Origin of the sequence: Pseudomonas agarici, from assembly GCF_900109755.1 — a bacterium.
In the GTDB taxonomy this organism is placed as follows: Bacteria; Pseudomonadota; Gammaproteobacteria; order Pseudomonadales; family Pseudomonadaceae; genus Aquipseudomonas; species Aquipseudomonas agarici.
In genome coordinates this window covers 57,672-106,543 of record NZ_FOAR01000021.1, presented here as the reverse complement: position 1 = coordinate 106,543, position 48,872 = coordinate 57,672, and the positions used below count along the sequence as shown (strand labels likewise).

General features: G+C 61.4%; 48 protein-coding genes and 1 pseudogene (1 of these 49 only partly in view). 26 read left to right on the top strand and 23 right to left on the bottom strand.

Annotation, left to right across the window (positions count from 1 at the left end):
• Positions 1–510: hypothetical protein (locus tag BMX68_RS18550; RefSeq protein WP_218145915.1), on the top strand; the 510-nt coding region annotated here is incomplete at its 5' end.
• A gap of 197 nt (positions 511–707) precedes the next feature.
• On the opposite strand, the gene BMX68_RS18545 is transcribed toward BMX68_RS18550, so the two are convergent.
• The 6 genes from BMX68_RS18545 to bioB form a co-directional block, all read right to left on the bottom strand.
• Positions 708–1,001 (bottom strand): hypothetical protein, encoded by a 294-nt coding sequence (locus BMX68_RS18545; protein ID WP_017129966.1) that lies wholly within the window; start codon positions 999–1,001, stop codon positions 708–710.
• Between the two features lie 107 nt (positions 1,002–1,108).
• Positions 1,109–1,789, bottom strand: a complete 681-nt coding sequence (bioD, locus tag BMX68_RS18540) for a dethiobiotin synthase (protein WP_017129967.1) — start codon at positions 1,787–1,789, stop codon at positions 1,109–1,111.
• On the bottom strand, positions 1,786–2,598 hold the full coding sequence (gene bioC / locus BMX68_RS18535) for a malonyl-ACP O-methyltransferase BioC (protein ID WP_017129968.1): 813 nt from the start codon (positions 2,596–2,598) through the stop codon (positions 1,786–1,788). Before bioC ends, bioD begins: the two co-directional genes overlap by 4 nt.
• A complete protein-coding gene (locus BMX68_RS18530) occupies positions 2,591–3,322 on the bottom strand; it encodes an alpha/beta fold hydrolase (protein WP_017129969.1) in 732 nt (243 codons plus the stop codon). The genes bioC and BMX68_RS18530 overlap by 8 nt, the downstream gene beginning before the upstream one ends.
• Positions 3,315–4,505, bottom strand: a complete 1,191-nt coding sequence (gene bioF, locus BMX68_RS18525; RefSeq protein ID WP_026012968.1) for an 8-amino-7-oxononanoate synthase — start codon at positions 4,503–4,505, stop codon at positions 3,315–3,317. The genes BMX68_RS18530 and bioF overlap by 8 nt, the downstream gene beginning before the upstream one ends.
• 5 nt (positions 4,506–4,510) lie before the next feature.
• A complete protein-coding gene (gene bioB, locus BMX68_RS18520; protein WP_017129971.1) occupies positions 4,511–5,566 on the bottom strand; it encodes a biotin synthase BioB in 1,056 nt (351 codons plus the stop codon).
• Positions 5,567–5,659: 93 nt separating this feature from the next.
• On the opposite strand from bioB, the gene BMX68_RS18515 reads away from it, so the two are divergent.
• The 5 genes and pseudogenes from BMX68_RS18515 (at position 5,660) to rarD (ending at position 11,108) form a co-directional block, all read left to right on the top strand.
• Entirely contained in the window at positions 5,660–6,397 is a 738-nt protein-coding gene (locus BMX68_RS18515) for a ComFC family protein (RefSeq protein ID WP_017129972.1), read from the top strand.
• 64 nt (positions 6,398–6,461) lie between these two features.
• Positions 6,462–6,563: pseudogene (locus tag BMX68_RS25615) on the top strand (TOBE domain-containing protein); the annotation flags it as partial.
• 528 nt (positions 6,564–7,091) lie between these two features.
• On the top strand, positions 7,092–8,993 hold the full coding sequence (locus tag BMX68_RS18510; RefSeq protein ID WP_017129973.1) for a PhoX family protein: 1,902 nt from the start codon (positions 7,092–7,094) through the stop codon (positions 8,991–8,993).
• 127 nt (positions 8,994–9,120) lie between these two features.
• Positions 9,121–10,095 (top strand): serine/threonine protein kinase, encoded by a 975-nt coding sequence (locus tag BMX68_RS18505; protein WP_017129974.1) that lies wholly within the window; start codon positions 9,121–9,123, stop codon positions 10,093–10,095.
• Between the two features lie 125 nt (positions 10,096–10,220).
• Complete coding sequence (gene rarD, locus BMX68_RS18500) at positions 10,221–11,108, top strand: EamA family transporter RarD (RefSeq protein WP_017129975.1); 888 nt, start codon at positions 10,221–10,223, stop codon at positions 11,106–11,108.
• A 216-nt stretch (positions 11,109–11,324) separates the two neighbouring features.
• On the opposite strand, the gene BMX68_RS18495 is transcribed toward rarD, so the two are convergent.
• Positions 11,325–11,846: a glycine cleavage system transcriptional repressor gene (locus BMX68_RS18495; RefSeq protein WP_017129976.1), complete on the bottom strand. Its 522-nt coding sequence runs from the start codon at positions 11,844–11,846 to the stop codon at positions 11,325–11,327.
• 637 nt (positions 11,847–12,483) lie between these two features.
• Between BMX68_RS18495 and BMX68_RS18490 the strand changes: the two genes are divergently transcribed.
• Entirely contained in the window at positions 12,484–14,661 is a 2,178-nt protein-coding gene (locus BMX68_RS18490) for a malate synthase G (protein ID WP_017129977.1), read from the top strand.
• Positions 14,662–14,809: 148 nt separating this feature from the next.
• Here the strand turns inward: BMX68_RS18490 and BMX68_RS18485 are convergent, their stop codons facing one another.
• Positions 14,810–15,253 carry a response regulator gene (locus BMX68_RS18485; RefSeq protein ID WP_017129978.1) on the bottom strand — a complete coding sequence of 148 codons (444 nt, stop codon included), beginning with the start codon at positions 15,251–15,253 and terminating at the stop codon, positions 14,810–14,812.
• A 330-nt stretch (positions 15,254–15,583) separates the two neighbouring features.
• Between BMX68_RS18485 and BMX68_RS18480 the strand changes: the two genes are divergently transcribed.
• Entirely contained in the window at positions 15,584–17,518 is a 1,935-nt protein-coding gene (locus BMX68_RS18480) for a DUF294 nucleotidyltransferase-like domain-containing protein (RefSeq protein WP_017129979.1), read from the top strand.
• Positions 17,515–18,222 carry a 3'-5' exonuclease gene (locus BMX68_RS18475; RefSeq protein ID WP_017129980.1) on the top strand — a complete coding sequence of 236 codons (708 nt, stop codon included), beginning with the start codon at positions 17,515–17,517 and terminating at the stop codon, positions 18,220–18,222. The genes BMX68_RS18480 and BMX68_RS18475 overlap by 4 nt, the downstream gene beginning before the upstream one ends.
• Before the next feature lie 49 nt (positions 18,223–18,271).
• Here the strand turns inward: BMX68_RS18475 and rloA2 are convergent, their stop codons facing one another.
• The 4 genes from rloA2 to BMX68_RS18455 form a co-directional block, all read right to left on the bottom strand.
• Complete coding sequence (gene rloA2 / locus BMX68_RS18470; RefSeq protein WP_017129981.1) at positions 18,272–18,772, bottom strand: retropepsin-like aspartic peptidase RloA2; 501 nt, start codon at positions 18,770–18,772, stop codon at positions 18,272–18,274.
• Between the two features lie 38 nt (positions 18,773–18,810).
• Positions 18,811–19,353, bottom strand: a complete 543-nt coding sequence (locus BMX68_RS18465; protein WP_017129982.1) for a DUF2780 domain-containing protein — start codon at positions 19,351–19,353, stop codon at positions 18,811–18,813.
• 99 nt (positions 19,354–19,452) lie between these two features.
• On the bottom strand, positions 19,453–20,106 hold the full coding sequence (locus tag BMX68_RS18460; RefSeq protein ID WP_017129983.1) for an ATPase: 654 nt from the start codon (positions 20,104–20,106) through the stop codon (positions 19,453–19,455).
• Positions 20,106–20,450, bottom strand: a complete 345-nt coding sequence (locus BMX68_RS18455; RefSeq protein ID WP_017129984.1) for a type II toxin-antitoxin system Phd/YefM family antitoxin — start codon at positions 20,448–20,450, stop codon at positions 20,106–20,108. Before BMX68_RS18455 ends, BMX68_RS18460 begins: the two co-directional genes overlap by 1 nt.
• Positions 20,451–20,819: 369 nt before the next feature.
• Here BMX68_RS18455 and BMX68_RS18450 point away from each other — a divergent pair, with 369 nt between their 5' ends.
• Positions 20,820–21,191, top strand: coding sequence for a DUF3757 domain-containing protein (locus BMX68_RS18450; RefSeq protein ID WP_017129985.1), 372 nt, complete (start codon positions 20,820–20,822; stop codon positions 21,189–21,191).
• Between the two features lie 195 nt (positions 21,192–21,386).
• Here BMX68_RS18450 and fdhA read toward each other — a convergent pair whose 3' ends face one another.
• From fdhA to glyA, 7 genes are all read right to left on the bottom strand, one after another.
• On the bottom strand, positions 21,387–22,586 hold the full coding sequence (gene fdhA / locus BMX68_RS18445; protein ID WP_017129986.1) for a formaldehyde dehydrogenase, glutathione-independent: 1,200 nt from the start codon (positions 22,584–22,586) through the stop codon (positions 21,387–21,389).
• Positions 22,587–22,711: 125 nt separating this feature from the next.
• On the bottom strand, positions 22,712–23,569 hold the full coding sequence (gene purU, locus BMX68_RS18440; RefSeq protein WP_017129987.1) for a formyltetrahydrofolate deformylase: 858 nt from the start codon (positions 23,567–23,569) through the stop codon (positions 22,712–22,714).
• Positions 23,570–23,671: 102 nt separating this feature from the next.
• Complete coding sequence (locus tag BMX68_RS18435) at positions 23,672–24,304, bottom strand: sarcosine oxidase subunit gamma (RefSeq protein WP_017129988.1); 633 nt, start codon at positions 24,302–24,304, stop codon at positions 23,672–23,674.
• 58 nt (positions 24,305–24,362) lie between these two features.
• Complete coding sequence (locus tag BMX68_RS18430) at positions 24,363–27,380, bottom strand: sarcosine oxidase subunit alpha (RefSeq protein ID WP_017129989.1); 3,018 nt, start codon at positions 27,378–27,380, stop codon at positions 24,363–24,365.
• Positions 27,377–27,706, bottom strand: coding sequence for a sarcosine oxidase subunit delta (locus tag BMX68_RS18425; protein ID WP_017129990.1), 330 nt, complete (start codon positions 27,704–27,706; stop codon positions 27,377–27,379). Before BMX68_RS18425 ends, BMX68_RS18430 begins: the two co-directional genes overlap by 4 nt.
• A gap of 156 nt (positions 27,707–27,862) precedes the next feature.
• Positions 27,863–29,113: a sarcosine oxidase subunit beta family protein gene (locus tag BMX68_RS18420; RefSeq protein ID WP_017129991.1), complete on the bottom strand. Its 1,251-nt coding sequence runs from the start codon at positions 29,111–29,113 to the stop codon at positions 27,863–27,865.
• Between the two features lie 23 nt (positions 29,114–29,136).
• Positions 29,137–30,390, bottom strand: coding sequence for a serine hydroxymethyltransferase (gene glyA, locus BMX68_RS18415; protein ID WP_017129992.1), 1,254 nt, complete (start codon positions 30,388–30,390; stop codon positions 29,137–29,139).
• Positions 30,391–30,687: 297 nt separating this feature from the next.
• On the opposite strand from glyA, the gene BMX68_RS18410 reads away from it, so the two are divergent.
• Together BMX68_RS18410 and BMX68_RS18405 are read left to right on the top strand one after the other, a co-directional pair.
• Positions 30,688–31,734, top strand: coding sequence for a threonine aldolase family protein (locus BMX68_RS18410; RefSeq protein ID WP_017129993.1), 1,047 nt, complete (start codon positions 30,688–30,690; stop codon positions 31,732–31,734).
• A 171-nt stretch (positions 31,735–31,905) separates the two neighbouring features.
• Entirely contained in the window at positions 31,906–32,106 is a 201-nt protein-coding gene (locus BMX68_RS18405; RefSeq protein ID WP_017129994.1) for a hypothetical protein, read from the top strand.
• 228 nt (positions 32,107–32,334) lie between these two features.
• Here BMX68_RS18405 and BMX68_RS18400 read toward each other — a convergent pair whose 3' ends face one another.
• The 3 genes from BMX68_RS18400 to gbcB form a co-directional block, all read right to left on the bottom strand.
• Entirely contained in the window at positions 32,335–32,637 is a 303-nt protein-coding gene (locus BMX68_RS18400; protein ID WP_017129995.1) for a cell division protein ZapA, read from the bottom strand.
• Positions 32,634–32,864, bottom strand: coding sequence for a hypothetical protein (locus BMX68_RS18395; RefSeq protein ID WP_017129996.1), 231 nt, complete (start codon positions 32,862–32,864; stop codon positions 32,634–32,636). Before BMX68_RS18395 ends, BMX68_RS18400 begins: the two co-directional genes overlap by 4 nt.
• A gap of 260 nt (positions 32,865–33,124) precedes the next feature.
• On the bottom strand, positions 33,125–34,225 hold the full coding sequence (gene gbcB / locus BMX68_RS18390) for a glycine betaine monooxygenase reductase subunit (RefSeq protein ID WP_017129997.1): 1,101 nt from the start codon (positions 34,223–34,225) through the stop codon (positions 33,125–33,127).
• Between the two features lie 381 nt (positions 34,226–34,606).
• On the opposite strand from gbcB, the gene gbca reads away from it, so the two are divergent.
• The 14 genes from gbca (at position 34,607) to BMX68_RS18315 (ending at position 48,142) form a co-directional block, all read left to right on the top strand.
• Positions 34,607–35,902, top strand: coding sequence for a glycine betaine monooxygenase oxygenase subunit (gbca, locus tag BMX68_RS18380; RefSeq protein WP_017129998.1), 1,296 nt, complete (start codon positions 34,607–34,609; stop codon positions 35,900–35,902).
• Between the two features lie 867 nt (positions 35,903–36,769).
• Positions 36,770–37,276 carry a prepilin-type N-terminal cleavage/methylation domain-containing protein gene (locus BMX68_RS18375; RefSeq protein ID WP_017129999.1) on the top strand — a complete coding sequence of 169 codons (507 nt, stop codon included), beginning with the start codon at positions 36,770–36,772 and terminating at the stop codon, positions 37,274–37,276.
• Positions 37,251–37,634 (top strand): type II secretion system protein, encoded by a 384-nt coding sequence (locus BMX68_RS18370; protein ID WP_017130000.1) that lies wholly within the window; start codon positions 37,251–37,253, stop codon positions 37,632–37,634. The genes BMX68_RS18375 and BMX68_RS18370 overlap by 26 nt, the downstream gene beginning before the upstream one ends.
• Positions 37,621–38,115, top strand: coding sequence for a type II secretion system protein (locus tag BMX68_RS18365; protein ID WP_017130001.1), 495 nt, complete (start codon positions 37,621–37,623; stop codon positions 38,113–38,115). Before BMX68_RS18370 ends, BMX68_RS18365 begins: the two co-directional genes overlap by 14 nt.
• 109 nt (positions 38,116–38,224) lie before the next feature.
• The gene (locus tag BMX68_RS18360) at positions 38,225–39,802 is read left to right on the top strand and encodes a lytic polysaccharide monooxygenase (protein WP_017130002.1); all 1,578 of its coding nucleotides are present in this window, start codon (positions 38,225–38,227) and stop codon (positions 39,800–39,802) included.
• Positions 39,803–40,078: 276 nt separating this feature from the next.
• Entirely contained in the window at positions 40,079–40,519 is a 441-nt protein-coding gene (gene gspG / locus BMX68_RS18355; protein ID WP_017130003.1) for a type II secretion system major pseudopilin GspG, read from the top strand.
• Between the two features lie 17 nt (positions 40,520–40,536).
• Positions 40,537–41,031 carry a lytic transglycosylase domain-containing protein gene (locus BMX68_RS18350; protein ID WP_017130004.1) on the top strand — a complete coding sequence of 165 codons (495 nt, stop codon included), beginning with the start codon at positions 40,537–40,539 and terminating at the stop codon, positions 41,029–41,031.
• On the top strand, positions 41,028–42,206 hold the full coding sequence (locus BMX68_RS18345; protein ID WP_017130005.1) for a type II secretion system F family protein: 1,179 nt from the start codon (positions 41,028–41,030) through the stop codon (positions 42,204–42,206). Before BMX68_RS18350 ends, BMX68_RS18345 begins: the two co-directional genes overlap by 4 nt.
• A 4-nt stretch (positions 42,207–42,210) precedes the next feature.
• Positions 42,211–43,845 carry a GspE/PulE family protein gene (locus tag BMX68_RS18340; protein WP_017130006.1) on the top strand — a complete coding sequence of 545 codons (1,635 nt, stop codon included), beginning with the start codon at positions 42,211–42,213 and terminating at the stop codon, positions 43,843–43,845.
• Positions 43,826–44,572 carry a hypothetical protein gene (locus BMX68_RS18335; RefSeq protein ID WP_244159606.1) on the top strand — a complete coding sequence of 249 codons (747 nt, stop codon included), beginning with the start codon at positions 43,826–43,828 and terminating at the stop codon, positions 44,570–44,572. Before BMX68_RS18340 ends, BMX68_RS18335 begins: the two co-directional genes overlap by 20 nt.
• Positions 44,572–45,114: a hypothetical protein gene (locus BMX68_RS18330; protein ID WP_017130008.1), complete on the top strand. Its 543-nt coding sequence runs from the start codon at positions 44,572–44,574 to the stop codon at positions 45,112–45,114. Before BMX68_RS18335 ends, BMX68_RS18330 begins: the two co-directional genes overlap by 1 nt.
• A gap of 14 nt (positions 45,115–45,128) precedes the next feature.
• A complete protein-coding gene (locus BMX68_RS18325; protein ID WP_017130009.1) occupies positions 45,129–45,686 on the top strand; it encodes a hypothetical protein in 558 nt (185 codons plus the stop codon).
• Positions 45,683–46,186, top strand: a complete 504-nt coding sequence (locus BMX68_RS18320; RefSeq protein ID WP_017130010.1) for a hypothetical protein — start codon at positions 45,683–45,685, stop codon at positions 46,184–46,186. The genes BMX68_RS18325 and BMX68_RS18320 overlap by 4 nt, the downstream gene beginning before the upstream one ends.
• A 30-nt stretch (positions 46,187–46,216) precedes the next feature.
• Complete coding sequence (locus tag BMX68_RS18315) at positions 46,217–48,142, top strand: secretin GspD/PilQ domain-containing protein (RefSeq protein WP_017130011.1); 1,926 nt, start codon at positions 46,217–46,219, stop codon at positions 48,140–48,142.
• Between the two features lie 24 nt (positions 48,143–48,166).
• Here BMX68_RS18315 and etfB read toward each other — a convergent pair whose 3' ends face one another.
• Positions 48,167–48,872, bottom strand: the 3' portion of a protein-coding gene (gene etfB / locus BMX68_RS18310) for an electron transfer flavoprotein subunit beta (RefSeq protein ID WP_017130012.1). The gene runs 65 nt beyond the window's last position; only the last 706 of its 771 coding nucleotides appear in the window; its start codon lies beyond the right edge, outside the window; its stop codon occupies positions 48,167–48,169.

Here is a 48,872-nt window from a genome sequence, read left to right as displayed (position 1 = left end):
CAACTGATGGCCTTGTCCCGCAGCGTAAACGTCAACGCCCATCACTACGCATTCGCGGCCAACCGCTATGCGCTTAACCACTTCGAACAACGTGTCTACGACGCCAACCGCCCGAAAGCGGGCGCCGACGCGACGCCGGTGATTCCGCTGATGAGCGACGCCGATGCCGCTGACCTGCGCGACAACCTGGGAATTGCCGGGCTGGTGGTGGAATACGGCATGGGCAGCGGCACCCGCCGCGAGGCCAACGGCTGCGGGCAGTACCGGCGCATCTTCGATCATGACCATGAGGCGCTGTCGCTGATCGATGAAGCGGGGCGGCACTTGGGGCATCTGCTCGACGAAATTCAGGAGCGCACCCGACAAGCCACCGAGAGCGTCGGTGCCGTGAAGGACCGGCTGACCGATAGCGTCAGCGAGCTGCCGGCCCGAGCCGCCGAAGTCGCCCGCCGACGCGCGCGGGATGCTCTGCGCGATTCACTGCCCAAAGGCATGCCGCCGCTAAACTGATTTTTATGAACGGTCACGACATGCGTGTGGCCATCATTCGCCTGGGACCATCCGCCAGGCTAATTGTCGATGCGCGCCGGGGGGGGGAGAGCCGCCGACTGATGGGAGTGGTGTAGCACCAGGGCGTGGGGCATGGCAATGCAGCCATGACGCTCTGCGTCACACAGACGGATGCAATAAACGCTGGGAGGAAGCGATCAGGCGTAAGTGTCGATCAATGTGCCCAGCGCCTGGTCCGCAGCCTTCTCGACCTTGGCCCCCAGCTCGACCTGGAGCTTGCCCCGGGACAGGTCGACCAGCGTGCTCGACAAATTCTGCCGGCTGCGATCCACCGACAGCAGGCGCTCGACCTGGACATCGGAAGACTGGCTCTTGAGCGAACGCTCGACCGTGGTATTGGCGATCTCGCTCGCGGCTCGGTCGACACGGTTTTGCCCAGACTGAATCGTGCTCAAACCGGCATAAAAGGCGGTATTTCCCGAGATTTCCATAGGCGAACTCGACTCTACGAAGAAGTGACAACGCTTATTGAAGCAGATCCGCCAGCAAAGCACCCGTCAAAAACACTAATGGCACAATGCCTGACGATAGCCAAAAGCTAGTCGAGCAAGTCCAGTTGCAAATACGACGCCACCGTTTTGGCCGTCGCCGCCTTGAGTTTCGGCACACGTCCCAGGCAGGGGGCCGGTAGCCGTTCGGTCAACGTCGCGAGGTTTTCTTCCAAACGAGAGGTCTTGGGGTCGATGATATTGGCCACCCAACCGGCCAGTTGCAGGCCGTCACGGACAATCGCTTCGGCGGTCAGCAAGGCATGGCTGATACAACCAAGACGCACTCCGACCACAAGAATTACCGGCAGGCCCAGGCCCTGGGCCAGGTCCGACAGGTTGGCCTGGTCCGCCAAGGGCACCCGCCAACCACCCGCGCCTTCGATCACGGTAAAGTCGGCGTTTTTTGCCAGTACCGCACGCATCGGCACCAGTAGCGATTGCACGGTCAACCCCACACCCGCCTCCCGCGCCGCCAGATGCGGGGCAATGGCCGGTTCGAACGCCAGCGGATTGACCTCGGCGTAGGAAAGCGCCACCGAACATTCGGCCAGCAATGCCAGCGCATCGGCATTGCGCAGGCCATTGGGCGTCACCTCGCAACCGGAAGCCACCGGTTTGCCCGCCGCCGTGCTCAACCCCGCTGCCCGCGCAGCGTGTAACAAGCCGGCGGCGATGGTGGTCTTGCCGACATCGGTGTCCGTGCCGGTAATGAAATAGGCTGCATTCATAGCGGCTTCTCCAGCACCGCATAGACCACTTGATAGGTCGCCGGTAAACCTGCGGTCTGACGCAATTGTTCGTAAGCCTGCGTCAGCCCGAGAATCCGCTCGCGGCCCGTCAGTCCTCCTGGCCGACCGGGATTGAGGTTATGCGCCCCCAGCGCCTTGAGCTCATGAGTCAGGCTGCGCACATCCGGGTAATACAGCACTCGCGGCTGGCTTTCCAGGCTCAGTACCTGTAGGCCACTGGCCACGCACAGCCGCTCATAGTCGGCGAACGCTCGGAAGCGATTGACGTGGACCATGCCGTCCACGGTCCGCCAGCTTTCGCGCAACTCATGCAAAGTGCCGACACACAAACTGGCAAAGGCCAGCACGCCGCCCGGCTGCAGGACTCGCTGGGCTTCATCGAGCACCGCCGCAAAATCCGCGCACCATTGCACCGCCAGGCTGGAAAACACCAGTGCGCAACTTTGCGCCTGCAGCGGCAACCGCTCCGCATCTCCGGCGATAAAATGTCGGGTGCCACCCAAGGGCCGGGCGTGTGCGAGCATGCCCACGGCAATATCCAGCGCCAGCCCTCGGTCTTCGCCGAAGCGAGCGCCCAGTACGCGAGTGAAATAACCCGTACCGCAACCGACATCGAGCCAGCGCGACGGGTTCAGTGACGGCGGCAAGCGCAGCAATAGCTCATGGCCCACATCGCGCTGCAATTGGGCAACGCTGTCGTAACTGGCCGCCGCACGGGAAAACGAAGCCGCGACCTGACGCTTGTCGGGCAAGCCGCCCGGCAACGGCGGATGAGCAAGATCAGTCATCACCGGACTCATGCAGAAAAGCCTGGATAGCCCCGGCCACTCCGTGGGGGTCTTCCAAAAGAAAAGCGTGACCGGCCTGTTCGATCAGACCGACTTCAACATCCGGCAACAGCGCCAGCAACTCGCCCGCGGCCTCGGCTGGAACCAGACCATCGAGCCCGGCGAACAGATGCAACTGCGGCCCACGGTAGGCTTGCAGAGCCTCACGCGTATCCAATTGCGCCAACACTTCCAGGCCGTTCAACAAGACCGAAGCAGCGGTGTTCGGCGCACCACTCGACAACAGCCGCGATTGTCCGCGCGGGTCCGCACCGCCCTGGGCACATAGCAGGCTGAAGCGCTTGAGGGTGGCCTGCGGCTGCTCGCGACAGCCCGCCAGGAATTGATCGAACGTTTCGTTGGCCATCGCGCTGGGCCAGCCGTCACGCACGACGAAACACGGGTTGCTCGCCAATGTCAGCAAGCCGCAGCAACGATCGCCACGGCGCGCCGCCAGCGCCGAGGCAAGCATCCCACCCAGCGACCACCCCCCCAGCCAGGTATTCTCCGGCAAGCTCGCATCCAGTTCCTCGATCCACTGTGCCAGCTCGTTGGAATCCAGGTCCGGCAGCGGTTCGATTGTCACCCGCAGGTGCTCGTCCAGCCCGCGCAAGGCGGCCGCCAGCGGCTCCAGCGGTGAAATACCGAGGCCCCAACCGGGCAACAGAATCAACTGATCACGCATGGTCTGGCTCCAACGGCTCATGGGGGCCAAGCAACCTGGAACATTCCGCCAAGCCTTCTAACAATAGCTGCACTTGCGCCTCACTGTGGGCGGCGGACAAGGTCACCCGCAAACGCGCACTGCCGGCGGGCACGGTCGGCGGACGAATCGCCGTGACCAGCAACCCGCGCTCACGCAGCCTCTGCGAGAAACGTAGCGCCCGCCCGGCATCGCCGATCAGGATCGGCTGGATCGGCGTAAAGCTGTCCATCAACGCCAGGCCGATCTGCCGCGCACCCTCGCGAAACTGACCGATCAACGTCTTCAGATGCGCCCGGCGCCAGTGCTCGGTACGCAGCAGTTCCAGGCTTTTCAGGGTCGCGCAGGCCAGCGCCGGTGGCTGGCTGGTGGTGTAGATATAGGGTCGAGCGAACTGGATCAGGCTCTCGATCAGCTCCTCGCTACCGGCGACAAACGCCCCCGCCGTGCCGAAAGCCTTGCCCAAGGTGCCGACCAATACCGGCACGTCCTCCTGGCTCAAGCCGAAGTGCTCGACGATCCCGCCACCGTTGGCCCCCAGCGGGCCGAAACCGTGAGCGTCATCGACCATCAGCCAAGCACCCCGGGACCGGGCTTCGCGGGCCAGGGCCGGCAGGTCGGCCAGGTTGCCGTCCATGCTGAACACCCCGTCGGTGACTACCATGGTATTGCCGGTGGCTTTTTGCAGGCGTTGGGCGAGGCTCTCGGCGTCATTGTGCAAATAACGATTGAAGCGTGCGCCCGAGAGCAGTCCGGCATCCAGCAGCGAGGCATGGTTGAGGCGGTCTTCCAGCACCGTGTCGCCCTGCCCGACCAAGGCCGTGACCGCACCGAGGTTGGCCATGTAGCCGGTAGTGAACAACAGCGCACGGGGCCGCCTGGTGAAATCGGCGAGCGCTTCTTCCAACGCATGGTGCGGGCCGCTGTGGCCGATCACCAGATGCGACGCGCCACCGCCTACGCCCCAACGCGCCGCGCCGGCTTGCCAGGCTTCGATCACCTGCGGATGATTGGCCAGGCCCAGGTAATCGTTGTTGCAAAAAGCCAGCAGCCGCTGACCATCGACGACCACTTCCGGTCCCTGGGGACTTTCGAGCAGTGGTCGCTGACGATAGAGGTTTTCGGCGCGACGGGCGGCCAGGCGTGCCGAGAGATCGAAGGACATATGGATCAAACAGCAGCGTTATAGAACTGCTCGCCGCTCTTTTGCTCCACCAGCGCCTGTTCGATGGCCGCCTGATGCACTTCGTCCGCGTGTTCTTCACGGGCCTCCGGTTGGATACCCAGGCGCGCGAACAACTGCATGTCCTTGTCGGCTTGCGGGTTGGCGGTGGTCAGCAGCTTGTCGCCGTAGAAAATCGAGTTCGCGCCAGCCAGGAACGCCAGGGCCTGCATCTGCTCGTTCATTGCCTCACGACCCGCCGACAGGCGCACATGGGATTTGGGCATCAGGATCCGTGCCACCGCCAGCATACGGATGAAGTCGAACGGATCGACATCATCGGCGTTCTCCAGCGGCGTACCGGCGACCTTCACCAGCATATTGATCGGCACCGACTCTGGATGCTCCGGCAGGTTGGCCAGTTGAATCAACAGCCCGGCGCGGTCGTCGAGGGACTCGCCCATGCCCAGGATGCCGCCGGAACAGATCTTCATGCCGGCATCACGCACATAAGCCAGGGTCTGCAAACGCTCGCTGTAGGTGCGCGTGGTAATGATGCTGGTGTAGAACTCCGGCGAGGTGTCGAGGTTGTGGTTGTAGTAGTCCAGGCCAGCTTCAGCCAGCGCGGCGCTCTGCTCTTGATCGAGGCGGCCCAGGGTCATGCAGGTTTCCAGGCCCATGGCCTTCACGCCCTTGACCATCTGCAGCACGTAAGGCATGTCCTTGGCCGACGGATGCTTCCACGCCGCGCCCATGCAGAAGCGGGTCGAACCGATGGCCTTGGCCCGAGCGGCCTCCTCCAGCACCTTCTGCACTTCCAGCAGTTTTTCTTTTTCCAACCCGGTGTTGTAGTGGCCGGACTGCGGACAGTATTTGCAGTCTTCCGGGCAGGCGCCCGTCTTGATCGACAGCAGGGTCGACACTTGCACGCGATTGGCATCGAAGTGCGCACGATGCACGGTCTGAGCCTGGAACAGCAAGTCGTTGAACGGCTGAACGAACAGCGCCTTGACCTCGGCCAAAGACCAATTGTGACGCAAAGTGGCAGTGATGCTGGCGCTCATCGGCGGGATTCCTTGTTTTATGCTGGGCAAGCGGCCGAGGTAAGCAACACTCAACGCCGCGACACGGATACTCGGCATATTTAAGGAACAGACATGGACTGTCAACCACGGAACAAAATGCAGGTTTACATCTGGTTAAAAAACAAACAAATCTGTTTGTTATGCGATGAGCCCGCCGACAGCACCTATCCACTTTGCACACCCTGTGAAAGCGAGCTGCCCTGGCTGCTGGCGTACTGCCAGACCTGCGCCTTGCCCTTGCCGATGGCCGGCTTGACCTGCGGCCATTGCCTGAAGCGACCGCCCAGCTTCGAACAGGTGATTGCCCCGTGGTCCTACCACTTTCCGCTGGATAGCCTGATCACCCGCTTCAAGCACCAGAGTCAATGGCCACTGGGGCGTTTGCTCGCCGAGCTATTAACTGAGGCACTGCGCGAGCGTTTCAACAACGGCTTGTCCCGCCCGGACTTGCTGCTGCCGGTGCCCCTGGCGCTAAAACGTCAGCGTCAACGCGGCTTCAACCAGGCCGCCATGCTGATGAACTGGCTGGGTCGAAGCCTGAAAATCGCTACGGATGAACACCGCTTGCTGCGTACCCAAGACACCGTGGCGCAGCAGGACCTGGACGCCAGGGCGCGCCGTCGCAACCTGCTGAACGCCTTTGCGCTGGCACCCGGCGCACGCGTCGACGGCCTGCACTTGGCCTTGGTCGATGACGTGCTGACTACCGGGGCTACCGCCGAAAGCCTCGCCCGCCTGCTGCTCAAGGCTGGGGCCCGGCGTGTCGATGTCTATTGCCTGGCGCGCACCCCAGCCCCGCACAACCGCTAGCGACTTGACGCCATCGACCTGGAGAGGCACCTTGCCAACTACTTTGCCGCCCGAAGTTCGCCGTATGCTCCTGCCCGTCTTGCTGACCCAACATATCGTCCGTCGCCCGTAGCGCATCGCGCTGCTGCAACATATCGCCGAGCAGGGTTCGATTACCCGTGCGGCATAAACAAGCTGCCCCCCATCAGCACGGCTGACATAAAAACCCATGCATCGACCCGATTGGGAAAGTCCCAGGAATGCCAAGGCACGATGAACGTAGGAGTACACAGGACCAATCCGAAAAACCTGTAAGACGGGAGCCTGATTATCGAGTCGGGCGTTTTCAATCACGCAACAGGCTTTTAGCCTCACGCACGTTCATTTACCTTTTTTTGCAGTACGGGCAATCAAATCTTATTCGGTGGGCTGAAATTGATCGCCCCGCAGGTCTCGGCAACACCTTGACACAATTACCCAGGCAGTCTTGTCGAGGAAACCCAGGAGGACCAAAGCGGGCCTACTGAGATCGGGATGGCCGCTCGGTACGCCGTTGTGAGGCGATGGTCGGCAGCCGCCTCTTGCAGAAAACTGCAGACATTGCGCCGATGTCGGTTTGCCGGTGATCGATCGGGCAACACTTGCGGCTTTCTTCTGCAACAAATTCGTCATCCACCCTCACTAAGGTGGTCGCTTAACCGCAGGGAGCCTGATGATGAAACAACTAGAAGAAAACCAACTCACCGATCTCGAACAGATGGTCGGCCTCAGCCGTCGCGGCTTTATCAGTGCCGGTGCCCTGTGCGGCGCGGCGATGTTTCTCGGCGGCAACCTGCTCACCCGCAGCGTGATGGCCGCCAGCGTCAGCGCCGCCTCCGGCAGTCTGCTGGGCTTCGCCGGGATTGCCGCCGCCACCAGCGACAGCCTGACCCTGCCGCCCGGCTATACCGCCTCGGTGTTAATCAGTTGGGGTCAGCCCCTGGAGAAAAACGGCCCGGCCTTCGACCCGAGCGGCAATGGCAGCGCCACGGCCCAGGAAACCCAGTTCGGCGACAACAATGACGGCATGAGCCTGTTCCCCTTCCCCGGCGACGACAACCGCGCGCTGATGGCGATCAACAACGAATACACCAACTACCGCTATCTCTACCCCCACGGCGGCCAGCCGAAATCCCTCGAAGAGGTGCGCAAGGCCCAAGCCAGCGAAGGCGTCTCGGTGATCGAGGTGCGACGCCAGGGCGAGCAGTGGCTGTTCGTTCAGGGCTCCCCCTACAACCGACGTATCCACGGCAACACGCCCATCAAGTTCGGCGGCCCGGCGGCGGGTCACCCCTGGTTGCAGACCCAGGCCGACAAACAGGGGCGCAAAGTCCTCGGTACTTTCCAGAACTGTGCCAACGGCCAGACGCCATGGGGCACCTACCTGACCTGTGAAGAGAACTTCACCGACTGTTTCGGCAGTAGCAACGCCGAACAGATATTCGATGCCGGGCAAAAGCGCTATGGCGTCGTGGCCACCAGCAAGGAAATCAACTGGCATCTGCACGACCCGCGCTTCGACATGGCCCTGAACCCCAACGAACTGAACCGTCATGGTTGGGTGGTGGAAATCGATCCGTTCGACCCACAGTCCACCCCGGTCAAACGCACTGCCCTTGGCCGCTTCAAGCACGAAAATGCCGCCCTGGCCGAAACCCGTGATGGCCGTGCGGTGGTCTACATGGGTGATGATGAGCGCGGCGAGTTCATCTACAAATTCATCAGCCACGACAAGATCAATCACAAGAACCCCAAGGCCAACCGCGAACTGCTGGATCACGGCACTTTGTATGTCGCCCGTTTCGACAATGGCGACGGCAACCCGGACCACCCCAAGGGCGCGGGCGAATGGGTCGAATTGACTTTCGGCACCAACGGCATCGATGCCAGCAGCGGTTTTGCCAGCCAGGCCGAAGTGCTGATTCACGCCCGACTGGCCGCCAGCGCGGTCAAGGCGACGCGCATGGATCGTCCGGAGTGGATCGTTGTCAGTCCCATCGATGGCCGGGTCTATTGCACTCTGACCAACAACGTCAAGCGCGGCGAAGACGGCCAGCCAGTGGGCGGCCCCAACCCCAGGGAAAAAAACGCCTACGGACAGATTTTGCGCTGGCAGGCCGCGGGTAACGATCATGGCGCCCTGCACTTCGACTGGGACCTGTTCGTAATCGCCGGCAACCCGCAAGTGCATGTCGGCACCGCCAAGGGCGGCTCGTCGAACATCACCCCGCAGAACATGTTCAACAGCCCGGATGGCCTGGGCTTCGACAAGGCCGGGCGGCTGTGGATCCTCACGGACGGCGACTACAGCAATGCCGCCGATTTCGCCGGCATGGGCAACAACCAGATGCTCTGTGCCGACCCAGCGACCGGCGAGATTCGTCGCTTCATGGTCGGGCCAGTGGGTTGCGAGGTCACCGGCATCAGCTTTGCCCCGGACCAGAAGACCCTGTTCGTCGGCATCCAGCATCCGGGTGAAAACGGCGGCTCGACCTTCCCCGAACATCGGCCCGGCGGCAAGCCGCGCTCATCGGTGATGGCCATCCGGCGAGAGGACGGCGCAGTCATCGGCGCCTGATCGACCAGAGCCAAAAATGGCGACCTTGTGGCGAGCGGCTTCGCCACATGAGTCCATCACCTTTCTTGGCCCCGGTGCGCTAACATGCTTGGCCGGACGCGGCAGCCTGCTGCGCGCAGGAGCCAGTATGTCCCACCCGTTTGAAACACTTACCCCCGACCTGGTGCTCGACGCCGTGGAAAGCATTGGCTTTCTCAGCGACGCCCGCGTGCTCGCGCTCAACAGCTACGAAAACCGCGTCTACCAAGTGGGCATCGAAGATGGCGAGCCCCTGATCGCCAAATTCTATCGGCCCCAGCGCTGGACCAACGAAGCCATCCTTGAGGAACACCGCTTCACCTTCGAACTGGCCGACTGCGAAGTCCCGGTGGTCGCGCCCTTGCTGCATAACGGCGAGAGCCTGTTCGAACACGCCGGTTTTCGCTTCACCCTGTTTCCCCGACGCGGCGGACGGGCGCCGGAACCGGGCAATCTCGACCAACTCTATCGCCTCGGCCAACTGCTGGGGCGCCTGCACGCCGTCGGCGCCACTCACCCGTTCGAGCACCGCGAAGTCCTCGGGGTGAAGAATTTCGGCCACGACTCGCTGACCACCCTGCTTGAAGGCAACTTCATCCCGCGCAGCCTGCTACCAGCCTATGAGTCGGTGGCCCGCGACCTGCTCAAGCGCGTGGAACAGGTTTATAAGGAAACCCCGCACCAGAACATCCGCATGCACGGCGACTGTCACCCTGGCAACATGATGTGCCGCAACGAGGTGTTCCATATTGTCGACCTCGATGACTGTCGCATGGGCCCAGCCGTCCAGGATCTGTGGATGATGCTGGCCGGCGACCGCCAGGAATGCCTCGGCCAGTTATCGGAACTGATGGATGGCTACAGCGAGTTCCACGACTTCAATCCTCGCGAACTGGCCCTGATCGAGCCCCTGCGCGCCTTGCGCCTGATGCACTACAGCGCCTGGTTGGCACGGCGCTGGGACGATCCGGCGTTTCCCCATAGCTTCCCCTGGTTCGGCAGCGAGCGTTACTGGGGCGACCAGGTGCTGGCCTTGCGCGAACAACTCGCGGCGCTGAATGAAGAACCGCTGAAACTATTCTGATGCCCCACGGATCGTCCCCATGCTCCCTGTCGATGCGCGGTGTCACGGCAGCGTCCAGCGGGGCGTGGGAACGACCGGTCGCTTACTTTACACTGGCTCTTTAGTCGGCCTCTAAAGGACTCTGCATGCAAGCCGTCAACCCGACTCGCGGATACATTCTGGGCCTCACCGCCTACATCATCTGGGGGCTGCTCCCGATCTACTTCAAAGCCATCGCCACCGTGCCGTCCGTGGAAATCATCATCCACCGTGTGCTCTGGTCCGCGCTGTTCGGCGCCTTGCTGCTGGCCGTCTGGAAACACCCTGGCTGGTGGCGCGAGCTGCGGGAAAACCCGCGTCGCCTGGCGATCCTGGCGCTGAGCGGCACGCTGATCGCCGCCAACTGGTTGACCTATGTCTGGGCGGTGAACACCGGACGGATGCTCGAAGCCAGCCTCGGTTACTACATCAACCCGTTAATCAACGTGTTGCTGGGCCTGTTGCTGTTGGGTGAACGCCTGCGCCGCCTGCAATGGATCGCGGTCGGCCTGGCCGCCGTGGGCGTGGCACAACAAGTCTGGCAGGTCGGCAGCCTGCCGTGGGTCTCGCTGGTGCTGGCGCTGACCTTCGGTTTCTACGGCCTGATTCGCAAGCAGGCACCGGTCAAGGCGTTACCGAGCCTGGTGGTGGAAACCTGGATGCTGGCGCCGATTGCCCTCGGCTGGCTGCTCCTCCATCCAATGGCCGACACCGCGCAAACCGACTTCTGGAGCAGCTCCCAAGCGTGGTGGCTGGTGGCTGTCGGCCCGATCACCCTGGTTCCGCTGGTGAGCTTCAACGCCGCTGCGCGCCATCTGCCCTACACCACCCTCGGCTTCCTCCAGTACCTGGCACCGACCCTGGTGCTGCTGGAGGCAGTCTGGCTTTTCGACGAGCACCTATCGCCAGGCACTTTGGTCGCGTTCATGTTCATTTGGGCGGGCCTGGCGATTTACAGTGTGGATATCTGGCTCAACCTGCGCAAACGTAGCTGATCAGAAAACGTACAAAAGCCTGCAAGCCACACCCGACAATGGCTGCAGGCTTCCATCCCAAGCTTATCCACAGGCCGGTCCACGCCGTTTGTGCACAAGCCCTTGAAACTGTTCGTTTTTTGCTCACATCTGCGCAAGCCACGACCCGCCTGGCCGGGCGCCGTGTCTCCCCAGGTTATCCACAGGCCCGTCCCCGTTAACACTGGATAACCCGCCTCAGTCTTCTTCGCCGCGCAGCACCAACTCCACCATCAGCTCATCGGCCAGGGTTTCCAGGCACGACTGCAAGGCTTCCAGCGTCTGCTCAAACGGCACCGCCAGGATCGCCTCGGCATGGAACAGCAGGTCGCCACTCATGGGCGCGGGGCTTACGTCGGTCACCAGTTGCTCCAGGTTGACCCCCTGCTCAGTCAACAAGCGGGTGATATCGCGCACGATGCCCGGACGATCATTGCCCACCAGCTCCATCGCAATGGCTTTCCACTGGCCGGGCGCTTCGCCGCCATCGGGAATAACCTGGATATGAATACCTTGGCTGGCAAGTGATTGCAGCGCCAGGATCAGTTCATCATGGGCCTGGGCTGGCGCCTCGACCCGGACAATACCGACAAACTGCCCGGCCAGGCCCGACATCCGGCTTTCCAGCCAGTTGCCACCGTGTTCGGCGATGCACAGCGCAATCTGTTCGACCTGGCCGGCCTTGTCGGGTGCGAATACAGTCAGTACGAGGTGATCCACGGGATAGCCCTCCGGTCATGGGTCGACCCAGTATAGGCAAGGGGCACTCCACCCGTGGGGTTTTGCAGGTTTGGAATCACTTGAGGTACGGATACGAAACCCCAAAGCGGCGCGGGAGTGGCTGACTTCATGGGCAAACTATTGTGAAGTCATACAGGCATATCAGATCGTCCCTATTTTTAAGGATCCTTGGTTCTTATAGCGTTTAGCCCTTGAAGCTGAAAAAAAGCAGCAAGCCCTATCGAGCCTCAACAATGCCGATTACCTCGGCGACATCACCGTAAGCCTTATTGCAGCTGTTGAGGGTGGTATTGGTCCGTAGCAGTCATTTGATGCATCAATCGTTACGCTTGCTTTGCTGTTAGGTGGCGCCTCGTTTATAACCGCCTGGGACAAGGATTAGGCTCGGTATGACATCCTCCCTTTCTCAAAAACGCCACCGGCTTTTGCGTGACCGGATAGAACCCATTGGTCGCAAAACGACGCATTTAGTCTGATTTTCACAACCGCGAACCATCATGTAGTATGCCTCGGCGAGCACTACATAATGTTGAATGGATGTCTGCCCGAGTGTCTGTGAAACCACGCCAGGCGTTAAAACACAAGAGCTCAATAGCTGAGCAGAGTGAGGCAAGCAATGACTGAACACGTTCAAGTCGGTGGCCTTCGAGTCGCCAGAGTCCTGTTCGACTTCGTGAACAACGAAGCCATTCCCGGTACCGGCCTGACCGCCGAGCAGTTCTGGGCCGGCGCCGACAGGGTCATTCACGACCTGGCGCCGAAGAACCGAGCCCTACTCGCCAAACGCGATGATCTCCAGGCCCGCATCGATGCCTGGCACCAGTCCAGAAGCGGTCAGGCTCACGATGCCGTAGCTTACAAAGCTTTCCTGCAAGACATTGGCTACTTGCTACCAGAAGCAGAGGATTTCCAGGCCACGACCCAGCATGTCGACGACGAGATCGCCCGCACCGCCGGCCCGCAACTGGTGGTCCCGGTGATGAACGCGCGTTTCGCCCTTAACGCCTCGAACGCCCGCTGGGGTTCGCTGTATGACGCCCTGTACGGCACCGACGTCATCAGCGAAGCCGGCGGCGCGGAAAAGAGCAAGGGCTACAACAAAGTCCGTGGCGACAAGGTGATCGCCTTCGCCCGTGCCTTTCTCGATGAAGCCGCGCCACTGGCGACCGGCTCCCATGTCGACGCCATCGGCTACAAGATCGTCGAGCGCAAGCTGGTGGTCGCCCTCAGGGGCGGCAGCAACAGTGGCCTGCGCGACGATGCCCAACTGGTCGGTTTCCAGGGCGATGCAGTGGCCCCCACCGCCATCCTGCTGAAGAACAACGGCCTGCACGTCGAGATCCAGATCGACGCCAACAGCCCGGTCGGCCGGACCGACCCCGCTGGCGTGAAAGACCTGCTGATGGAAGCAGCCCTGACCACTATTATGGACTGCGAAGACTCGGTCGCCGCCGTCGACGCCGATGACAAGGTGCTGATCTATCGTAACTGGCTCGGCCTGATGAAAGGCGACCTGGCGGAGGAAGTCGCCAAGGGTGGCACCACCTTCACCCGCACCATGAACGCCGACCGTCGCTACACCGCCTTCGACGGCAATGAACTGAGCCTGCCTGGCCGCTCGCTGTTGTTCGTGCGCAATGTCGGTCACCTGATGACCATCGATGCGATTCTCGACCAAGATGGCAACGAAGTTCCCGAAGGCATCCTCGACGGCCTGCTCACCAGCCTCGCGGCGATGCATAGCCTCAACGGCAACAACCTGCGCAAGAACAGCCGCACCGGCTCGGTCTACATCGTCAAACCGAAGATGCACGGGCCGCAAGAAGCGGCGTTCACCAATGAGCTTTTCGCACGCATCGAAGAGGTGCTGAACCTGCCGCGCAATACGCTGAAAGTCGGGATCATGGACGAGGAACGGCGCACCACCGTCAACCTGAAGGCCTGCATCAAGGCGGCCAGCGAGCGTGTGGTGTTTATCAACACCGGCTTCCTCGACCGTACCGGCGACGAGATCCATACCTCCATGGAAGCCGGGGCGATGGTGCGCAAGGCTGCCATGAAGGCGCAAAAATGGATCGGCGCCTATGAAAACTGGAACGTCGATATCGGCCTGAGCACCGGCCTGCAAGGTCGCGCCCAGATCGGCAAGGGTATGTGGGCCATGCCCGACCTGATGGCGGCGATGCTCGAACAAAAAATCGCCCACCCGCTGGCCGGTGCCAACACCGCCTGGGTCCCGTCGCCGACCGCCGCCGTGCTGCATGCACTGCATTACCACCGGATCGACGTGTTCGCCCGCCAGGCCGAACTGGCCCAGCGTGCGCAGGCTTCGGTGGACGATATCCTGGCAATTCCGCTGGCGAGCCATACCGACTGGTCGAGCGAAGAGATCCGCAACGAACTGGACAACAACGCCCAGGGTATCCTCGGCTATGTGGTGCGCTGGATCGACCAGGGCATCGGCTGTTCGAAAGTGCCGGACATCAACGACATCGGGCTGATGGAAGACCGTGCGACCCTGCGCATTTCCAGCCAGCACATCGCCAACTGGCTGCGCCACGGCATTGTTACCAAGGAGCAAGTGCTGGAAAGCTTCAAGCGCATGGCGCCGGTGGTTGACCGGCAGAATGCTGGCGACGTCCTGTACCGCCCCCTGGCTCCGGACTTCGACAGCAACATCGCCTTCCAGGCGGCGGTCGAGCTGGTGCTCGAAGGAACCACGCAGCCAAACGGCTACACCGAGCCGGTGCTGCACCGTCGCCGCCGCGAGTTCAAGGCCCGTAACGGCCTGTAATCTCAAGAAACGCAACAGCCCTGATCCTTAACGATCAGGGCTTTTTCATTTCGGGCATCTCGCCCCAAGGCCTAGTGGCCTGTACGGTTGGTTCAGTAGTTCAAGTCGGATACCACCCGTCCATGGCGAGGAACAGCGACTCAGGCCACTAGGCCAGCAAGCCCAGTTCGCGCCTGGCCAATGCCAACAGATGCTCGACATCGATCGGCTTGAGCAGGAAATCCACCACGCTCAAGTGCATGGCATCAATGGCATCGCGCACCCCGGCATGACCGGACACGATGATGATCGGCAGCGCCGCCCGCTCCGAACTGCGGATTTTGCGAATCAGGTCCAGGCCATCGTCGGCCATGCGCAGATCAGTGATCAGCAAGCCGATGGAGCGATCCGCCTCCAGCAATTGGAGCGCCACGCAGCCGCTGGCGGCGGTCAGGCAGTGAATGCCATTTAGCATAAAAATTTCCGACAACAACTCGCGGGCGTCCCGGTCGTCATCGACGATCAGCACGCATTGGGTCGGCAATTGCGGCGTCTGCATCACCTGAAGTAATGCTTCACGCTCGGCATCGCTCAAAATATCGTGTTCGGGCATACGGTTCTCTAGCTTCCCTTAGCTATCCAATTCCCTGGCACTGTGGTCAGACACTGCTAAACGGCGACTCAATGTGCACTTCGTCGGAAAGTTTTCCAAGAAGCTCTTCATTAAGAACTCGATGAGTTAACTGTAGATTATTTCTCGACCCGAAGAATCTGTACGAAAAACTCGCCGAACACCGATCAGACAAGGCAGACGACTAACGGGAGTAACAGCCGCAAGCCACTAGACTTACGTCCAATGGGCATCCGTTAACAAGCGTCCGACCATGGGCGAACGCGACAGAAAAAAGCCCGATAACAATAACGGACAACAGCGATAGCGGTCATGAACAAAGCCGATACCTTCACCCAGGCAGGCAAGACCGCGGTGTTACAAAACATTCACGGCACCCTGCAGTTCCTGCGACGCTTCCCTCCTTTCAACCAGATGGAACACGCCCATCTGGCGTATCTGGTCGAGCAGTGCCAACTGCGCTTCTACAGTCAGGGCGAGAGCATTATCAAACCCACCGACGGCCCGGTGGAGCACTTCTATATCGTCAAGCAGGGACGCATCGTCGGCGAGCGCCCACACGGCGCCCGTGGCGGCACCGAGACCGTCTTCGAAATCAGCATCGGCGAATGCTTCCCGCTGACCGCGTTGCTGGGCAAACGCGCCACCCGCACCGAGCACCTGGCGGTCGAAGACACCTTCTGCCTGCAACTGAACAAACCAGCCTTCATCAAACTGCTCTCGCTGTCCGAGCGCTTTCGCAATTTCGCCTTGCGTTGCGTCAGCAGCCTGCTCGACCAAGTGAACCAGCAGGTCCAGCAAAAGGCCGTGGAAACCCTCGGCACGCAATATTCCCTGAACAGCCGCCTCGGCGAACTGGCCATGCGTCACCCGGTCACCTGCGGCCCGCTCACGCCACTGCGCGAAGCCGTGACCCTGATGCATAAGCAGCAGGTCGGCAGCATCGTGGTGGTCGACGAGCGCAAGGCCCCGGTGGGCATTTTTACCCTGCGCGACCTACGCCAAGTGGTGGCCGACGGCCTCGATGACTTCGACCGGAGCATCGACCGGCACATGATCAACGCGCCGTTCGCCCTGACCCCGGACCACAGCGCCTTCGATGCCGCTATCGCCATGACCGAACGGCATATCGCCCATGTCTGCCTGGTCAAGGATCGGCGGCTGTGTGGCGTGGTCTCCGAGCGCGATCTGTTCTCCCTGCAACGGGTCGACCTGGTGCATCTGGCACGGACCATCCGCACCGCCGCCCAGGTGGAAAACCTGGTAACGATACGCGGCGAGATCGGCCAATTGGTGGAGCGCATGCTCGCCCACGGTGCCTCCTCCACCCAGATCACCCAGATCATCACCCTGCTCAACGATCACACGGTATGCCGGGTGATCGAGCTGACCCTGGACGACCAGGGCGATCCGGGCGTGCCCTTCAGTTGGCTGTGCTTCGGCAGCGAAGGCCGCCGCGAGCAGACCCTGCACACCGACCAGGACAACGGCATCCTCTTCGAGGCTCGCGACGCGGCACATGCCGCCGAAATTCGCGACAAGCTGCTGCCGCTGGCCCAGCAGATCAACCAGAGCCTGGCGTTGTGCGGTTTCACCTTGTGCAAGGGCAATATCATGGCTGGCAACCCCGAGCTGTGCCTGTCCCGCGCCGAATGGGCGCAGCGCTTCGCCACCTTCATTCGCGAAGCGACGCCGGAAAACCTGCTGGGATCGAGCATCTATTTCGATCTACGGGTGGTCTGGGGCGACGACCAGGCCTGCCAGTCGCTACTCCAGGGTATCCTCGGCCAGGTTGCCGAAAACCGGCTGTTTCAGCGCATGATGGCCGAAAACGCCTTGCGCAACCGCCCACCGGTAGGTCGTTTTCGCGAGTTCGTGTTGAGCCGCAAAGGCACCGACAAGGCGACGCTCGACCTCAAGATCCAAGGCCTCACGCCTTTTGTCGACGGCGCCCGTCTGCTGGCGCTGGCCAACGGTATCGAGGCCAGCAACACCCTGGCTCGCCTGCAACAGCTAGTTGTCAGGGAAGTGATCGCTCCCCTCGACGGCGCTGCCTATGAAGAGGCCTATCACTTTATTCAGCAGACCCGCATGCAGCAGCACCAATTGCAGACTCGGGCCAACCTGCCGTATTCCAACCGGGTCGACCCGGAAAGCCTCAATCACCTGGACCGGCGCATCCTGCGTGAAGCCCTGCGCCAGGCGCAACGCCTGCAACGCAGCCTAGCCCTGCGGTATCAGCTATGAAGCTGTTTGCCTGGTTCAAGCCCACTACTCCGCCGCTCACGACGGCTCAACGCGAACGCCTGCGACAATTGCCGGCGACGCGGCCCTTGCAGGAGTGCTCGCTGCGTGAACAGCGCTGGATCGTGGTCGACCTGGAAACCACGGGTCTCAACCTCAACCGCGACCTGGTGATCGCCATCGGCGCGGTGGTGATCGAGGATGGCGCCATCGACCTCGGGCAATCCTTCGAGCGCACGCTCTTGCGGACCAACCAGCCGATCAACCCCAGCGTACTGATCCATGGATTGGGGCCCAGTGCCCTGGCGGCGGGCAGCGACCCGGCCGAGGCTTTGCTGGACTTCATGACATTTGTCGACGACAGCCCACTGCTGGCCTTCCATGCCCCGTTCGACCAGCACATGCTGTCCCGTGCGCTAAAGGACAGCCTCGGTTATCGTTTGCGGCACCCATTCTTCGACGTGGCCGCCATCGCGCCGATGCTGTGTCCGCAGGCGGGTTTGCGCGATGCCGGGCTGGATGACTGGATCGCTCACTTCAACCTTCGGGTGGAAGAACGCCATCACGCCAGCGCCGACGCCCTGGCCACCGCCGAACTGGCGTTGATCCTATTCAGCCGGGCGCGGAAACAACAGATCCATGGCCCGCGGGCCCTGCAGCAACGATTGAGCCACTGGCAGCGGAGTCGGCACGGTCACTCGTTCTGATCCGCCGTCCACAACTGATTCGAACCGGTAATACATCCACGCCCGCCAATCAGCAGTCGGGTTTGTCAGCGGTATAACGCCGCGCCGGATTCACCGCCGCACCGAACTCGCGCAGGGCCTTGGCGCCGATCAGTAACGGATAGTTGAAGCTGCTGCGGTTGGTCAGGTTGACTTCCACGGTGCGTTTGACGTTGCCAAGGCACATTTCCAGGTCCACCACAGGCCGCTTGCTCGGATCGGCGACATCACTGTCCTCGTCTTCCTCGGTGCGAGTCTTGATCTTACTGATGCGTGAGATCAGGTGTTCATAGACCTTGTTATCGGCATCGGCGGTACCGAGACGGAAACGTACCCAGTCCTTGCCGTCGCGCTTGAACAGCTCGATATCCTTGGCCGACAGCGACGCGGTCAGGGCACCGGTGTCCATCTTGGCCTTGAAGGTCTGGCCGATTTCCGGCAGTTGGATGTATTCGTAGCGCCCGTACAAGGTCGGCTCGGCGGCCATGGCGGGCAAGGCCAGGAGGGACAACAGGGCAAGAAGCGATTTCACTTGGACGGTACCTTTGAGTGGAGACGTGGGGAGTGGGTTCAGCTACCGGCGCCCCAAATTCCGCTCAGGCTCTGCAGCAGCGGTCCGCTTACGCCCTGGTCGCCCAAGTACTGGAGAATGATCGGGGCAAACTGGCCGACCATACCGCTGTTCATGCCCAGGGCGCCAAAGGCGTTGTCCAGGTCAGTGGGACTTTTTACATTGCCCAAAGCATTGCCGACGGCGGAAGAGCTACCCGACTGCCCGCCGAGCAAACCACCGAGCCCGGCCAGGGCACCACCACCGGACAATTGATCCAGCCCCGGTACGCTCTGGCTCAGTTGCGAATAATCGTTGCCGCTGAGTTTGTTCTTCGCCAACCCCAACATCGCCCCGGTACCACCGATGGCCTGTTCCGGCGTGACATTGAGCTGCGAGCCAAGAGCACTGAGCAAGCCGCTGGCCGGCGCGGCGGCGTTCTTGTTGCCGTCCTGCATGGACGATATCGCATTGGCCGCATCGCTCAGGCTGAAAGCCGCAAACACCGGCGTGGCGGCAAATGCCATCAGTGAAACCAGTACAACACCGCGTGAAACCTTCATCGCTACCACCTCTTGAGTCATCTGAAAGCCCCTGCGCACGGGGCTTGGCACTGCCCGTTGGAGTCGAAAAAACCGGGCTTGTTCCCAGGGCAATAATCTTCAGTGGCGCTCGATGGCAGCCTGGACAAGCGGTCGTGCCCATTCGGGCGTTGCCCGCAGGGCCTGGGCATCTTGCGGATAGGGATAGACCATCTGGCCCTCGACCATCTCCAGCACGAGCAACGGGTCGGGGATCTCCTCGTCGGGCTCGGCGTCGGTGCTGTTATCAAAGACTTGCAGATGGGTCAGGTATGGCATCAGCGCAATCAGGTTCATCCGCGAATTGACCCAACGTTCGCGAATCTTCTGTGGCGCAATATCATGACCGCCACGCGAAACTCGCAAGTGCACTCGCTGCAGGTGCTGCTCCGGCGAAGACAAGCCACAAAACAGCATCACCACATCATGGGTCCGCGACGCCTGGGCGAGCATCAGGGCGATGGTATTGCCCCCCAACGTGGTCTCGAAAGCATAGTTGCGGCCTTCGCACAGGGCGCGTTCCAATTGTCTACGACCGTGTTCCCAGGCCAAGCCATTGGCCTGGGTCGGCTCGATCGCTAATGAACCGATCAGCTCGCGGGCAAAGCTGTCTGGGTTAAACCAATCCAACCCATGCTCGGCGAGCAACGCACCGCCTATCGAGCTTTTGCCGGCGCCATTGACGCCGGCCAGGACAAAAATAAACGGACGTTCGGCGACAGGCGTCACCGCCATCAGAATGAAGAGCCAGCTTTAGGTCGCTTGGCCAGCTTGCCTTTGGCCGCCAGCAACGAGCGCAGCCCCTGGGCGGCTTCGGGTTGTTGCAGGCTCTCCAGGCGCGCATTAAAGCGCTGGGTCAGCTCATCCAGCGCCGATTGCTCCCGAGCCTTGTAGGCCTGCACTTGCGCGGTCAACTGCTGGTAGGTCTCGGCGTCCAGCAAGACCATTTCCACCGTGGAGTGATTGGTCACTGCGACACTGCCGGACTGATGAACCAGGCGAACAACATCGGCCCACTTGTTCTTCACCTGGGACGCGTTCTGACGGGGCAGATCAAGCAGATCAGGCAAGGCAATCATGACGCGGACTCGCAGACAAGGAAGACAGGCTCACTATAACAAGGCGACGCCATTCTGGCTATTTTTGCCATATTGGTTTTTTCTGTCCTATGAAGGTGGCACGCAGACGTGCTCGCCCGCCAAAGGTGCAGAGACGCTCCCAACGTCCTCAGAATTCCCCTCCTACGCCGAGTGGACAACGAGCAAACTATCGCAACGCTTATATAGCCGCACTGTTATTCAGCAACCTGGCGTTATTTCAAAACAACCTCGGAACCTGTCAATTCTGACAGTAGCCATCACCACTGACTTTGCGCAACATCAAAGCTCTTTCAATCGATAAGTGAGCAAGCAGACATGCAAGGAAAAATGAAAGTAGGACTAGGACTGATGGTGATTGCCTTGTTCACAGGCAATGCTTATGCCGATACCGCCACCTGTCCGCCCGCCACGGCAATCAAAGAGCAACCGCTTAAGGATGGAGGCTTCAGTTATAGCGCGCCAGGCCCCGAGGGACGAATGTGGACGGGAGAAAATGAATATGCCGCCAAGAGTTATCTGGGCAAAGTTAATTTTACCAATGCCAAGTTCAATACCGACAGCCAGGCAGTCATCTGTAGCTATGAAGGCGACGGCGAGGCGGGTATCAGGTTGGCCCTGAAACCTTTCAATCAGTGGAAAGCGGCGAACGGAACAGCCTGGCAAAAGCAAGACTGCGCCGATTCGGACATCTCAAAGTGCTCTTTTGAGTATCAGAAATAGAAGAATCACCCAGCCTCCTTGTTTGATCGTTCCCACGTGGGAACGCCTCGCATACTTTGTAAAGATGATTGCGCAGGACAATATCACTTATTCCACGCCCGAACGTCTGAATATGGCGATACTCATGAGAGCAATCATCACGAGAGACTAAAAAAGGCGACCGGAGTCGCCCTTTTTAGTTTCGCCTTGATCTATTTACGCCGCACTGAACAGCTTGTGCGGGTCGATCACGAATTTCTTCGGCACGCCGGCGTCGAACTCGCCATAACCTTGTGGTGCCTGGTCCAGGCTGATGACCTGCACACCGACGATTTCGGCGATGTTGATTCGGTCCCACATGATCGCCTGCATCAACTGGCGGTTGTATTTCATCACGGGAGTCTGGCCGGTATGGAAACTGTGGGACTTGGCCCAGCCGAGGCCAAAGCGGATGCTCAGGCTGCCGATTTTCGCGGCGGCGTCCACCGCGCCCGGATCTTCGGTCACGTACAGCCCTGGAATACCAATCTTGCCCGCCACCCGCACCACCCCCATCAGCGAGTTGAGTACGGTAGCCGGCGCCTCGTGCTTGACGCCCTCATGACCGTGACCACGGGCCTCGAAGCCCACGGCATCGACAGCACAGTCCACTTCCGGCTCGCCCAGCAACGCCGCAATCTGTTCGTGCAGCGGCGTGTCCTGGGACAGATCGGCGATTTCAAAGCCCTGGGCCTTGGCGTGGGCCAGGCGAATCGGGTTGACGTCACCGATGATGACGACAGCGGCACCCAGCAGGCGCGCCGAGGCGGCGGCGGCCAGGCCAACCGGACCGGCGCCAGCGATATACACGCTACTGCCCGGACCGACACCGGCGGTCACGGCACCGTGGTAGCCGGTCGGCAGGATGTCGGAGAGGCAGGTCAGGTCGCGGATTTTCTCCATGGCCTTGTCGCGATCCGGCAGTTTCAGCAAGTTGAAGTCGGCATACGGCACCAGCACGTACTCGGCCTGACCACCGGTCCAATCGCCCATGTCGACGTAGCCGTAGGCGCCACCGGCACGGGCCGGGTTGACGGTGAGGCAGACGCCGGTGTGCTGCTCCTTGCAAGAGCGGCAGCGTCCACAGGCAACGTTGAAAGGCACGGAAACCAGGTCGCCGAGTTTCAGGTTCTCGACGTCACTGCCCTTCTCGACCACTTCACCGGTGATCTCGTGACCCAGAACCAGACCAACCTGGGCGGTGGTGCGACCACGGACCATGTGCTGGTCGGAGCCGCAGATATTGGTGGAGACTACGCGCAGGATGACTCCGTGCTCGATCTTCTTGCCGCGCGGGTCCTGCATTTTCGGATAGTCGATTTTTTGCACTTCGACCTGACCATTGCCCAGATACACCACACCACGATTGCCAGACATGCTTTCACCTCGCTGTTGTTTTTAGATAACGGCGCGTCACCAGAGGGCAGCGCACGGATTGCTCGGGTTTGTGCTTGTGTCTTGTTATTGCGTTGTTCTTGCCGGCGCAGAGAACGGCCAGATAATCAGAGGACGACGGTCCGATTGGCGTTCAAAAAGACGCGTCGCTCAATGTGATAACCCACCGCCCGCGCCAGCGTCAGCCCTTCGATGTCTCGCCCCTTGGCAATCAGGTCCTCGGGATAATGGCTGTGATCCACCACTTCCACGCCCTGGGCGATGATCGGGCCTTCGTCCAGGTCGTTGTTGATGTAGTGCGCGGTGGCACCCACCCATTTCACGCCCTTGTTGTAGGCCTGGTGATACGGCTTGGCGCCCTTGAAGCCGGGCAGCAACGAGTGATGGATATTGATGGCCTTGCCATCGAGCTTGCGGCACAGCTCCGGCGACAGCACCTGCATGTAGCGGGCGAGAATCACCAGTTCGGCGTCGGATTCCTCGATCACCCGCCAAACCTGGCGCTCCTGGCTCGGCTTGTCGTTGGGGTCCAGGGGGAAATGGTAGTAGGGAATCTGGTGCCAGTCGGCCAGGGGCTTAAGGTCCGGGTGATTGGACACCACGGCGACCACGTCCATGGACAATTGGCCGATGCGCTGGCGGTAGAGCAGGTCATTGAGGCAGTGATCGGCCTTGGAGACCATGATCACCACTTTCGGTCGGTGATTCGGCGCAGTCAGCTCGAAGATCATACCGAAGGTCTCGCCACGCCGGGCCAGGCCTGCACGGAAGGCCTGTTCGTCGAAAGCCTCGGGCTGGCGGAACTCCACACGAATGAAGAACCGGCCAGAGAGCCGATCATCGAACGAGTGGTGTTCGGTGACGTAGCAACCCTGCTCGAACAGATAGCGGGTCACCGCATCCACCGTACCGAGCACGCTGGGGCAGTCAGCGGTCAAAATCCATGTATCGGGTGCGCGGCTCATTGCTTGACTCCTGTGCGTGACGCCAGTTGGTGAATACCCGAGCGATGCAGCACCTGTAGCGAGGGGGTTTGCCCCTCGCCACCCAGTGCCTGCCCGCTCATATCAGGCCTGGACGCTGAGACCGTATTCAGCCGAGGCGTCCTGCAACCACAGCCACCAGTAGTCCGAGAAGCTGCGCCGGATCACCAGTTCCCAAGTCTCCTCGCCGGTATGGCGGATCATCAGTTGCGACTTGGCGAACACGGTGCCCACCGCCTTGCCCACGGGGAAGTTGTTGGGGTGTACGTCATAGCTGGTGGACTTCATCAGCACCTCGCGCACGTTCGGGCCGCTCAGTTCCAGCAGTTGCTGGCCGCCGCTGACATTGACGATGGCGACATGCAAGTCGCCCAGCGCTTCGCGCAGTGCCTGCTCGGCGGCAAACTCCTCGCCGCTGGGGACGATTAGCAGCCACTCATCGGGGCCAAGCCATTGCAGGCTGGTGTCACCCTTGGCGACTACGGTCAGCGCCACCGGCAGTTCCAGGCCGAGGGCCTTGTGTACACCGGCGGCCAGCGCCGGGTCGCGGCCATCGCCACGAAGGGTCAGGTGCCCGAGCAGCTTCTTTTCCCGCACGGTCACTCCGGCGTTCTTGCGGCCCCGGCCCACCCTGCTCGCGAGGTCGGCATGGTGCAACGACGACTCGGCCTTGGCCCCGGAGGTCGGGCGTTGTTGGTAAACGTTGGCTGTGGTCATAAAACACCTTTGCTGAATGCTGTTGAGCGTTCCGCTGTTCTGCGCGGGAACCCTCTACTTAAATGTTCTGGCGATCGCCCTTTGGATCGAAGAACACCGAAGAAACGATTTGCGCCTCGATCACGCTGCCATCGGCCAGCGGTGCGAACACCCGCTCGCCAATGCGCTTGAGCCCGCCCTTGACCACGCCCAGGGCAAACGAATAACCGAGGGAGTTGTGGGCATAGCTGGAGGTCACGTGACCGACCATCTTCATTGGGATCGATTGCTTCGCATCGAACACCAACTGCGCGCCTTCCGGCAGCCACTGGGTCGGATCGACCGGCTTGAGCCCGACCAACTGCTTGCGCTCGTCGCGCACGCAGTCTTCGCGATTCATTCCGCGCCAGCCGATCCAGGAGAACGGCTTGGTACGCCCCACACACCAGCCCATGTTCAGATCGTCCGGGGTCATCGAGCCATCCGTGTCCTGACCGACGATGATGAAGCCCTTCTCGGCCCGCAGCACGTGCATGGTCTCGGTGCCATACGGAGTCAGGTTGTACTGTTTGCCCGCCTCGGCGATTTTTTCCAGCACGCCCATGGCGTAGTCGGCCTGGATGTTGACCTCGTAGGACAACTCGCCGGTAAAGGAAATCCGAAACACCCGCGCCGGCACGCCGCCCACCCGGCCTTCTTTCCAGGTCATGAACGGGAACGCATCCTTGTCCAGGTCGATGTCGGTAACTTCGCTGAGCAGCTTGCGGCTGTTCGGGCCGGACAACGTCAGGGTCGCCCAGTGATCGGTCACGGAGGTGAAGTACACCTGCATGTCCGGCCATTCGGTCTGGTGATAGAGCTCCAGCCATTGCAGTACGCGCGCGGCACCGCCGGTGGTGGTGGTCATCAGAAAGTGATTGTCGGCCAGACAGGCGGTGACACCATCGTCGAAGACCATGCCGTCTTCCTTGCACATCAGGCCGTAGCGGGCCTTGCCCACCTCAAGCTTGGTCCAGGCGTTGGTGTACACGCGGTTGAGGAATTCACGGGCATCCGGGCCTTGGATATCGATCTTGCCCAGGGTCGAGGCGTCGAGCAGGCCGACGCTATCGCGCACGGCCTGGCATTCACGCTTGACCGCCGCGTGCAGGTCCTCGCCGTTGCGCGGGAAGTACCACGGCCGTTTCCACTGGCCGACGTCTTCGAATTCGGCGCCCTGTTTCACATGCCAAGCCTGCAAGGCAGTGTAGCGCACCGGCTCGAAGAGATGCCCGCAGTGGCGCCCGGCGACCGCGCCGAAAGTCACTGGCGTGTAGTTCGGACGGAACATGGTGGTGCCCATCTGCGCGATGGTCACGTTCAGCGAACGGGCGGCAATGGCCAGACCGTTGACGTTGCCCAGCTTGCCTTGGTCGGTACCGAAGCCCAGCGCAGTGTAGCGCTTGACGTGTTCGACCGATTCGAAGCCTTCGCGGGTCGCCAGTTCGATGGCGGCGGCGGTGACATCATTCTGCAGGTCGACAAATTGCTTCGGTGCCCGTGCGGTGGCTTTTTCGTGGGGTACCTGAAACAACGCCAGGGTCGGCTCTTCCAGGCGCGCCAGAGCCTTGGGCAGCACCCCTTCGACGGCCTTGAAACCGGCTTCGCTGGCGGCGCGCGCACCGCCCTCAAAACCGTCGGCCAGGGCATCGGCGAGGCCATAGACACCGTTGATGCCACCGACGCACACGCGTTTCTGCGGCGCTTCTCCAGGGACGAAACCGAGAATGTCTTCACGCCAGATCGGCTTGCCACCCAGGTGCGAGGCCAGGTGTACCACCGGGCTGTAGCCGCCGGAGCTGGCCACCAGGTCGCAGTCCAACCATTCCCCGGGGCTGGTGACTTTATGGGCCTGGACGTCGATGGCGGCGATCCGCGCCGCAGTCACGTGCTTGCTGCCACGGGCTTCGATCACGGCGCTGGCGGTGAGAATGCGAATGCCCTTGGCCCGTGCCTCTTCCACCAGCGCACCACGCGGGTTGCTGCGGGCGTCGGCAATCGCAACCACTTGCAGGCTGGCGTCGAGCCAGTCCAAGGCCACGCGGTAGGCGTGATCGTTGTTGGTCGACAGCACCAGTTTCCTGCCAGGTGCCACGCCGTAACGCCGCACGTAGGTCGAAACGGCACCGGCGAGCATATTGCCCGGCACATCGTTGTTGCCATAGACCAGCGGGCGCTCATGGGCGCCGGTCGCCAGGACCACCCGCTTGGCGCGGACCCGATGAATACGCTGACGCACCTGCCCGATCGGTGCGCGGTCGCCGAGGTGATCGGTGAGACGCTCGTGGATGGTCAGGAAGTTATGGTCGTGGTAGCCGTTGACGGTGGCCCGTGACAGTAGCAGGACATCCGGCAGCGCCTTCAACTCGGCGATCACACTGGCGACCCACTCGGTCGCGGGTTTGCCGTCGAGGCTTTCGCGCGAATCGAGCAGACTGCCGCCGAATTCTTCCTGCTCATCGGCGAGGATCACCCGCGCACCGCTGCGAGCCGCAGCCAGTGCGGCAGCCAAACCGGCAGGACCGGCGCCGACGATCAGTACGTCACAATGCCGATTCATGTAATCGTAGGTATCGGGATCGTTCTCGGTCGGCGAACGGCCCAGGCCGGCAGCCTTGCGAATGTACTTCTCATAAGTCATCCAGAACGACTGCGGATACATGAAGGTCTTGTAGTAGAAGCCCGGCGGCATCAGCTTGCCGCCCACCTTACCGAGAATCCCCATCACATCGTTGTTGACGCTCGGCCAGCCGTTGGTGCTAGTGGCGACCAGGCCCTGATAGAGGGCCTGCTGGGTAGCGCGGACGTTGGGGATCTGGGTCGCTTCGGTGGCGCCGATCTGCAACACCGCATTCGGTTCTTCGCTACCGGCGGCAACAATGCCCCGTGGCCGCGAATACTTGAAGCTGCGCCCGATGATATCCACGCCGTTGGCCAACAACGCGGCAGCCAGGGTGTCACCTTCGAAGCCCTTGTAGGTCTGGCCATTGAAGGTGAAGCTCAAGACTTTGTTGCGGTCGATCCGACCACCGTTGGACAGGCGATTGACCTGGCTCATACCTTCTCTCCCACAACGGCGCCCGGCGCTTTCGAACGGTCTGCTCCGGCGGTGAACTGGGGCTTCTCGCCGATCCGGTAGGTTTCCAGGATTTCGTAGGTGACGGTGTCACGGGTCACGTTGAAATATTGGCGGCAGCCGGCGACGTGATCCCAGAGCTCGTGGTGCAGTCCGCGCGGGTTGTCGCGAAAGAACAGGTAGTCGCCCCACTGCTCGTCGCTGCAGACGCCGGGCTCCAGGGGACGCGGGATGTGCGCCTGTCCGGAGGCGTGAAACTCCTCTTCGGAGCGCAGCTCGCCGCAATGAGGACAGAAGATATGCAACATAGGGATTTCTCCTCTCAAGCCTCTTGAAAACGTAGCGAGCGAAGGCAAGACAAGGAAAAAACAGGTGAAAAAACGGAGCTTAGTTTACTAAGTGAGCGTTTCGAGCCTGTTTTTAACGCCGTATTGCCGAGCGCAGTCGTTTTCATAAGGTCTTTATTAGTGGGCGACCGCGGCTGCGCCATGTTCATCGATCAACGCACCGTTGTGGAAACGGTCGATGGAGAAAGGTGCGGCCAGAGGGTGCATTTCACCTTTGGCCAGGCTCGCGGCAAACACGTTGCCCGAGCCCGGTGTTGCCTTGAAGCCACCCGTACCCCAACCGCAGTTGAAGAACATGTTCGGGACCGGGGTTTTCGAGATGATCGGGCACGCATCCGGCGTGGTGTCGACGATGCCGCCCCACTGGCGGTTCATGCGCACGCGGGACAACACCGGGAACATCTCGACGATGGCCTGGATCGTATGCTCGATCACCGGGTACGAGCCACGCTGGCCGTAACCGTTATAGCCATCGATGCCGGCACCGATCACCAGGTCGCCCTTATCCGATTGGCTGATGTAGCCGTGTACAGCGTTGGACATGATCACGCTGTCGATGATCGGCTTGATCGGTTCGGACACCAGCGCTTGCAGGGGGTGGGATTCGATTGGCAGACGGAAACCGGCGAGCTTGGCCATATGCCCGGAGTTCCCGGCGGTGACCACGCCGACGCGCTTGGCGCCGATAAAGCCCTTGTTGGTTTCTACGCCGATGCACACGCCGTTTTCTTTGCGAAAACCAATCACTTCGGTCTGTTGGATCAGGTCCACCCCCAGGGCGTCGGCCGCGCGGGCGAAGCCCCAGGCCACGGCATCGTGACGAGCGACGCCGCCGCGACGCTGGACGGTGGCGCCCATGACCGGGTAGCGGGTGTTCTTCGAGCAGTCCAGGTACGGAATCTCGTCCGCTACCTGCCTGGCGTCGAGCAGTTCACCGTCGACGCCATTCAGACGGTTGGCGCTGACCCGCCGCTCGGAATCACGGATATCCTGCAGGGTGTGACAGAGGTTGTAGACGCCACGCTGGGAGAACATGACGTTATAGTTGAGGTCTTGGGACAGGCCTTCCCACAGTTTCATCGCGTGTTCGTACAGGTGTGCCGACTCGTCCCACAGGTAGTTGGAACGCACGATGGTGGTGTTGCGGGCGGTGTTGCCGCCGCCCAGCCAGCCCTTCTCGACCACCGCGACGTTGCTGATGCCGTGCTCCTTGGCCAGGTAGTAAGCGGTTGCCAGGCCATGCCCGCCGCCGCCGACGATGACCACGTCATAGACCTTTTTCGGGGTCGGCGTGCGCCACATTTTCTGCCAGTTTTCGTGATGGCTCAGAGAGTGCTTGAAGAGGCCGAAGCCCGAATAGCGTTGCATGGTCATTTACTCCAAAACCGCTCTCAGCGATAAACCGGGAAGTCCGCGCACAGCGCTGTCACCTGCTTGGCGACGTTCGCCTCGACATCGGCATCGCCGAGGTTGTCGAGGATGTCGCAGATCCAGCCGGCCAGTTCCACGCATTGGCTCACCTTGAAACCTCGGCTGGTAACGGCCGGGGTGCCGATGCGCAGGCCGGAAGTGACAAACGGCGATTGCGGGTCGTTCGGCACCGCGTTCTTGTTCACGGTGATATGCGCACGACCCAGGGCGGCATCGGCCTCTTTGCCGGTCAGGCCCTGACGGATCAGGCTGACCAGGAACAGGTGGTTGTCGGTGCCGCCGGACACGACATCGTAGCCACGCTTGATAAAGACACTCGCCATCGCCTGGGCGTTGTCGATGACTTGTTGCTGATAGACCTTGAAGCCCGGCTCCAGCGCCTCCTTGAAGCTCACGGCCTTGGCGGCGATCACATGCATCAGCGGGCCGCCCTGGGCACCGGGGAACACCGCCGCGTTGAGTTTCTTCTCGATCTGCTCATTGGCCTTGGCCAGGATCAGGCCGCCACGGGGACCGCGCAGGGTCTTGTGGGTGGTGGTGGTGACCACATCGGCGTAGGGCAGCGGATTGGGATACAGGCCGGCGGCGACCAGACCGGCGACGTGGGCCATGTCGACGAACAGCAGCGCACCGACCTTGTCGGCGATCTGACGAAAGCGCGGGAAGTCGAGGGTTTTCGAATAGGCCGAGAAACCGGCGACGATCATCTTCGGCTTGTGCTCGACGGCCAGGCGCTCGACTTCATCGTAATCGATCAGGCCGGTATCGGTGTCGATCCCATATTGAACGGCGTTATACAGTTTGCCCGAGGACGACACCTTGGCACCGTGGGTCAGGTGACCGCCGTGGGCCAGGCTCATACCCAAGAGGGTGTCGCCGGCCTGCAACAGCGCCAGGTACACCGCGCTGTTGGCCGAGGAGCCGGAGTGCGGCTGGACGTTGACGTAATCGGCGCCGAACAGTTGCTTGGCGCGCTCGATGGCCAGGGCCTCGACCTTGTCTACGTGTTCGCAGCCACCGTAGTAGCGCTTACCCGGATAACCTTCGGCGTACTTGTTGGTCAGGCCGCTGCCCTGGGCCTGCATCACGCGCTTACTGGTGTAGTTCTCCGACGCGATCAGCTCGATGTGATCTTCCTGACGCTGCTCCTCGGCATTCATGGCCGCCATCAGTGCATCGTCATAACCCTGGATCTGGTCTTGCTTGCTGAACATCGCGTCTCTCCCAGCGGCGGTGGCACGCCATTCGTCTCGGTGAGGCCGTTGCCATGCGGCAGTGCCCTTTGCCGCTGATGGTATGACCGGCGCAGACAGCTCAAATGCCTACGCACGCCTTGCAAAGGTGCGTTTACGACATAGCCTGGCGCAAAGAGATAATCGAGGCGAAAGATGACGCAAGCCTGTGGCGGGCGGTGCTCGTTGAATAGCGAGTTTTCCTACGCAAACTGCGCCTGTGCGGTGAGGTCATTTCTGGTTACAGTGCACAGCATAAATGATCACAAGGACCGGGCCATGACCGACAAGAGCCAACAATTCGCCAGTGACAACTATTCCGGTATCTGCCCTGAAGCCTGGGCCGCCATGGAGCAGGCCAACCACGGCCACCAGCGCGCCTACGGCGACGATGAGTGGACCCAGCGCGCCGCCGATGGCTTTCGCAGACTGTTCGAAACCGACAGCGAGGTATTCTTCGCCTTCAACGGCACCGCCGCCAACTCCCTGGCCCTGTCGTCCCTGTGCCAGAGCTACCACAGTGTGATCTGCTCGGAAACCGCCCACGTCGAGACCGACGAATGCGGCGCGCCGGAGTTTTTCTCCAACGGCTCCAAGTTGCTCACCGCCCGCACGGAAAACGGCAAACTGACGCCGGACTCGATCCGCGAAATTGCCCTCAAGCGCCAGGACATCCACTACCCCAAGCCACGGGTGGTGACTCTGACCCAGGCCACCGAAGTCGGCAGCGTCTACACCCCGGAGGAAATCCGCGCTATCAGTGCCACCTGCAAGGAGCTGAACCTGAACCTGCACATGGACGGCGCGCGCTTCTCCAACGCCTGCGCCTTCCTCGACTGTTCGCCGGCGGACCTGACCTGGAAGGCCGGGGTCGACGTGTTGTGCTTCGGCGGGACGAAAAACGGCATGGCGGTAGGCGAAGCGATCCTGTTCTTCAACCACGACCTGGCGGTGGACTTCGACTACCGCTGCAAGCAGGCCGGACAGTTGGCTTCAAAGATGCGCTTTCTCTCCGCGCCCTGGGTCGGTCTCCTGGAAAACCACGCCTGGCTCAAGCATGCCCGGCACGCCAACCACTGTGCACAGTTGCTCAGCAGCCTGGTCAAGGATATTCCCGGCGTGGAACTGATGTTCCCGGTCGAGGCCAACGGCGTGTTCCTGCAACTGTCGGAACCGGCCATCGCCGCGCTGACCGCCAGGGGCTGGCGCTTCTACACCTTCATCGGCAAGGGCGGCGCGCGCTTCATGTGCTCATGGGATACCGAAGAGACGCGGGTGCGGGAGCTGGCGGCGGATATCCGCGAGGTCATGACCGGGTTTCTGTAAGGACTGGCTTTGCAGACCGCTACCGCCGGTCGCGACTGTCATTTCTGACAGTATCGAGCGCCGTCCCGCGGATGGGAAAATCCAACCGCCTGAAAAGGAGTTCGTGCAGTCTTTCAGGATATGGGCCAGCCACTCACCCAGTGACAGCCCCCATGCCAAGGAGAGATAGACATGACCAAGCAAACCCTCTGCGCCAACCCGCAAGCCAACGCCGGCCCTGCGGAGGTCAACTGGGAAGAAGTGCAGAAGTTGATCAGTATCGGCGACCACGTAAAGTTTCTCGCGGGGTCGTCGGAAGGCAAAATCGGCCGCAAACTTTATGAGCAAACAGGGCCTGACACTTACCAAATAAAAATTTGGCGAGAAGATTAGTAGGAATCCGGTCGTTCCCACGCTAGTGGCCTGTACGGTGAGTTCGTTAGCTCAAGTTCGGATGCCATAAGTTCATGGCTAAGGCGCTGTGACGAGTCATAGCCGGGCTATGGCGAGGAACAGCAACGCAAGCCAGGGATTTATGGCGCCGAAATTGACTCATAGAACTAACCACACAGGCCACTAAAGCGTGGGAACGATCGTCGCGACCCAGCAGTGGGGTCCCCCTCAGCTCTGCCCGATGGTTTTCGAGATCGCTTCGACCGTGGCGCTGACTTGCTCTTGATAACGGTCGAGTTCCTCGCGGTGCTGACGCCGCGCTTCGAGTTGCTGTGAACACAGGTTCAAGGCCGCCAGGACCAGCAACGGCTCGCCGATCAGCGTGGGAAACCTCTTCTTGGTGTCGACCAGGGCCGTCTTGAGCATCAGGGTTGCGTCCTGCAACGTCTGCTCCTGGCCGGCGGGGGCCTTGATCGAATATTCCTCACCGAGGATCGAGATGACGGTCACCCCATCGGCGCTGGCTATCATGCGCCCACGGGATCCGCGCTGACACGTTCGACCAGCGCCCGGATACGAGCGGCGGTGGCGCCGTGCTTTTCTTCCTGCTCCATCAGGCTCAGTTGCAGGCTTTCGTTTTCATCCTTGGCCTGGGCCAGTTCGGCGCTCAATGCCGCATTGGCGGCCAACAGCTCTTGTTTTTGCTGAACCAGCTCGCTGACCAGTTGTTCCAGTTGATTGAGGGAAGTCTCCAACATTTTCTTGATCTCTCGGGCAGTTTCAAAGGGCGCGTAAGATAAAGAAAAGCCCCTGGATTTGCCAGGGAAAAACGCTCTCAAAGCCTTGATTTTCCTGGCCGGGTGCTTTTCTTCATGCTTAGGGACTGTGATTGGCCAAACATGTTCCCGGCCTTTCGTCGCAAAGCCGCCCCCATGCGAAAATACGCAGAAGCTTCAGGCTTTCCTCATACGACCGACGCGTCGATGTAGGGGCCCAGAGCATATTGTCGCCGACCCGATCAGTACTCGATCCGTACATCCCCCTTCGGCACACTGCAACATGACAGAATATAACCCTCGGCCATATCGTCGTCGGTGATCCCGCCGTTGTGGTCCATCTCCACCTCCCCACCCAGCTTAAGCACCTTGCAGGTGCCGCAGATGCCCATGCCGCAGGCCTTGGGAATCATCAGGCCCAGCTTGGCCGCTGCCGCGTGCACGGTTTCACCAGGCACCACGCGAATGCTCTTGCCAGTGGCGGTGAATTCCACCTGGTGCAGGTCCGCAGCATCCACTTCCGGCGCCTCGGCGGCCTGTTCGGCCTGTTCCACGGCATCGGCACGGGCTTGCGACGGCGTCGCGCCGAACGATTCCTCGTGATAGCGGTTCATATCGAACCCGGCAGCTTCCAGCAGGCGTTTGACCGCGTTCATGTACGGCGTCGGGCCGCAGCAGAATACTTCGCGGTCGAGGAAGTCCGGGGTCATCAGCTCCAGCATTTTGTGGTTCAGATAACCGCGATAACCGGCCCAGGGCTCGCCCAGGCCATGTTTTTCACAGATCAGGTGCAGACTGAAGTTATCGATCCGCGACGCCATATGCTCCAGCTCGCGCTGATAGATGATGTCCTTGGGCGAGCGGGCACTGTGGATAAACACCATGTCGACATTGGCGTTGGTGTCATAGAACCAGCGGGCCATGGACATCACCGGGGTGATGCCGACGCCGCCGCTCAGGTACAACACTTTGGGGCCGGGGAAGTCGATAGCGTTGAACAGCCCGACCGGCCCGTGCACCGCCAACTCCTGGCCTTCGTGCAGGGTGTCGTGCAGCCAGTTGGAGACCCGCCCGCCCGGTATGCGCTTGATGGTCACGGAAAAGCTGTAGGGCACCGACGGCGAGCTGGAAATGGTGTAGGAGCGCATGATCGGCTGCCCGTCGATTTCCAGTTCCAGGGTGACGAACTGCCCCGGTTTGAAGAAGAACATAATCGGCTGGTCGGCCATGAAGCAGAAGGTGCGCACGTCCCAGGTTTCCTGGATAACCTTCACGCAACGCACGATATGCCGACCATTGGCCCAGGTCTGGGTAGTTACCGGATTCAGGAAGCTGTTCGACATCGTGTTCTCCGCGCCGATCGTCGGCTCTATGTGGGCGATTCTGCGCAAGCCTCATGGCGACCATTTACCTATCCACGACATTGACATGCTTATCGCGACCAGCCCCCAACGACAGGGGATTGCGCGTCGGGAACGGATGCGGCCATGTCGCCCATGGATAAGGTCGGCATCGCTGCCAGTCGCACACTCCAGCGTCAATGAGCCGCTGTATTTTTGCCTTGCGCACTCGGGGCTGTACGACATGTTTTCGAGCACAGGCCAGGCAAGGCGAAAGCCGGCGAGCCAGCTTTCAACGTCGCATGGGCAAACGCAGATACATTTGGTACAGAGCCTAACCGTATTAATCGCCGGCCACACCGTATGGCCATGAGGACCGAATCGATGGACGTCACCGCAACCCTGAGCCTGGGCGATCCGCTGGAACCCGCACGCAAGGCCACCGCACAGATGTTGCAAGAACGCGAGCGGACCTTTTCCCTGCCGCAGCCGTTCTACTGCGATGAGCGGCTGTTCGAAATCGACATGCAGGAAATCTTCCAGAAAGAGTGGTTGATCGCCGGTATGACCTGCGAAATCCCGGCCAAGGGCAATTACATGACCCTGCAGATCGGCAAGAACCCGATCATCGTGATCCGTGGCGCCGACGGCGTGGTCCATGCCTTTCACAACGTCTGCCGCCATCGCGGTTCACGCTTGTGTACCAGCGACAAGGGCAAGGTCGCCAAGCTGGTCTGCCATTACCACCAATGGACCTATGAACTGGACGGGCGCCTGCTGTTCGCCGGCACCGAGATGGGCGCCGACTTCGACATGCAGCAATACGGCCTCAAACCGGTGCATGTGAAGACCTCCGGCGGCTACGTCTTTATCAGCCTGGCGCAAAACCCGCCGCCGATCGACGAGTTCCTGGCGACCCTGAACCACTACATGGAACCCTACGACATGGAAAACACTAAGGTGGCGGTGCAGACCACCCTGGTGGAAAAAGCCAACTGGAAACTGGTACTGGAGAACAACCGCGAGTGCTACCACTGCAACGCCTCTCATCCGGAACTGCTCAAGACCCTGCTGGAGTGGGATGACGTCACCGACCCGCGCGCCGACCAGAAATTCAAGGACCACGTGGCCGAATGCACCGTGGCCTGGGAAGCCGAGAAGATCCCTTACGCCCACGCCAGCTTCGGCCTGCGCAACCGTATCGTGCGTATGCCATTGCTCAAGGGCACCGTGTCGATGACCCTGGACGGCAAGCAGGGCTGCAAGAAGCTGATGGGGCGGATCAAGAACCCCGACCTCGGCTCGATGCGCATCCTGCACCTGCCGCACTCGTGGAACCACTGCATGGGCGACCACATTATCGTGTTCACCGTCTGGCCGATCAGTGCCCAGGAGACCATGGTCAGCACCAAGTGGCTGGTACACAAGGATGCGGTCGAAGGCGTCGACTATGACGTGGCGCGCATGCGTGAAGTCTGGGATGCGACCAACAACCAGGACCGTCGCCTGGCCGAAGAAAACCAGCGTGGCATCAACTCCACGGCCTACCAACCCGGGCCATACTCGAAGACCTACGAGTTTGGCGTGGTCAACTTCGTGGATTGGTACAGCGAGCGGATGTTGAGCAACCTGGGGGCCGAGCCCGCGCCGTACCTCAAGGGCGTGCCGGTACACGGCTAAACACACGGATAGACAGTGGTGGCCTGCACGGTGAGTCCCTGACCACACAGGCCACTAGGGCTGTATGAAATTTGATCTATAACGCTCGGCGCTATAAGAACCGAGGCTTAGCGGGCTTGGCGAACAACTTATCCACAGAAGCGCCCACAGCAAATGTGGGTAAGTGCCGATTCAGGCACTGTCGACAGCGAAATAATTTGAATAAAATCCGTGACTTATTCAAAAAGATCGGTTCCAGGCGCTATCGAACATTTTTTGATCAAATCGCTACAGCCCACGTTTTTAAAGGTTCGTGACGAACCGCAAACACCTTATCCACAAAAAGGCCAACAGACTTTGTGTGCAAGTCGGTCATTTTTTCAAGTGTCTGTGGAAAACCCTGAAAAACCGCCAGATATGTAGGTTTCAAGTTGATCAGATGAAGAAAAAACTACAATTGGATAGTTTTTAATCAAAACCTTACAAGCCTTGTAAAACAAGGTCTACAGCGGATAGCAAACATCTTATCCACATAATCGCCAACAGGCTTTGTTAACAAATCGCTCACCAAGCCCCCCTTTGAAAGCCCCTTATCCACATAAAAAACTTGAATAAAAACCGTCAATTAGGTTGATTACTTTTTGTACCAGGGGCTACAACCGTTGAGCTGTGGCGGATACAGCGATGCACCAACATTTTATCCACAGAACCGCCCACAGCCTCTGTGGACATTTATTCAGATGAACACAACCACCCACCGATGCCGAACAGTTCGCCTGGCATCCTTGAACTATCGACTACACTTCTGGCACAGCGCGCCATGTTCTTGCAGTAAAGGTGTCTTGGCCTGACGCATTTACCCGAGGATATCCAGATGGTGCGATCCCCATGTGGCCGTTTCCGTTATTTCCCCTAGCGTTTCGCCGCCCATCCGTAGCCGGCTTCACCTTGATCGAGTTGCTACTTGCTCTGGCATTGCTGGCAACCCTGGCCACGGTGGCCTATCCGCTGACGGCCCTGGTGGGCAAACGCGAACGCGAACTTGACCTGCAACGCTCGTTGCGGGAAATCCGCCGTGCCATCGACGCCTACAAGGAGGCGGTCGATGACGGGCGGATCGACAAAGGCATCACCAACGGTTATCCCCCCTCCCTCGAAACCCTGGCCGAAGGCGTCGTCGATAAGAGCGACCCGAGCGGCCAGAAGATTTTTTTCCTACGGCGTATTCCCCGCGATCCGGTCTGCGAGTGCCCGGACCAGCCCGCCGAGAAAACCTGGCGCCTGCGCAGCTACAAGAGCACCGCCGAGGATCCGGCCGAAGGTGAAGATGTCTTCGATATCAGCTCTACCAGCCAGCGGGAGGGCCTCAATGGCATTGCGTACAACCAATGGTAAGGCCAGGGGCTTTACCCTGATTGAGCTGCTGGTAGTGATGGCCATCATCGCCACGCTGATGACCCTGGTCATGCCGCAGTATTTCCGCCAGCACACCAAGGCACAGGAAACCGTGCTGCGCCATAACCTGGTGTCGATCCGCCAGGCGCTGGATCACTACCGCGAGGACAAGGGTGGCAACCCCGAATCTCTGGAAGACCTGGTCAACGGTCGCTACCTGCGTGAGATTCCTCGGGACCCGATCACCGGCCGACGCGATACCTGGCGCTTGCAGAGCGGCGAGGACAGCGGTTTCGGCGATGTACACAGCGGTGCGCAGGGACAGGCCGTGGACGGCACCGATTATGGCTCCTGGTAACGATTGGCGCGTCCGGGCACCGCAGCGCGGCTCGGTGTTCATGGGTCTGCTGGTGTCGGTGGCGATTGTCGCGGTGCTGATGATGGAAGTGGGCGTGCTCTGGTCGACCCTACTGCGCCGCGAACGCGAGGCGCAGCTACTGGCCCATGGCGAGGAAATCCGACGGGCCATCGGCCTGTACTACGAATCGCAGAGACTGTACCCAAAGACCCTCGAGGACCTGCTGCTGGACCGTCGCCAACCCACGATCAAACGCTACTTGCGCCGGGTCTACGCCGACCCCATGAGCGGCACCACCGATTGGGGAATCATCGCCGGCCCCGGGGAAACCATCATGGGCGTGTTCAGCCAGGCACCGGGACAGCCGCTCAGGCAAGGCAACTTTCGTCGGCACCAGGAAAGTTTCACAGGGCAAAGCAGTTATCAGGGGTGGCAGTTTCTGTACCGGCCTGGACAGAGTAACTCTCCAAAAAGAACGTAGCACTTACGTTGGAGGTGAACATGTTGGGCGATCAAGTCAGTCAATGAACGAAATACCAGAAGCCCGAACGGTTCGGGAGGTTTTTTCCAACTTGAACGTGGACTGAACAATGAACAGCTTACATTTCTACGCACGATCCATTATCCGCTATTCGCTGGTCATGTCACTGGCGGCGCCAGCGCTGGGCTGGGCCCACGGCTCACCGGACACCCCCATCACACGGCAGACACTGTGCCGCAGCTACGCCGATTATTGGGGGGCTCCCGACAAAATGAAGGACGAGGGTTGCCGAAGGGCTGTGACCGAGCCGGGGTATTCGGGACAACTGGCCCATGCCGCGACCCAGTGGCATGAAGTCAGCCTGAACATCGGCGGCCGCTACAACGACGCGGACGGCGGCGAGGCCGCCGTCAAGGCACTCGTGCCCGACGGCAAGCTCTGCTCGGTAAACCGTCCGGGAATGGATGTACTCAACCTTGCCATGCCACAGTGGACCAAGACCGAGGTGAAACCCGATGCCTCCGGCAAGATGAAGGTGCGCTTGATCGCCACCGCCCCCCATGTCCCCAGTTTTGTCAGGATCTATCTCAGTAAACCCGGTTACGACAGCGCGACCCGTCCGCTGAAGTGGGACGACCTGGAGCTGGTTCACAGCGAAGAACTGACCGAATCCCGCAGGGATTGGGGCAACAACCCTCCGGCCATATCGGGCACCAGCGCCTTCTTTCAGTTCAACGTGCAAATACCCGCCAGCCGCTCGGGTAATGCCGTGCTCTTCACCCGCTGGCAGCGTCGGGACCCGGTGGGTGAAGGCTTCTATGGCTGCAGCGATATCGCCTTCGAGGACAAGACCCAACCCTCGCCCTGGACCAAGGAGAAGGTGTTTATCGACGGCAACGGGATCGATCCGAAGGCCGGTGACACGGTACACTTTCGCGTGTTCGGACATGACAGGGCAGTCACCGAACTGATTGACCTGAAAGTGCCCATCGACGCCAGTAACCAGAGTCCGGCTGTGTGGGGCGCGCAATTGGCGAACCTGTTGAGCAGCAGCCAGCATATCATTCGCGTCGGCGTCAAAAAAAATGAAACCATCACCTTCAATCCCAACGACATCTATGCCAACTACAACTACCTGGCCGATACCAGAGACTCCACGCAGATGTCGGTCGACACCGACGATGACGGAGGAGGAACCCCAGGTCCGGTGGATGAACGTCCGCCCGTGGCAGTGATCGAAGGGCGCACCGAGATCAAGGCGGGTGAGCGCTTTATCATGGATGGCAAACGATCCGTATCTTATAACGGCACGCCATTGCGTTATGTATGGGCATTCCAGGGCGGACCGGGCTGGACCTACGGAGCGAACACCGAGCAAACCTTCACCATTACCACGCCCGTCAGCGACAAGGTCTCGACCGCCAAGCTGCTGCTCAATGTCTACGACGACGCCAACAAAAAGCGCCATGAAGCGCAAGTGACACTGACCGCCAGGCCAGAGGCGGGGGGTGGCGATTATCCACAATACCAGGAAGGCACGGACTACAAGGACGGCGACATCGTGACCAACGCCGGCGCCAACTACAAGTGCAAACCCTGGCCGGCTACCGGTTGGTGCAAAGGCGCCGCATGGGCCTATGCCCCTGGCACCGGCATACACTGGCAGGAGGCTTGGGACAAGCTCTAGTGGCCTGTGTGGTGGATGATAACGTCGCACGGCCCGTGCGACGTTATCCAGGCGAGCGGTTTCTCTTATATTTTTCAATCACAAAAAAATCTCTCACTAATAATAAAGAGATATAACCCCAAAGTACTTGCCACTTAGGGTATTGAACTAGAGTTACAATCAGTCATTCACTCCGAGACATGTTCAACGTGTACCTGCCGGTGGTGCCCGCCTGATGTAGGGCCGGAATAGGTTAGCAGTAACCGCGTTCCCTGCCTCATCAGCCGAGCGGCCTCCATGAACGGTTTATCGTTACGCCTGCGCCTTGCCCAGCCCTCACGCGGCTTCACCTTGCTTGAACTGCTGGTGGTCCTGCTGATCATCGCCCTGCTGGCCGGCTACGTCGGACCGAAGATGTTCGATCGCCTGGAACTGGCGAAAGTCCAGACCGCCAAGGGCCAGATGAAATCCCTGTCCGACGCCCTGAACCAGTACCGCCTGGACAACGGTCATTACCCCAGCGAGGCCCAGGGCCTCAACGTCCTGGTCGAGCGGCCAGCCAGCGAGCCCGCCTGGCACGGGCCGTACCTGTCCAAGGGCGTACCGCCCGATCCCTGGAACAATCCCTACCTTTTCAAGAACCCCGGCGCCAGCCATGAAGTCGAGATCATCTCCCTGGGTCGCGATGGCAAGGCCGCGGGCGAGGGAACCAACGCCGACATCGTGTATGGCTTCTGAGCCCGGAGGTCCTGCCCATGCGTCACTCATTCGAACTGCTGATCGCCCTGGCCGCCCTGCTGATGGCCGGTGCCAGCGGCGCCAACTGTTTCCAGGACGCTGGCGAGCGCTACCATATCGACCCCCTGCTACTTTATGCCATTGCCCAGGTCGAATCCGGGCTCGATCCCCGTGCGCGCAATATCAACCGCGATGGTAGCCGTGATATCGGTCTGATGCAGATCAACAGCCGCCACTTGGAACGTCTTGCCGCCTTCGGGATCGGCGAACGCAACCTGCTCGACGAGCCCTGCACCAGTGTGATGGCCGGTGCCTGGATTCTCGCCCAGTTCGTCCAGCAGCTCGGTTATGGCTGGCAGGCCGTGGGCGCCTACAACGCCGGCGCTCGTAGCGAGCGCGACGCCCATCGCGCTCGCTATGCCCGACGGGTATGGAGCTACTACGCCAACCTGCTGCAACTGCGTCAGCGGGGCGCCAGCACGCTGGCCTCGCGCGGCGGGGCGCGACCATGAGGGAATTCGATGCGCGTATCGTCAGCCAGGGCCAACTGCGCAACCTGCGCCTGCAGGCCGTCGACCTCGACGATGCTCGCCGCCAGTTACAGCACGCCCAGGTAGTTTCGCTGCGCCAGCGTACCGCCTTCAAGTGGCCAGGACGCGGCGCGCGTTTCGCTCTGGGCCTGTTTATCCAGGAACTGGTGGTACTGCTCGACGCCGGACTGGTCCTGGTGGAGTCGGTGGAAACCCTGCGCGACAAGGCCGCACCGGGGGTCAACCGGCAGGTGTTGAGCGAACTGCTGGAGTCGATGTACCAGGGCAACGCCTTTTCCAAGGCCATGCAAGCCAAGCCGGCGATCTTTCCGAGCCTGCTGGTGGCCACCGCCGCTTCTTCCGAACATAGCGGGCAACTGTCGGTGGCACTGCGGCGCTACCATCATTTCGAAGCCCATCTGGAAACCGTGAAGAAACGCGTCAGCAGTGCGCTGATGTACCCTTTGGTGGTGCTTGGCGTGGGCGCGGTGATCCTGCTGTTCCTGTTGTTTTTCGTGATCCCGCGCTTCGCCTCGGTGTTCGACGCAATGAGCGACCTGCCGGCGACCGCGCGGTTCATGGTCTGGTGGGGCGAGTTGGTGGAGCAACAGGGAGGCTTGCTGATGAGTGGCCTGGCGTTGCTGATCGCCGCTCTGGTGCTGCTGGCGCGGACCGCGACGGTCAAGCGCCACCTGGCCGCCCTGCTATGGAAAATCCCCAGCCTCGGTGCCCAGCGGACCCTGTTTATCCTCGCACGTTTCTACCGCACCGCCGGTATGTTGCTGATGGGCGGGATGCCGGCGGTGTCGGCCATGGAAATGGCTGGGGCGCTGCTACCGGCGGAGCGTCAGGGCGACCTGGTCCGCAGTTTGACCGATATTCGCGCCGGCCAGCCGCTGTCCACCACCCTCGCCCGGCATCGGCTCACCACTGCGGTCGCCGAGCGCCTGCTGCGCGTCGGCGAGCAGAGCGGCGAACTGGCGTCCATGTGCGAGCGTATCGCGCAGTTCCACGACGAGGCGCTGGAGCGCGCCATCGAGCTGTTCAGCAAGGTCTTCGAGCCGCTGCTGATGCTGGTGGTCGGCGGCCTGATCGGACTGATCGTGTTCCTGCTGTACATGCCGATCTTCGAACTGGCCGGTTCCATCCAGGGGTAGCGCGATGGACACCCTCAGACAGCAATGGCAGCAGCAGGCACGACAGGCCAACAGGCCGTTGGCGGAGCACCTGCAACAGGTGCTGGAGCACACGCCGGAACACTTGGCCGACATCGCCGCGCTGCTGGGCCTGACGCCACTCACCGACGCCCAGGTCGACGGTCATGAGCGCTTCGACACCCTCTCCCTGCCCCAGGCGCTGGCCCGCCGGACCCTGCCGGTAGAGATCGACGGTCAGGCCTACCTGGTGCTCGGCGCGCCCTTCGCCCTGAGCGGTCGCCAATGGTTGCAAGCCCATGCCGAGCTAGCGCCGATGACCCTGGCGATGAGCCTGCCGGGGGTCGTCGAGACACAGCTGAAAAAGGCTGAGGCCAGCCAGCGTGTGATGGACCCCTTCGCCCGCGATGATGAAGACGCGCGGGTGGCCGAAGCGGTGCAGGAAATATCCCTGAGCAGCATCGCCCGCGACGACAATCCGGTGGTGCGGCTGGTCAACTCGATGCTCTTCGATGCCCTGCAGAGCCGGGCCAGCGATATCCATGTCGAGAGCACTCCCGAAGGCCTGGTGATCAAGTACCGGATCGACGGCGTGCTGCAACAGATCGGCCAGAGCGCCGGGCTCGATACCGCCGAACAGGCGCTGTCACGGCTCAAGGTGCTCTCCGGCCTGGATATCGGCGAGCGCCGCGTCCCCCAGGACGGTCGGTTCAAGGCGCGCATCCAGCAGCGCGACGTCGACTTCCGGGTTTCCATCATGCCTAGCATCCACGGCGAGGATGCGGTGCTGCGGGTGTTGGACAAGTCCCAGCGCGGAGAGTCGCTGAGCCTGGACAGCCTGGGCCTGGACGAGGACGCGATCCGCCGCATCCGCCTGCTGGCCAGCGAACCCTATGGCATGCTGCTGGTCACCGGGCCCACCGGCAGCGGCAAATCGACAACGCTCTACGCCGCCCTGTCGGAGACCAATACCGGCGAGAAGAAAATCATCACCATCGAAGACCCGGTGGAGTACGAGCTGCCCGGCGTGCTGCAAATCCCGGTGAACGACAAGAAGGGCCTGACCTTCGCCCGAGGCCTGCGCTCGATTCTGCGGCACGACCCGGACACCATCCTGGTGGGCGAGATCCGCGACGGTGAAACCGCCGGAATCGCCGTGCAGGCCGCCTTGACCGGCCACCTGGTGCTCTCCTCGGTCCACGCCAACAGTGCGTTCAGCGTGCTGGAGCGCTTCAACTATCTGAAGGTCGAGCCGGCCAGCTTTGTCGAGGCGCTCAACGGCGTGGTCGCGCAACGGCTGCTGCGTCGAGTCTGCAGCGAGTGCGCCGAGGCCACCGAAGCCGATGCGCAATTGCTGCAACTGGCGCATCTGCCGGCCGCTTCCTCCGCCAGCCACTACCGGCTCGGCCGGGGCTGCGAGGCCTGCCGCCATACCGGCTATCGTGGCCGGCTGGCCCTGGCGGAAGTACTGACCGTCACCGACGCACTCAAGGAAGGTCTGCTGCAACGCCGCTCCGCCGCCGCCCTGCGGGAGCTGGCGCGGGAGTCGGGCCACCGTTTCATGCGCGATATCGCCTTGGCGAGCGCCGCCGCCGGACACACCACCTTGCAGGAGGTCCATCGTGTCCTCTCCCTTTATTGATCATGTGGTGCTGCTGGCGCAGGACGAAGTTCACTGGGCCGCCCGCCCGCGCTGGCCCGGCGGCCCCCTCTGGCGGGGCCGCGAGCGCGGCGATCCACTGACTGCCTGTGCCGCGCTGCTGGAACAGGCGCCCCATGGTCGACTGGGTTACCTGGAGCGAGTCACCCTATTGTTGGGCTTCCCTCATGTGCATTACCGAGTTCTGCCTTGGCAGGAAGGTCTCTACAGCCCCCTCGACTGGCAAGATTTTGCCCTGGCGCTGTTCAGCCAGCACAACGATCTCGACTCCGCCCAATGGCAGGTCGCGATCGACCCTGCACCGTTCGGTTGCGCGCGCCTGGCGGCGGCGGTCGACAAGGAACTGATGGAATCCCTCACGACGTTGTTCCGGGCCAGGCACCTGCCCATTCAGCGCTGCGTGCCGTTGCTGATCGATGCCTTGCAACGCCATTGGCGCCAGTTGCCCCAGGACTATCGCTTCGCCGTCCGCGAACCCGACGCTCTCGGTTGCGTATTCGCCCACCAGGGTCGGCCAGCGCAAGTCTGCGTGGTGCCGCTGAGCCAGCAGACGGACTTGGCCGATGCCTTACTGATGGTCGATGTATTGTGCGACGAGCAGGAACAGCAAACCCTGGTGGTGGCCGCCAAGGCGCCGTTCGAACCGTCGGCGAGCAGGCCCTGGCACTGGCTGGGGCCGTTGCATCCTTGGCTGGCGGAGCAGGCCTGATGAACATTTCCCTGATCCGCCGCTGGCGCCACCCACGGGCACCCTTGATCGACCTGCGCGGTGAAAGGATGCGGCCCTGGCTATTGGTCCTACTGAGCATATTAGCCCTCGGCCTGTGGTTGCTGCTGTGGTCGGACTGGCAGGCCCTGCAGGTCCGGGAAGCCGAAGCCGACCAGGTTGAACGGCAATTCACGGCCCTGGCGATCCAGCAGGAACAACTGATGCAAGCCTCCCTGCGCACCTCGCCCCAACAGAAAAAACAACTGGAAACCTTCGCCCGCCAAAACGCCACGCCCTTCGCCCTGCTCGACGCCCTCGGTCAGGCCTGGTCACCGGACGTCGCGTTGTTGCGACTGGAAGTCAACACCGCGGCCCAGGAGCTCAACCTGGACCTGGAGAGCCAGCGCCTGGAAGGCAGCTTGCGCTTTATCGAGAAACTCAAGACCGACACCGGCCTCACCGTCAACCTGCAACAGAGCGCGCGCAATACCCGCGATCCCATGCTGCCGATGAGCGTCAAATTCAAACTCAGCGCCCAATAGGGAACGGACCGGCCATGAAGCCAATACCCCGCCAGTGGCCCGACGCCGCCCGACTCCAGGCACGTCTGCGCTGGTCCCTGGCCCAGATGCAACGTTTCCTTGGCTTCTGGGGTGGCCTGGCGCTGCTGCTGATCGTTGTCGCCCTGGTGATTCGCCAAGGGCTGATCGTTCCCGGCCTCGACAACAGCGCCATGCGTCTGCGCGAGGCCCGGGCGGGCATCGCCGAACGCCCGCTGGACCTGCATGCCGCCGAACCTCGGGCGGTCCGGCAACTACCTGACACCGACAGCTTCGAGGCGCGCCTGGGGAGCCTGGTGGCAGTCCTGCAGCAAAACGGTTTCGCGGTGCTGCAAACCGACTTCCAATACTCCTCGCCGGGGGACGATCAAACCCAACGCCTGGAACTGGATATCCCGCTGAGTGGCGCTTATCCGACCTTACGCAGGGCGCTCGACGAAGTGGTACAGCAACCGGCGGTGCGCATAGAGAGCTTGAGTCTGCAGCGCAAGGATATCACCAGCGCACAACTGGACATCCGCCTGCGCCTCAGCCTGTTGGCGGTGCTCAAGTGAAGCTGGCGCTCCCTCTGCGCGTGCTGCTGGGAGGCGTGCTGCTCGGCTGTGGCTGGCTGTTCTGGCAGGACCTCAACACCTCCATACCGCCCCCGCCAGCGCTCGCCCCGGCGTCGCGCACGCCAATTGCCACACCGCCAGCGGCCCCCGACGCCAACGCGCCGGCGCCGGCCACATCCCTGGTGGATCTGTTTCCCAGCCAGAGCTGGCTGCCACCACCGCCACCGGTCGCAGCGGCGAAACCCAGCGCCCCACAGGCACCGCCGATGCCCTTCACGGTCAGCGCGCAATGGCGCTACCAAGGCCAGTCGAAGATTGTCGTGCTACAGGGCCAGGGTGTGCGTTACACCCTGTGCCAGAGCTGCTCGGTGGCGGGACATATCCGTCCGGGGGCGACCTTCGACAAGGGGTATCGACTGGACAAACTGACCGACACCCGCGTGGTGCTGACGTACTTGCCTTTGCGCCAAGTGACCACGTTGCGCCTGGATACTCCCTGAGCACGGACCGCTCTAGCGAAGAGAACGATCATGTCAAAATCTATCCGGCCATGGTTGGCCCTGCTGCTGATCGGACTGAGCGCCTGCCAGTCCCGCGGGCCGCTCAACGAGAGTGAACTGTTGCGCCAGGACGGTGATATCACCCGCTCGGTGGATGTGCTGCGCGCCGCCGTCAGAGAACACCCGGACGATATCCAACTGCGCGCCGCGCTGTTCGGCAGGACCGAGCAACTGGTCGACCAATACAGCCGCCAGTCCAGCGATGCCCTGGCACGCAACGACGATGCCGGTGCCATCGCGGCCATGCGGCAGATCCTCAAATACGACCCCGGCAACCTCGGCGCCAGCCAGGCCATTCGCACCATCGAGAACCTCGCCCGGCTGCGCCCCGAACTGGCTCGGGCCAAGGCACTGAGCGCGAGCAACCCGAGGGAGGCTCTGGCCATCGTCCGTCAGATCATCGTCCAGCAACCCAACTACCGCGACGCCCTTGACCTGCGCGACAGCCTGACGCGTACCCTGGTCAGCGTCGACAGCCTCAAGCCGAAGCTGAGCGACTCGATGAAAAAACCCGTCAGCCTGCACTTCAGTTCCCAGAGCCTGACCACTATTTTCGAGACCATCGCCAGGCTGTCGGGGATCAACTTCGTGATCGACAAAGACGTCAACCCGAACGCGGCGGCCAGTATCTCGGCGTCCCGCACCACCGCCGAAGATGCGCTGAACCTGCTGTTGTCGACCCATCAATTGCAGATGAAGGTACTCAATGCCGACACCGTACTGATCTACCCCGCACGCCCGGACAAGGAGCGCGAATACCGCGAGTTAGCGGTGCGCACCTTCTACCTCAGCCACGCCGATCCGAAACTGGCGGCGGCCGAGATCAAGCAGTTGCTCAAGCCCAAGGAGGTGCTGGTGGACGAACGGCTCAGCGCGGTGATCGTGCGCGACGGCGTGGAAACCCTGAGCGCCGTGGAGAAGCTGGTGCAAGCCATCGACCTGGCCGATTCGGAAGTGACCATCGATATCCAGGTGATGGAAGTCAGCCTGGTCGACGAACTCAACCTGGGGGTCAATTACCCCGGTTCCATCGGCCTCTCGCTGCCCGGCACCCTCCCGGCCACCACGGGGCTTGGCGGGCGCCAACTGGAAATCGGCAGCCTGGAAGCCAAGATCAACCTGCTGCAACGTAGCGGCAATACGGTCACCCTGGCCAATCCGCGCATCCGCGTGAAGAACCGGGAAAAGGCCGAGATCAAGATTGGCGATAAGATTCCGGTGGTCACCTCCACCACGGCTAACCTCACGACCACCGCGTCGGTCTCCTACCAGGATGTCGGGCTGAGCATCGAAGTCCAGCCCAATATCAGTCTCAACGATGAAATCAACTTGCAGATGGTGATCGACATGACGCATATCACCAAACGCAACGAAGGCACCGACAATATCCCGCCGACCTTCGAGCTCGGCTCGCGCTCGACCCGCACCACACTCACCGCGCGCAACAATGAAACCCAGGTGGTCGCCGGCCTGATTCGCACCGCCGACATCGACGAGGGCAGCGGCCTGCCGGGCTTGAGCCGGTTGCCGGGGTTGGGTCAGGCGATTTTCGGCACCAACAAGAGCGAGCAGGGCAAGAGCGAGATCATCCTGCTGATCACCCCCAGGATCGAGCGTAATCTCGACCTGCCGGCATCCCAGGTCAGTACCTTCAGCAGCGGCACCGAAGCGCGCAGCTCCACCGAGGGCATGGTGTTACACAACAGCCAGAACTTGAATATGAAAACCAGCGGCGGCGCCAGCAACGGTGCCATTCCACCACCGTTGGCGGTGCCACGGGCGAATGAGAACTGGCAGCCGTTGCCGGCGCCCGTGGAGCAACCGGTGATGGAGTCGCCGCTGCCCAAGCCGGTGGAACAACCGGCCAGCTCCGCGCCAGCCACTCCGCCGCCTTAAGTATCGTGGCGAGCAGGCTCGGTATCAACGCACCACGCCTTCCTCGATCAATAACTTGAGGATCGCCTGCGCGCCCGCCTCCGCAGTGACGCCCTTGAGTACCTGGCCACCGCCGCCGCTGGCTTTGGCCGTGGCCGCCTTCATCCGCTCGGCGCCGCTCTTGGCCTTGATCACTTTCAGGCGCTTAGGCCGGGGCTTGGCCGATTGCAACAACGCAGCGGCGAACAACTCATCCTCCAGCACCTCGACTTCCTCGGCCTGCAACACCCCGCGCCGGGCCGGACCATAGGCACTCTGGCGTGGCTCGGGCGCGGCGTTGTCCACCGTGGCGAGAAACGGCAGGCGGACTTTCAACCGGCGCCGCTGGCCTCGCGGCAATGCCTGCAACACATGGGCCACACCGCCTGCAATGGACTCGACTTCAGCCAGTCCCACCACCAGCGGCCAGCCGAGGTTTTCCGCCAGCAGGAACGGCAGCATGCCCGAACCTTCACCGGTTTCCGCCTGGCTACCGGTCAGCACCAACTGCGCCCCGGCATCGCGCAAATAGTCGGTCAGCGCCGGCAGCGCATCGGCGCCAGTGGGTTGCTCCAGCACCCGTAACTCGTCCAGGCCCATGCCCAGGTAAGCCCGCAGCGCTGGCTCGGCGATATCGCCGGCATGCACCACTTGCAAGTTATCCCCAGCCAGTCGCAGGCCCAGTTCCACCGCACGGGCATCCTGTCCGGCG

Coding starts and splice junctions, on each gene's coding strand:
- BMX68_RS18410 (WP_017129993.1), top strand. CDS start 30,688: ATGACCGACAAGAGCCAACAATTCGCCAGTGACAACTATTCCGGTATC.
- BMX68_RS18370 (WP_017130000.1), top strand. CDS start 37,251: ATGGCATTGCGTACAACCAATGGTAAGGCCAGGGGCTTTACCCTGATT.
- gbcB (WP_017129997.1), bottom strand. CDS start 34,225: ATGTCGAACAGCTTCCTGAATCCGGTAACTACCCAGACCTGGGCCAAT.
- BMX68_RS18430 (WP_017129989.1), bottom strand. CDS start 27,380: ATGAGCCAGGTCAATCGCCTGTCCAACGGTGGTCGGATCGACCGCAAC.
- BMX68_RS18450 (WP_017129985.1), top strand. CDS start 20,820: ATGGTGATTGCCTTGTTCACAGGCAATGCTTATGCCGATACCGCCACC.
- BMX68_RS18505 (WP_017129974.1), top strand. CDS start 9,121: ATGTCCCACCCGTTTGAAACACTTACCCCCGACCTGGTGCTCGACGCC.
- BMX68_RS18510 (WP_017129973.1), top strand. CDS start 7,092: ATGAAACAACTAGAAGAAAACCAACTCACCGATCTCGAACAGATGGTC.
- BMX68_RS18350 (WP_017130004.1), top strand. CDS start 40,537: ATGCGTCACTCATTCGAACTGCTGATCGCCCTGGCCGCCCTGCTGATG.
- BMX68_RS18395 (WP_017129996.1), bottom strand. CDS start 32,864: ATGTTGGAGACTTCCCTCAATCAACTGGAACAACTGGTCAGCGAGCTG.
- purU (WP_017129987.1), bottom strand. CDS start 23,569: ATGAGCCGCGCACCCGATACATGGATTTTGACCGCTGACTGCCCCAGC.
- BMX68_RS18490 (WP_017129977.1), top strand. CDS start 12,484: ATGACTGAACACGTTCAAGTCGGTGGCCTTCGAGTCGCCAGAGTCCTG.
- bioB (WP_017129971.1), bottom strand. CDS start 5,566: ATGAGCGCCAGCATCACTGCCACTTTGCGTCACAATTGGTCTTTGGCC.
- BMX68_RS18325 (WP_017130009.1), top strand. CDS start 45,129: ATGAAGCCAATACCCCGCCAGTGGCCCGACGCCGCCCGACTCCAGGCA.
- BMX68_RS18360 (WP_017130002.1), top strand. CDS start 38,225: ATGAACAGCTTACATTTCTACGCACGATCCATTATCCGCTATTCGCTG.
- glyA (WP_017129992.1), bottom strand. CDS start 30,390: ATGTTCAGCAAGCAAGACCAGATCCAGGGTTATGACGATGCACTGATG.
- BMX68_RS18330 (WP_017130008.1), top strand. CDS start 44,572: ATGAACATTTCCCTGATCCGCCGCTGGCGCCACCCACGGGCACCCTTG.
- gspG (WP_017130003.1), top strand. CDS start 40,079: ATGAACGGTTTATCGTTACGCCTGCGCCTTGCCCAGCCCTCACGCGGC.
- BMX68_RS18515 (WP_017129972.1), top strand. CDS start 5,660: ATGGACTGTCAACCACGGAACAAAATGCAGGTTTACATCTGGTTAAAA.
- BMX68_RS18400 (WP_017129995.1), bottom strand. CDS start 32,637: ATGATAGCCAGCGCCGATGGGGTGACCGTCATCTCGATCCTCGGTGAG.
- fdhA (WP_017129986.1), bottom strand. CDS start 22,586: ATGTCTGGCAATCGTGGTGTGGTGTATCTGGGCAATGGTCAGGTCGAA.
- BMX68_RS18345 (WP_017130005.1), top strand. CDS start 41,028: ATGAGGGAATTCGATGCGCGTATCGTCAGCCAGGGCCAACTGCGCAAC.
- BMX68_RS18530 (WP_017129969.1), bottom strand. CDS start 3,322: ATGCGTGATCAGTTGATTCTGTTGCCCGGTTGGGGCCTCGGTATTTCA.
- BMX68_RS18425 (WP_017129990.1), bottom strand. CDS start 27,706: ATGTTGCATATCTTCTGTCCTCATTGCGGCGAGCTGCGCTCCGAAGAG.
- gbca (WP_017129998.1), top strand. CDS start 34,607: ATGGACGTCACCGCAACCCTGAGCCTGGGCGATCCGCTGGAACCCGCA.
- bioC (WP_017129968.1), bottom strand. CDS start 2,598: ATGACTGATCTTGCTCATCCGCCGTTGCCGGGCGGCTTGCCCGACAAG.
- bioF (WP_026012968.1), bottom strand. CDS start 4,505: ATGTCCTTCGATCTCTCGGCACGCCTGGCCGCCCGTCGCGCCGAAAAC.
- BMX68_RS18460 (WP_017129983.1), bottom strand. CDS start 20,106: ATGGCGGTGACGCCTGTCGCCGAACGTCCGTTTATTTTTGTCCTGGCC.
- BMX68_RS18545 (WP_017129966.1), bottom strand. CDS start 1,001: ATGGAAATCTCGGGAAATACCGCCTTTTATGCCGGTTTGAGCACGATT.
- bioD (WP_017129967.1), bottom strand. CDS start 1,789: ATGAATGCAGCCTATTTCATTACCGGCACGGACACCGATGTCGGCAAG.
- BMX68_RS18435 (WP_017129988.1), bottom strand. CDS start 24,304: ATGACCACAGCCAACGTTTACCAACAACGCCCGACCTCCGGGGCCAAG.
- BMX68_RS18455 (WP_017129984.1), bottom strand. CDS start 20,450: ATGATTGCCTTGCCTGATCTGCTTGATCTGCCCCGTCAGAACGCGTCC.
- BMX68_RS18465 (WP_017129982.1), bottom strand. CDS start 19,353: ATGAAGGTTTCACGCGGTGTTGTACTGGTTTCACTGATGGCATTTGCC.
- rarD (WP_017129975.1), top strand. CDS start 10,221: ATGCAAGCCGTCAACCCGACTCGCGGATACATTCTGGGCCTCACCGCC.
- BMX68_RS18365 (WP_017130001.1), top strand. CDS start 37,621: ATGGCTCCTGGTAACGATTGGCGCGTCCGGGCACCGCAGCGCGGCTCG.
- BMX68_RS18420 (WP_017129991.1), bottom strand. CDS start 29,113: ATGCAACGCTATTCGGGCTTCGGCCTCTTCAAGCACTCTCTGAGCCAT.
- BMX68_RS18485 (WP_017129978.1), bottom strand. CDS start 15,253: ATGCCCGAACACGATATTTTGAGCGATGCCGAGCGTGAAGCATTACTT.
- BMX68_RS18315 (WP_017130011.1), top strand. CDS start 46,217: ATGTCAAAATCTATCCGGCCATGGTTGGCCCTGCTGCTGATCGGACTG.
- BMX68_RS18405 (WP_017129994.1), top strand. CDS start 31,906: ATGACCAAGCAAACCCTCTGCGCCAACCCGCAAGCCAACGCCGGCCCT.
- BMX68_RS18375 (WP_017129999.1), top strand. CDS start 36,770: ATGTGGCCGTTTCCGTTATTTCCCCTAGCGTTTCGCCGCCCATCCGTA.
- BMX68_RS18340 (WP_017130006.1), top strand. CDS start 42,211: ATGGACACCCTCAGACAGCAATGGCAGCAGCAGGCACGACAGGCCAAC.
- BMX68_RS18475 (WP_017129980.1), top strand. CDS start 17,515: ATGAAGCTGTTTGCCTGGTTCAAGCCCACTACTCCGCCGCTCACGACG.
- BMX68_RS18480 (WP_017129979.1), top strand. CDS start 15,584: ATGAACAAAGCCGATACCTTCACCCAGGCAGGCAAGACCGCGGTGTTA.